The organism is Pseudoclavibacter sp. RFBJ3, assembly GCF_002931375.1.
Lineage (GTDB): Bacteria > Actinomycetota > Actinomycetes > Actinomycetales > Microbacteriaceae > Pseudoclavibacter.
This window is the reverse complement of the sequence record NZ_PSXZ01000004.1, coordinates 1-55,531: the sequence shown is the minus strand read 5'-3', so window position 1 is coordinate 55,531 and position 55,531 is coordinate 1. Positions and strand designations below refer to the sequence as shown.

Sequence of the window (55,531 nt, the reverse complement as noted above, 5' to 3'; positions counted from 1 at the left end):
AGACGGCGCGGAGCATGTCCCGGTACGGCGCGTAGCCGAGCTCGGCGAGCATGTCGGGGCGCCACGGCGGCTGGGACCAGTTCTGACCGAACTGGTTGTACTGGTCGGCAGGTACCCCGACCGTCACGCCACGGGCCATCGCCGCACCGAACGACCAGGCGTCAGCGCCACCGGCATGCACGCCGACGGGGAGGTCATGCACGACTCCCAGCGACATCCCGGCGGCCCTGGCCTCGGACTGCACCCTCCTCGCCTGCACCTCGAGGAGGCACTGGAGCCACACATGGAACTCGGTGTCCTCGGCGTGCGCGATGGCGAACGGGAGCACCTCGGCTCCGTTGGCCGTCGCCAGCTCGCGCGGCCACTCGCGGGAGTCGCGGCCGTGCACGCTCGAGATGGCGCAGAAGACGCCGAACCGCTCGAGTGGCTCACCCGAGGCTCGTCGGAAGTCCTCGAATTCGTCGTCGACCACGTTCGCCGACCGCCAGGCCTCGAAGAGCGCGCGCAGAGCGGGTTCCTTCAGCGCCCAGGCCTCGTCGCGGTCGATCGTGTCGATGCCGTTCCCGACGATGGCCGCGGCTGCGAGCCCCGAGAGGAGCTCGATCGTCGAGGCTGGGAGCGGCGTGCGCTCCGCGACGAAGACGGCAGCCCAGTCGATGTTGAGGATGAGGGGGTCGACGAACTGCCTCGAGGTCGGCAGGTACGGGGACGGCTCGAGTGGTGAGACCGGAGGGTTCGCGTTCAACGGGTTGACGAGCACGAAGTCGGCATCGCGCTCAGCTCCCCAGGCGGTCAGCACCGAGAGATCGCGGAGGTCGCCGATGCCCCAGGACGTGGAGGAGCGCAGCTGGTACAGCTGCGTGAACAGTCCCCAGGAGCGCTGCTCGGGCCATGGCGTGGTCGTCGGCACGACGATGAGCGTGCCCGAGTCCGCCTCCTCCACGGCGGCTGCTCCCTCGCCGACGCTGGCGGCGATCGAGTGCCAGCCCGTCGGCAGGTCGGTCGGCACGGCGAACGTGGCTCGCCCGACGAGCGCGCCGTCGATGCTGCGCGGGTCGACCCAGTTGTCGAGCTGCTCGAGCTGGCGGACGGTGCCATCCTCGAGCCGAACCTCTGCGGTGACGGCGCTGCCGTGCGGCACGTGGATGAAGACGCTCGCGGAACTCCCCGCGCGCACGGTCGTGCAGGCGGGCACCGTGCGCCGCCACGGACGCTCCTCGAAGGCGACGGTCGATGCGGCCACCTCGTCATCGGTGTCCGCCGACAGCCCGAGCGCATCGAGCACCGCCGCCAACGTCTCCGGCGACACCTGCTGCTTCTCGCCCCGCCAGCCCCAGTACTCGACTTCCAGGCCGGCGTTCGACGCGAGGTCGCGGATCGCCTCGATGTTGGTGATGCTCACGAGTATTCGACCTCAGTTTCGGTGACGGTGACGGTGCGCGGGGCGAGGGCCTGGTTGGCTGGTCCGGAGACGGGCTCGCCGGTCCTCGTGTCGTAGTGGCTCGAATGGCATGGACAGATGATGTGCTCCGCGGTGACCTGCGAGACCGGGCAGCCCTGATGCGTGCAGATCGAGCTGAAGGCGAAGAACTCGCCAGCCGCCGGCTGCGTGATGACGGTCTCGGTGGCTGCGACGATGGCCCCACCGCCCACGGGCACCTCGGTGAGCGGGATGGATCCGCTCGCCGCCGTATCGGCTTCTGCAGCGGAACCGCCGGCGCCTTCGCTGTCTGGCCCGCCACAGGCAGCGAGCAGCGCCGCCGTCGCGATTCCTCCGCCGACCGCCGCGCTTCCCCGTATGACCCCGCGTCGTGAAGGATCCTGTCGTTCGCTCACGGCTCCAGGCTAGTCGGCGACCGCCTCGGTCGAGCTGCGGCGCGCGCGGTCCGCGCACGGAGCACGGGCTTCGCGCAGCGCTACTCCTCGAGTTCGGTGCCCATGAGCTCGGGAAGGGTGAATGCCGCCGCGGCCGCGAGGAGGAAGGCCGCCGAGAACACGCTGAAGACGAGCACGCCTCCGCCGGCGGCCAGCATGACGGGGACAAGCAGCGGCGCGATGATCGACGCGATCCTGCCGAAGCCGGCCGCCGCCCCCGTTCCGGATGCCCGCAGTCTCGTCGGGTAGAGCTCGGGTCCGATCGCGTACAGGGCACCCCAGGCGCCGAGGTTGAAGAACGACAGGCACATTCCTGCGGCCAGGATGGTGCCTTCCGTGGTCGCGAAGCCGAACCAGAAGGCGGCCCCCGCCGAGCCGAGCAGGAAGATCGCGAGTGTCGCCCTCCTGCCGATCCGCTCGATGAGGAAGGCGGCTACGACGTAGCCGGGCAGCTGCGCGAGCGTGATGATCAACGTGAACTCGAACGATTTCACGAGCGTGAACCCCTGGCCGACCAGCAGGCTCGGGATCCAGATGAACGCGCCGTAGTAGCTGAGGTTGATGCAGAACCACACCGCCCAGAGCGCGGCCGTCCTGCGGCGCAGCGCGGGAGCCCACAGGTCACGCCACCGCGCCGGCCGCGCGCCGGACGCCGCACTCGCGCGCTCAGCGGCCTGCGCGCGGTCCGTGGCCTCGACGGCCGACGCTTGCGGCGCATCCACCCCCGCCGACTCCTCGAACTGCCGAACGGCGCGTTCGGCCTCCCCGTATCTGCCCTTGCTCTCCAGGAAGCGCACCGACTCCGGCAGCCCGAAGCGCACGACGACCGCGTAGATCGCGGGCAGCAGACCCGTCAGCAGCGCCCAGCGCCAGCCGTCGTCGGACAGCGGGATGATGAAGGCGCCGATGAGCGCGGCGCCGATCCAGCCCACGGCCCAGAAGGCCTCGAGCAGCACGACGACTCGGCCGCGGATGCGCTTCGGCGCATACTCGCTCACGAGAGTGGACGCGACGGGGAGCTCAGCCCCGAGCCCGAGGCCGACGACGAAGCGGAGCACGATGAGCGCCGCCACCGACGCCGCGAGCGCCGAGGCTCCCGTCGCGAGGCCGTAGATGAGCAGCGTGGCGGCGAAGACCTGACGCCGGCCGAGCTTGTCGGCCAGCAGACCGCCGAGGCTCGCCCCGATCGCCATCCCGACGAAACCGATGGACGCGATGAACGAGAGCGTCGTCGCGTCGAGACTCCACTGCACCGCGAGCGCGGCCATCACGAACGAGATGAGACTCACGTCCATGGCGTCGAGCGCCCAGCCGATGCCGGAGCCGAAGAGCAGCTTCCGGTGCCTGCCAGTGAACGGGAGCCGGTCGAGGCGCTGGTTGCGCGTGAGGGGTACCTGCGGTGCTGCGGCGGCGGGGCTGTCCGCCGGGCGAGGCTCGGTCATGTGCGTATCCAAGGGTGCGGGAGTGGACTGGACGCCTAACCGTGCCAGACGGGAAACGGCTCCACCAGTCCCCGTGCCGCAATCGGCAATGGAGCCAGGTGGAGCCGAGGTGCCGAGAGGTCACGCTCGGCGTTCCCCTGTGGGGGTTGGCGTCGGGTGGCTACGCCTCGGGCGCGGCCATGTGGAAGACCTCCCACAGGTGGCCGTCGAGGTCATCGAAGGCGGCGCCGTACATGCCGAACTCGTTGGCTTCCGCGGGACGGTGGATCTTCGCACCACCCGCCTCGGCCTTCGCCGTGATCTCGTCGACCTCCGCGTCGCTGCCGAGGAGCAGGGCTGTTGTGCTCTCGTGACGGTTGCCACCGAGGATCGCCTCTGCCCCCTCGGGGAGGAAGCCCTGGAAGCGCTCCGTCTGCAGCAGCATGATCGCCACCTGCTCGCTCACGACGATGCAGCTCGTGCTGTCGTCGGAGAACATCGGATTCACGGTGAAGCCGAGGCCGACGTAGAAGTCGGTCGCCGCCTTGACATCGGCGACGGGGAAGTTCGGGAAGACCATGGACGCGCCCATGAGCGGCTCCTTTGCACGTGGATCATGTGATGACGGGATCTTGAGATGACGCGGTCCTCGTCGTCTCATGATCCTAGGAGGAAAATGCGGGATTCGGGCATTGCGGTGGCCGGCTTCTCCGCTCAGCGGTCCGCGTCTGCCGCTGCTGCTGACGGACGCAGGATCTCGGCCGCGGTCGCCAGGTGCTCGGCCCGCTTCTCCGGCTCCATCCGGTCGAGGAGCGCGACGGTCATCTGGGTGCGCGGGTTCCGCGCGAACACCGCACGATGGTCGTCCACGAAGGCCCAGTAGAGGGCGTCCCACCGAGCGGTCCAGTCGCCAGCGGGCAGGTCGGACATCTTGCGCAGGTAGTTGCTGCCGGAGACGTACGGCTTGGTCGTGATGTCCGCGCCCGCCGCGAACTGGCTCATCGCGTAGACGTTCGGCACCATCACCCAGTCGTACGCGTCGACGAACAGCTCCATGAACCAGCGGTAGACCTCGTCGGGGTGGATGCGCAGCAGCGACATGGCGTTGCCGAGCACCATGAGCCGCTCGATGTGGTGGGCGTAGCCGGTCTCGAGGACACGGGAGATGACGAGGTCGACCGGCTCGAGTCCTGTCGTGCCCTGCCACCAGCCGGGGGCCAGGCGCCCGTGATGCTCCAGGGCATTCGAGGTCCGCAGCTCTCGACCGCGAACCTGGTAGGTGGCCCGCATGTACTCGCGCCACCCGATGACCTGGCGGACGAAGCCCTCGAGGGAGGCGAGGGGTGTCTCCGTGTCGGCCGCATCGAGCGCGGCTTGGACGACTTGCCTCGGGTCCAGCAGGCCGATGTTCAGTGCCGGGGTCAGGAGCCCGTGGTTGAGGAAGGGATGCTCGCTCGAGATCGCATCCTCGTAGGGCCCGAAGTCGCGAAGCCGCTCCCGGACGAACTCCGCCAGGTGACGTTGGGCCTCGTCGGCGTCCGTCGGCCACACGAACGTCGTCGGGTCGCCAGGGGCATCGGGGAACTCGCTGCCGACCCACGCGATGGCCTCCTCGACGTCGGCGTTCCTAGGCTCGGCGCTGCCTGCCGCCGGCTCGTCCCCCAGGAGCGCGTCGAGGTCGAACGTCCCCTCCCGCTGCAGCACGGGATGCCCCTCGAAGCGCGCGACCTTCGGTGGCACATACCCGCGGGGCAGCTTCTTGCGGTTCTCGGCATCGAACGACCACCGCCCGCCGAGGGGCTCACCGTCCTCGTCGAGCAGGAGACCGAGTCGCCGTCGCTGCCAGATGTAGAAGGCGTGCATGCGAGCATCGTTGCCCGAGAACCACGTGTCGATTTCGGCTCGCCCAGTGAGGAAGTTGGGCGACTCGAGCTCGTCGTCGCCGCTCCATGTGTAGCCACCAGCTTCGAGCGCGCCGAGGAGGTCGCGCTCGAGCCAGTCGTCGACCACGTCGAACCACGTGACCCGGCGAGGCGCCTCGCGGCGGATGAGCTCGGCCAGCTGCCGCTTGGAAGGCAGCTCCTTGCTGCTCTCGAGGTACTCGACGGCGAAGCCGTGCCCGGTGAGCCTCTTCGCGAACCGCGCAAGGGAGGCCCGGTGGAGGACCAGCTTGTGCGAGTGGAATCGGTACTGGCGGAAGAGGAGCTCGTGCTCGATCAGCACGAAGCGGGTGCCGACCGGCGCTGCGAGGTGCTCCTCGAAGAGCTGGTTCGGGAACACCAGGCGCAGACTGCCGCCCTTCCTGGCCGGCTCAGGCAAGGGACTCGGCGACTGCCGCTGCCGCTCGCTGGCCGGCGACGAGCGCCCCTTGGATCGACCCCGTCTCGCGGTGGTCCCCGGTCACGACGACCCGCTCCCCCAGGAGCTGTGGCCCGCGATCCCGCAGGGGTGGCAGCTGGACCGGGAGCGTGTGCGGGATGACGTGGTGCGTGATCACCTCCCAATCCGCGGTGGAGGTCTTGTACAGGCGTGCGAGATCGCGGCGCACCTCCGCCTCGCTCGCCAGCCCGTCCAGGCGATCGAGCAGAGTCGTCGCCTGCACGAGGTGCGCTCCTGCTGGGGCGTAGGAGGGCGCGACCTCCGAGATGACTGCGGTGTTCCAGATGGGCCCAGCCGGTCCCCCGCCAGCACGCGAGGCGTCGAGCAGCAGGAAGGGGCCGGTTCGCGGCGTACCCGTCGCCCGGAACCACCAGGTCGTCAGCCCATGGGTCTCCGGCGCCTCCTGGCCTGTCACCGCGGGCAGTTCGTCGGGTGCCACCGCGACGATCGCTGCGCGAGCCAGGATGGTGCCGCGGTCCGTGGTCACCCTTACCCCGCCAGACGTCTCCTCGACGTCGCGCGCAACGGTGCCGAGCCGCACGGGTTCGTGGAGCCCCGCGGCCATCTGTGCCGGCAGCGCGCGCATGCCGTCTTTGGGGAGTCCCGGCGCGCCAAGGGCGAAGGAGCGAACGAGCTGCTTGACGTAGGCGGCAGACGAGGTGCCGCTGCTGTCGGCGAGGACGCCGGCGAGGAAGGTGTCGAGCAGGTCGGTGCGGAGGCGGCCGGTGAGCCCTGCATCGTCGAACGAGGCGCCGAGCTCCTGGTCGGTGCCCGCCTGTTCCGAGTCGGGTCTCAGCAGCGTCGGGCCGAGCCACCGGGCAAGCGCGACGAGATCGGAGAGCGGGGTGTGCGCGCTCAGCAGGGTGGGCAGCGCGTGCTGAGGGTGGCGGATCGGATGCGCGAGCGTCGTCGCCTTCTCGCCCGATCGCACGATCGCCCCGACGCCGAAGCTCTGCAGCTCGAGCGCCCCCAGGTCGACGCACTCCCTGAGTGCCGGGTAGGCGGGGTTGAGCACCTGGAAGCCCCGGTCGCAGAGGAACCCGTCGATGGCCTCGGTGCGGACTCGTCCGCCGACCTCGTCGTGCGTCTCCAGGACGACCACGCTCTGTCCACGAGACTCGAGGCTCTGCGCTGCCCGAAGGCCGGCGAGTCCGGCTCCGATGATGACGACGTCCGTGTCCATAAAACTCCGTTCGATGGCGTAGTGCGTCATTGTCCGTGAGCAACCCGGGCCGCCCCTGAGCGCTTCGGGCACTTTGAGCGATGAGGGCGCTTCGGGTTCCGTCAGGACTTCTGGCGCATGCTGGACGAGAATGGCGGCATGGATGGAGCTGACACGCACGCGGAACGCCTGGAGGCCCTGCGGTTGCTCGCTGCAGGGCGTGTCGAGAGCAGCGCGGCCGCCCTCGAGACGCTGGTGCATGATCGTGCGTCGCTCAACGATGACGACGAGCACGACCCAGATGGGGCGCCCCTCTCGGCGGAGTGGTCGAGGCTCGCAGGCCAGTCCGACGCCGCGAAGTCGGAGCTCCGGCAGATCGAAGCAGCACTGCTGCGCATCGAGGCGGGCACCTACGGTGTCTGCGTGACGTGCGGCAGGCGGATTCCGGACCAGCGACTGCGCGTGCGCCCGTTCGCCGAGCAGTGCGTGGCCTGCGCGGAGCGGTCGCTCCCGCGTCGCTGACCGAGGTCAGTAGGCGCTTCCGCGCTCCGTCCACCAGAGCCTGCAGGGCTGCGTCGACCCGCGACGAACGCCCAGGCAGGCTGGCAGGACCTGGGGCTCGCCCTCGCCGGCATCAGCGGCGTTCAGGAAGATCTCGCAGTCGCAGTAGGCGCCCATGCAGCCGAGTCGCTCGAGGAGCGCGGTTGCCCGCGGCGCCTGGCGCTCCTGGTACCACTTCGAGAACCGATGCGTTCCATCGCATCCGAACTCGTCGAGCTGGTCGGCGACGTAGCAGAGCACGCACTCCCCTGATCTCGGCGCAAGGAGCTCACCGGCGAGGCTCCGCACGAAGGACTCGGCTTCTCTGTCGATTCGTTGATCTGTCATGCCGACATCTTGGACCGGACCACCGACATTCTGACGGGCCACTCGCGGGGGTGGTGTGCGGGACGGCGCTCAGGACTCCCGAGACGAGAGGACGCAGAATTCGTTGCCCTCTGGGTCGCGCAGCACGACCCACGTGGTGTCCTCCCCCTGCCCCACGTCAGCTCGGCTGGCCCCGCGGGCGAGCAGCGCGTCGACGTGCGCCACCTGGCTCTCGTGCAACGGGGCGGCGAGGTCGATGTGCAGCCGGTTCTTAACCGTCCGCTCGTCCGCAACCGGCACGAAGACGAGTCCCGGCCCGACCTGCTCGAACGGCACCCCCGGGTTCTCCTCGTCGAGCCACTTGGGGATGACCGCGGCCTCGTTCTCGTCCTCGAAGCTCACCTGCCAGTCGAGCGTCTCCGCCCACCAGGCCGCAAGCGCACGGTGGTCGTGCGCGTCGACGACGGTCGAATACCAGCGAAGTCCCATGCGTGCCTCCTCAGACCGGCCCATCACGATCAGCCCATCCTGCTGGCCGGAGCTGGGTGCGAGCGGGATGCCATGGGGCCTCGATGGCGGGTCCAAGCAGTTTCAGAGAAGCGCGCAGCCCCGATGGGTCGTACGTTTGGTCCTGAACCACCGGTCAGGAACACGGAGAAGGAGCGCGCAATGGCGGAGAAGACGGCTGGACTGTCGAAGGACGAGCGGGACGCGGTCAAGCAGCGCGCCGCAGAGCTGCGCGCTGAGCAGAAGGCCGGGAAGAACCGCGCCGCGGGCGACGGTGCCATCCAGAAGGCCATCTCAGAGATGACGGACGAGGATCGAGTGCTCGCCGAGGGCGTCGATCGCATCGTGAAGGAGGTCGCCCCGCAGCTCATGCCGAAGACCTGGTACGGGTTCCCCGCCTACACGGACGCCGACGGCAAGGTCGTCGTGTTCTTCAAGGCGGCCTCGAAGTTCACGACGAGGTACGCGACGCTCGGGTTCGAGGAGGCAGCGCAGCTCGACGACGGCGACCTCTGGGTGACGTCGTTCGCGCTCATCAGCCTCACCCCCGAGACCGAGAAGACCATCGCGGACCACGTCCGCAAGGCCGCCGGCTGAACTGAGCCCCTCGAGGAGAGATGACGGGCAGACCCCTGCCGGCCCGGTGCGGTCAGCGCTTGGCCGACCTCCGGTAGCGGATGTGCGTCGACAGGGGCGAGTGCAGCACCTCGACGGGTTCGTAGTCGAACACCTCGACGCCGTCGAACATCCGCTCGCCGGAGCCGAGCAGCACTGGCGCGACGTCGAGCGTGAGCTCGTCGACAACCCCCGCGTTGAGCGCCTGTCGAACGGTGGAAGCGCCGCCGGCGATGTCGACGCCCTTGCCTCCAGCGGCCTCGACGGCCCTGGCGTAGGCCGCGTCGAAGCCGCCCGTGACGAAGTGGAAGCTCGTGCCGCCCTGCATCTCGATGGGGTCGCGTGCGTGGTGCGTGAGCACGAAGACCGGCGCGTGGTACGGCGGCTCGTCACCCCACCACCCGCGCCAATCCTCATCCCACTCGCCGCGAACGGGACCGAACATGTTCCGGCCCATGACATAGGCGCCGCGGGGACGCATGAGCCAGCCGGTCGCGACCTCGTCGGCGTCGGTCGCCCTCGGGTCGCCGATGTGCCAGCCGTGCAGCTCGTGCCCTCGTCGGCCGAGCGGATGCTCCGCGCTCTGCTCGGGGCCCGCGACGAAGCCGTCCAGGGAGATGGACATGTGGCAGGTGGTGTCGGACATCGGGAGTCCTTCCGTCGACGCGAGATCGGCCCGTGACCGCGACCCTACTCCCGGTCTCGTCGCCCTGTCACGCCCCGGAGCCCGCCGCGGCGATCAGCGTGTGCAGCGTGCTGCTGAGCAGCTCACCGTGCCGCTCGTCGAGCGTCTCGCCGGCCCTCAGGAGGCCGATGACGTACAGTCCGCTGATCGCTTCGGCACGCACGCGCTCGTCACGCACCTGCCCGAGCGAGCGCACCGCGTCGCTCGACACGTTCATGACGAGCCTCGGCCGCGTGGGTGGCGCCGTCGGTGCGCTGAGGAGGTCCGCCCAAGGGTCCGCATCCGCGTCGGCATCGGCCGGCTGACCCCGGTTCTGCTCGCTCGATGCGGCGACGAACAGGGACGGAGTGGATGCAGGGGCGAACTCCCGCAGGTCGAGATCGACCCCGAGCCGGTCGAGGATGATGCGCGCCTGCGGTCCGAATCCTCGAGCCGCAGCGTCGTCGTCACGCGGCTCCGGGAGCTCGTCGAGGAACGAGTGGGGCTCGAACGCCCGAACGCGCGCCGCGTGCCCACGACGCTCGCGCACCTTGCGCAGGATCTCGCTCCCGTACACGTAGGAGCCGTTCACCAGCAGCGCCTTCCTCGCGCGAAGCAGCGGCGCGAACGCCGTGAAGTCGGTCATCGAGGCGGTGTACTGCACGTCGTCCGAGATGCGCAGGATCTGGGCGAGGGTCATCGTGCCCTCGCTGGTCTCCCATGGCACGTGGCCGATCACGAGGTCGAGCATGTCGTCGTCCCCCGCCGCCATCGCGAGGATGCCCTTCGCGTGCACGTCCATGAATCGGTCGAAGCCGACCGGATCGCGCAGCGCGAAGTGCTCGATGCCCTGCCGGAGCTGCGTGCCGATCTGGGCCTTCACCTCGCCGATCGCGGACGAGTCCTGGAGGGACTCGCGGGATGCGGTCAGGGGCAGGTCGCCGCCCTCGACGGCGAGCCGCACGAAGTAGGCCCAGTTCGGAGCGAGCTGCACGTTGTCGTCGGCGACGAACATGCCGCGCGAGTAGACCGTGTCGCCGTGTCGGTTCCCGACCCGCCCCGGGCTGTCCGAGATGAAGGCGACGCCGACCACACCCGCGGTCGGGACGTCGACGGGGAGCACCGCGAGGGGCATGAACCCGAGCTCACGGCGACACCACTCGGCCGCCTCGAAGTCGGAGGTCCGCCACGGTGGCGTCCCGGTGCTGACGAGCTCTGGCGGCTGCCGGAGACTCGTGCGCAGCGAGATCGGGAGCTCAAGCAGGCTGGCGAAGCGCTCGGCGAGCAGACGCACCCGCACCGGGTCGACCCATTCTCGGTCGTCGGCGCGAGCCTGAACGCGCACCTCGGTGCCCGCATCCGGCAACGGAGTCTCCGCGGGTGTGATCGTGAACGTGCCGTCCGAGCTCCCAACCCAGCTCATCGTCGGCGCGTCCGCCGAGCGCGCGCTGCGCGAGCGCACCTCGATGCGATCCGCGATGAGGAAGCAGGAGAGCAGGCCGATGCCGAACTGGCCGAGGTACTGTCGGCGCACTCTGGTGAAGTCGCTGCGCTTGCTCGACGCGCCGATGGTGGCGAGCACCGACCGCATCTCCTCCTCGGTCAGCCCGATGCCATGGTCGCGGACCAGCACGGCCCCACCGTCCTCGACCTCGACCGCGATCTCCTGGGGCGCGGTCGGATCGAGCTCGCTTCTGGCTACGACCGCGTCCCTGGCGTTCTGGATGAGCTCGCGGAGGTACACGCGCGGACTCGAGTACAGGTGATGGGACAGGATGTCGACGATGCCGCGCAGGTCGACGCGGAAGCTCTCCCCGCTCATGCGGACGCCCCGAAGGAAGCGTCGCCCGCGAACCATCTCTCGCGCACCCAGGTGCTCCAGCGGTCATCGCCGTTTCGGGCATCCAGCCGGCGGGTGATGTCGGCGGCGAGCGCACGGAGGTCCGGCCCTCGAGGGTCGTCGGGGGCCGTGGCGAGCAGGGCGCTGCCGCACGCGGCGAAGATCATCAGGTCGCTCGGCGACTCGTCGACGTCCGCCAGCAGCGCGTCGATGAGCGGCCCAAGCTCGACGCCGGGTGCGGCTATCCCCTCGAGCAGCACCCATCCGGGCAGCGGACCGAACGCGTCCACGTCGCCGTCGACACTCTCGAGGATGCGGGCCAGCTCGGCCGAGGCTTCGGCTCTGTTCCCTGACCGAGCGTCCAGCCAGCACAGCCAGGCGGTCGCGGCGCGCACCTGCTCAGCGTCGCCGTCCGCGAGGATCCTTCTCGCGGTTGCCGCCGCGAACGCAGGCGCCGCGAACGCGGTGAGGCGGACGACTTCGAGGTCGACCGTGACCCGATCGAGCATGCGGCTCTCCGCTTCCAGCTGGGGTCCGAGTTGCTCGAGGGCGGCGCGCAGCGACGCCGTGTCGCCGCGGTGAGCCGCCACCTCCGCGCGTGCGAGGGTCAGATGGGCGGTGGGTCCCCCGGTGACCGCTCGGAGGCGCACCTCCGCCTCGATGAGCTCCTCGATCTCCGGCCACGTGACGTCGGGCGCGGCGACCGCCTGGTCGACGGTCACGGCGAAGAAGCGCTCGCCGATGGCCGCGATGGAGTCCTCGATCGCGTCCGAGTCGTTCCGAAGCTCCACCTGGGCCGCGCGGAAGTCGCGCACGAGCGTGGCGATGTCGCCCTGCTGACCGGCGCGCAGGCCATGCAGCAGCGGCACGCAGTACCGAGTGGTGGCGCACTTCAGCTGCTCCGAGCGCGCGGAGAGCGAGGCCGCGAGGGCGTCGGCGTCCTCGGAGGTCTCGGCCGAGAGAAGGTCCATCGTGGCGCCGAGGTGCGCGACGTAGCGGTGCTTGATGGAGATGGGCGGCTCGTCCATGCTGACCGAGGCGGTGCGCGGCAGCCAGCCGGACGCGAGGATCGTCTCCGCTCGTTCTTCCACGTCACCCCAGACGTCCTCGTCATCGAGCACCTCCGGTCGCGTGGGTGCGGGCAGGCCGGCCCACCAGAACTCGTCGAGTTCCCGCGAGTGCACGTCGGTTCCGCCGCGCCGGTCGAGCGAGGCCGCAGCCTCCTCGGCGAGCGCTCGCAGCAGTGCGCCCTCGTCCCCGGCCGGATCGGCGAGGATGCGGTTGCGCGCCGTGGCGGCGGTGGCCTCCCAGTCGCTCCCGTCGAGGTGCAGGTTGCGGAGGGTGTGGTCGACGGCCTCGAGCGCGGCCTCCGGACGCTCCTCGAGGACTGGGATGAGGAACTCCGCGACCCCGTCTCGCGCGAGTCGGGAGGCCCCGATCCCGGCGAGGAGCTGGTCGGCGATGAGGTTCGCATCGCTTCGACGGCCGGCGCGCACGTAGAAGGAGGCGAGCAGGATGAGGAGTGGCGTGGCGTTCTCCGCGTCGGAACGCGTGGCGTCGAACTGACCCGGGTCGATCTCGAGCATCCGCAGCCGCTGCTCGAGCGTCTCCGTCGCGCGCGGCAGATCGAAGCGCGCGACGAGCGGCAGCTCCATCTGGATGACGCCGGAGTCGTCCGGCCGCCACTCGACGCTGTTCTCGGATCGCCACCGTTGGATCCAGTCGAACGTCGCGTCGGCGTCTCCCCTGGCCGCGGAGACCACGGCGCGCGCCACGTAGACGCCCACGATGTCGGCACCGCGCTGTCGTATCTGCTGCTCGACGAGGTCGATGGCGCGGGCGATCTGCTCAAGCGACACCGCCGGGTCGTCGACGAGCGTCATGCTCGCGGTCGCGATGGAATTGAGCATGCGCCCGACGTTCTCGGGCGCGATGAGGTCGCCGTGGCGGTGGATGACCTGCATGAGCCGCACGTACGCATCGAGCGCTCGGACCGCGAGTCCCGCCTTGACGAGAGTCGTGTACTGGCCGAAGCGGGCGCTCGCGATGAGGTGGGGGAACTCGGCGCGCTCACAGTCCTCGATGAACTCGTCCCAGACCTCGAGCTTGCCCTCGTCCTCGGGAAGGTCCCAGATCGCGGAGCTGCGTTCGAAGAGAGCTTGGATGCGCTCGTGCTGCTCGGCGTCGAGCGTGGCGATCTCTGAGTACGCGATCATCTGGGCCTCCAAGCTGCGGTCTGCTTCCCGAGGTCACCGCACGCTTGGACGCTGGGGAAGGTGGCTGCCGGTCACCCTAGCGAATGCGCCTGCCCGAAATGGGCGTACTGTCAGGGCAGGAGCTGACTCTGGTTCCCCAATGATGGGATCCCATGTCGTCCGCTGTCGCCTCCACCCGTGCTCCGCTGCTCTCGCTCGGTGTCCTCGCCGACTCCTCGATGGAGAACGAACGCCGGCTCCCCCTCCACCCGCATCACCTCGATCGGATCGACGCGGACGTGCGGGCTCGCATGATCGTGGAGCGCGGCTACGGGGCCGACTTCCAGCTCGAGCCCGGCTACGTGGAATCGCGTGTCGGCAGGGTCGCCGAGCGAGCCGAAGTCCTCGCCTCCGCTGACGTGCTCCTGCTCCCCAAGCCGCAGGCTGCGGATGTCGCGGCGCTCACACCAGGGCGGGTGCTCTGGGGGTGGCCGCACTGCGTCCAGGACCCGGAGGTGACGCAGCTCGCCATCGACAGGAAGCTGACGCTGATCGCGTTCGAGGCGATGAACCACTGGACACCGCAGGGTGACATGAGCCTGCATGTGTTCCACAAGAACAACGAGCTCGCCGGTTACTGCTCGGTCATCCACGCGCTCAGCCTCATCGGGCTGACGGGTCTCTACGGCCCTCGCCTCAGGGCCGTGGTGATCGGCTTCGGTGCGACCGCTCGAGGCGCGGTGACGGCGCTCAACGCGCACGGCATCCACGACATCGAGGTGCTGACACAGCGCGGCGCGGCGGCCGTGGGCTCCCCCATCCACAACGCCCACATCACGCAGCTCAACACAGATGACGGGCCGACGCACCTGAGCACGGTCAGCACCGAGCAGGGCGATTGGCTGCTCCCCGACTTCCTGGCCACCTACGACATCGTCGTCAACTGCACGTTCCAGGATGTCGCCGCACCGTTGACCTACCTCCTCACGGAGAACCTCGCACGGTTCTCGACGGGGAGCCTCATCATCGACGTCTCCTGCGACGAGGGCATGGGGTTCGAGTGGGCACGGCCCACGACGTTCGAGCAGCCGATGTTCACGGTCGGGCAGGGCGTCAACTACTACGCCGTCGACCACAGCCCGTCCTACCTGTGGAACTCCGCGACCTGGGACATCAGCGAGGCCCTGCTCCCGTTCCTCCGCCCCGCTCTCGAAGGCCCGGAGGCGTGGGCTGAGAGTGCGACGCTCACCCGCGCGATCGAGATTCGGGACGGCGTGATCCAGAACCCGAGCATCCTGAGCTTCCAGGGGCGCGAGGCCGAGTACCCGCACCGCGTTGCCGCCGCCCAGGTGCCGCTCGCGTCCTGACGGAGCATGCCTGGAGTTTCCGTGACGTGCGAGCCGCGTCGTCACTCGGCAGGAAGCGAATCCCAGACTTCTCGCCATTTGGCGGCGAGGGTGTCGATCGTCTCGTGCGCGTTCAGCCCGCTGGGCTGCGGGACGACCCACAGGTCGACGTCCTCTGGCCAGCCACGCACGGTCCCCGCCTCCTGGCGTCCGAGCTTCGATTTCGGCAGGCCGAACGCGATGCGGAATGCGGTGATCCCGGCGACGGCGACAGCGTCGGGCCGCATCTCCTTCACTCGCTCGATGATTCGCTGCCCACCGTCGCGCAGCTCCGAGGGCGTCAGTTCGTCGGCACGCGCCGTGGCTCGGCCCACGAGGTTCGTGAGCGCGATGCCCCGCCGGAGCAGCTGCTGCTCGTCTGGCGCAGACAAGCCACGCGATGCGTCGACGGTGTGATCCGTGAAGCCGGCCCGGTGGAGCGATGGCCAGAATCGGTTGCCGGGTCGCGCGAAGGGGGCATTGACCGCGGCCGTCCACAGTCCCGGGTTGACGCCCACGATAAGCAAACGAACCGTCGCGAGGTCGACGGGGAGGATGTCGTCCATGGCGTGCTCATCGGGCGTCTGGAACTGTGCCAGCTCGGCGGTCACGGGCTTGCGTCCGCCGAGTGGGGACGCGCGACGCTCCCTGGCCGGGACCGACGAGGAAGTCGACGGGTCGATCTCGACTCCAGCCGCACGAGGCGGAGAAAGGGACGACATCTTCACGCCATCCGAGCCATGCGGAGTCACGGCGACAGGCATTCAGCGTCGACTGCGTCACCGTGCGCAGAGACACCGATCGACAGATCCGTCATGCGACCTTCAACGGTGTGATCGCGGCGACCTTGTCGCGCAGAGCCCTGCGCTCGAGCCGCAACTCGTAGTTCGACTGCAGGTTCATCCAGAACTCCTCCGACGTCCCGAAGTACCGCGCCAGTCGGATCGCTGTGTCGGCGGTGATGCCGCGTTTGCCGTGCACGATCTCGTTGATCCGACGCGGAGGCACACCGATGGACACCGCGAGCTTGTTCTGCGTGATGCCGAACCCCTCGATGAAGTCCTCCATCAGGATCTCCCCTGGGTGGATCGGCTCGATCACACCCGCGTCAGTGGTAGTCGATGAGTTCGACATCTTCCGCCCCTCCCTCTCTCCAGACGAAGCAGATACGCCACTGGGAGTTCACACGGATACTGTGTTGACCGCGTCGATCGCCAGCCAGCTTCTCCAGGCGGTTCCCCGGAGGGATCCTCAGATCTTCCGCATCTTTCGCCGCATGGATCAGCTCGAGCTTCCTCAGGGTTGCTCGTTGGACCGCCCGATCGACGCCCTTGACATACTGCTCGCGCCAGATGCGCTCGGTCTCCTTGCTCCCGAACGATCTGATCACGAGGTCAGCGTATAACGCAGAGCGTCAATAACGCTAGACGTTAAAGCGGAACTCCACGACGTCGCCGTCCTGCATGACGTACTCCTTGCCCTCCATGCGGGCCTTGCCCTTGGCGCGAGCCTCGGCGGTGGAGCCGGTCTCGACGAGGTCCTCGAACGAGATGACCTCGGCCTTGATGAAGCCGCGCTCGAAGTCGGTGTGGATGACGCCGGCCGCCGCTGGCGCCTTCCAGCCCTTGCGGATCGTCCACGCGCGCGACTCCTTGGGGCCGGCGGTGAGGTAGGTCTGCAGCCCGAGCGTGTCGAAGCCGATGCGGGCGAGCTGGCTGAGGCCCGACTCATCCTGACCGAGCGACGCGAGGAGCTCGGCGGCTTCCTCGGGGTCGAGGTCGATGAGCTCGGACTCGGTCTGCGCGTCGAGGAAGATCGCCTTCGCCGGAGCGACCAGCGCCGCGAGCTCAGCCAGCTTCTCCTCGCTGCTCAGCGCGGCCTCGTCGATGTTGAAGACGAAGATCATGGGCTTGGCCGTCAGCAGGCCGAGCTCCTTGATGGGCTCGAGGTCGATCTTGGTGGCCGAGAGCAGCGTGCCCTCATCGAGCGCCGCCTTCGCCTCGTTCGCCGCCTCGAGCACGGACGAGTCAAGACGCTTCTGCTTGACCTCCTTCTCGAAGCGCGGGAGCGCCTTCTCGATGGTCTGCAGGTCGGCGAGGATCAGCTCGGTGTTGATCGTCTCCATGTCGCTCGCGGGCTCGACCTTGCCGTCGACGTGCACGACGTCGCCGTCCTCGAAGCCGCGCACGACCTGCACGATCGCGTCAGCTTCGCGGATGTTCGCGAGGAACTGGTTGCCGAGCCCCTCGCCCTCGCTCGCGCCGCGCACGATGCCGGCGATGTCGACGAACGACACGGCGGCGGGCAGGATGCGCTCGGAGCCGAAGATCTCGGCGAGCACCTTCAGCCGTGCATCCGGCAGCTCGACGACCCCCACGTTGGGCTCGATCGTGGCGAACGGGTAGTTCGCCGCGAGAACCTGGTTCTTCGTGAGTGCGTTGAAAAGGGTCGATTTGCCGACGTTGGGCAGGCCGACGATGCCAAGAGTAAGAGCCACGAGCACCTATCGTACTTGCCCACCGGATGCGCCACACCCGATTCGACCGACGCCAGGTTCGTGCCACCATGAATGACGTGACCATCGACTTCACCGCGATCGACTTCGAGACCGCCAACGGCTCCCCCGCCTCAGCGTGCGCCGTCGGACTCGTCAAGGTGCGGGACGGTGCCGTCGTCGATCGCGCCAGCTGGCTCATCCAGCCCCCGCAGCCCCACGACGCGTTCCTGCCCTTCAACGTCCAGCTGCACGGCATCAGCCGGGAGATGACCCGCAGTGCTCTGACGTGGGAGGAGCAGCTCCCCCGTCTCCTGGCCTTCGTCGGAGACGATGTGCTGGTCGCGCACAACGCACGTTTCGACATCGGCGTGGCCGTCACGATCAGCCTTGCGACGAACACGACGCTTCCACCTCTCGCCTACTTCTGCTCGCTCCGACTCGCGAGACGCAGCTACGAGCTGCACTCCTACCGCCTCCCGGTGGCCGCGGAGGCGGCAGGGTTCACGACGCTCGTGCACCACGACCCCGTCTCCGATGCGGAGGCGAGCGCCGCCATCGTCGTCGACGTCTCGCGAAGGCTGGGAGCTGCGGAACTCGCCGACGTGTGCGCCTCGACGGGCGTCGACATCGAGCGCATCGAGCTCAGCAGGGAGCGGGAACTCGCCGCGACACTCACCGCGGCGGCCACCTTCGCCTGAAATGTCGGAGGCACCTGCGAGGGTGGATGCATGGACCTTCTCCCGCTCGTCATCGGCCTCCTTCTCGGCCTCATCGTCGGATTCGCGATCGCCGCGATGCGAGGAGCGAACCAGCGCCAACAGCTGGCGACCGAGCTCGCGGGTGCCAGCGCACGCGCCCTCGCTGCGAGCGAGGCACGCTCCACCGCCGAGCAGCATCTCGAGGAGGTGCTCGCACGGGAACGCTCGCAGCTCGAGGCGCGCCGCACGAAGGACGTCGGCGAACAGCAGGTGCTCACGGCGCTCGCCCCGGTGAACAAGCAGCTCGAACTCATGCGCCGCGCCGTCGCCGCCATCGAGGAGCAGCGCCTGCAGCAGCACGGCGAGCTCAGCGAGCAGCTCCGCAACCAGCACGAAGCCGACGAGCGCCTGCGGGTGACCACCGACTCGCTCGCCTCCGCGCTGCAGTCCAACCAGGCACGAGGCGTGTGGGGCGAGGCGCAGCTTCGCAACATCGTCGAGGCCTCCGGAATGATCGAGCGCGTCGACTTCGACACGCAGGTCACGCTCACCGGGGAGCAGGGCGCGGGCCGCCCGGACATGATCGTGCACCTGCCAGGGGGCAAGCACCTCGTCATCGACGCGAAGGCCCCGATGGCGAAGTACCTCGCCGCGAGCCAGCTCAGCGAACTCGGCGACCAGGAGGAGACCGCACGCCGGCGCAGTCTCATGGGCGACCACGCGAAGGCCCTTCGCTCGCACGTCACCGCCCTCGCCGCGCGCGGCTACCCGAGCGCGGTGCCCGGATCCCCCGAACTGGTCATCGCGTTCGTCCCCAGCGAGTCGGCGCTCTCGGCCGCGGTCGCCTCCGACCCGTCGCTCCTGGAAGACGCGATCCACCGCGGAGTCGCGGTCACGTCTCCCGTCTCGCTCTGGGCCACCCTCCGCGCCATCGCCTACGCCTGGCAGCAGGACGTGCTCGAAGACCAGGCCCACGAGATCTTCGAGCTCAGCACCCAGCTCCACACGCGTCTCGGCACGCTGGCCACGCACATCGACAAGCTCGGCCGGTCGCTGGCTGGCGCCACCACCAGCTACAACGCGTTCCTGGGCTCCCTCGAGACGCGAGTCCTCCCCACCGCTCGAAAGCTGGACGCCCTCAACATCGGCTCCCCCATCAGCACGCCGCGCCCCGTCGAGGAGCAGCTTCGCGGGCTCACCGCGCCCGAGCTCACCGAGCATCGAGAAACACAGCCCGAGTTCACGGAGCGCTGACCCAGACCCAGCGAACAGGCGAACTCCCGGAAGAACCGCACGCGAACGGCTCCTCAACGACAAACGCTGCCAGCCCGATGCCGCGACGGTGAACGCCGGGAACATCAGACTGGCAGCGCTTTGGCGGCAGCTCCAGAAGACCTGCGTCAGCTGCCGACGGAGATCAGAGCCACTTGTCCGCGAGGTGCTCGGCCGTCACACGGCGCACGGTGCCGGAGCGGGACCGGAGCACCACCGAGTCCGTGAAGATGCGGTTGCCGGACCGGCGAACCCCGGCGCACAGTCCACCGTCGGTCACACCCGTCGCCACGAAGTACGTGTTCTCGGTGCGGACCAGGTCGTCCTGCGTGAGCACTGCGTCCAGGTCGTGCCCGGCAGCGATTGCGCGCTCGCGCTCCTCGGCGTTGCGCGGGTACCACCGGCCCTGCAGCACGCCGCCGAGCGCCTTGATGGCGCACGCCGTAATGATGCCCTCAGGAGTTCCGCCGATGCCGACGCACATGTCGATGCGACCAGTGCCTCGCGCAGCGTTGATGCCACCGGCGACGTCGCCGTCGAGCATGAGCTGCGTGCCGGCACCCGCCGCGCGGATCTCGTTGATGAGCTCCTCATGGCGCGGACGGTCGAGCACGGCGATGACCATGTCCTCGACCGGCTTGTTCTTCGCTTTGGAGAGGGCGCGGATGTTCTCGCCGATCGGGCGGGCCAGGTCGATGACGCCGACACCCTCGGGACCCGTGACGATCTTCTCCATGTAGAAGAGGTCCTTCGGGTTGTACATCGAGCCGCGGTCGGCCACGGCGATGACGCTCAGCGCGTTCTGCCGGCCAGCGGCCGTGAGGCTCGTGCCATCGATCGGGTCGACGGCGATATCGCAGTCGGGGCCCTGCCCGTTGCCGACCTGCTCGCCGTTGAAGAGCATCGGGGCTTCGTCCTTCTCGCCCTCGCCGATGACGACGACGCCGGCGAAATCGACGGTCGAGAGGAACTTGCGCATGGCGTCGACCGCCGCACCGTCGGCGGCGTTCTTGTCACCTCGCCCGATGAACGGCGTCGCCCGGATGGCCGCAGCCTCGGTCGCACGCACCAACTCCATAGCGAGGTTGCGGTCGGGGTTCGCGAAGAGCTGCCCGTGCTCCGGAGTTGAAGTGGCGGAAGATGAGGTCACAAGGGTCCCTTTCGCTGGCGTTATGGACGTTCTCGCCGAGCAATCACACGACACCATTGCTCCGCGCCATCCGGTTCTCAACCCTAGTACGAGCGCTCGGAGAAAGTCGGCGGCCCTGGCTAGACTTCAGTCGTAAGTTCCAAGCGCTGAAGGAGCACATATGCCCATCGCAACACCGGACCAGTACGCCGAGATGCTGAACCGAGCCAAGGAAGGCGGCTTCGCGTACCCAGCGATCAACGTCTCCAGCTCGTCGACGATCAACTCCGTCCTCCAGGGTCTCACCGAAGCCGGCTCAGACGGCATCCTCCAGGTCACCACGGGCGGTGCCGACTACTTCGCCGGCCAGTCCGTCAAGGCTCGCGCCTCCGGTGCGCTCGCCATGGCCGCATTCGCGCACGAGGTCGCGAAGAACTACCCGATCACGGTCGCGCTGCACACCGACCACTGCCCGAAGGACGCGCTCGACGGCTTCGTCTACCCGCTCCTCGAGGCATCCGCTGACCAGATCAAGCGCGGCGGCGAGCCGATCTTCCAATCGCACATGTGGGACGGCTCGGCTGTGCCGCTCACGGAGAACCTCGAGATCGCGTCGAAGATCCTGAAGCTCACGCAGGCCAACAACCAGATCCTCGAAGTCGAGATCGGCGTCGTCGGCGGCGAAGAAGACGGCGTCGCGCACGAGATCAACGAGCACCTCTACACGACGCTCGACGACGCCATCGCGACCGTCGAGGCCCTGGGCCTCGGCGACCGAGGCCGCTACATGGCCGCGCTCACCTTCGGCAACGTCCACGGCGTCTACAAGCCGGGCAACGTCAAGCTGCGCCCCGAGCTCCTCGCGGAGATCCAGGCAGGCCTCGCAGCCAAGTACGGCACCGGTGCCAAGCCGCTCGACCTCGTCTTCCACGGCGGCTCGGGATCGACCGACGAGGAGATCGCCGAGGCGGTCCGCAACGGCGTCATCAAGATGAACATCGACACCGACACGCAGTACGCGTTCAGCCGCTCCGTCGCCGACACCGTCCTGAAGAACTACGACGGCTTCCTCAAGATCGACGGCGAAGTGGGCAACAAGAAGGTCTACGACCCCCGCTCATGGGGCAAGAAGGCCGAGACCGCCATGGCGGCTCGCATCATCGAGGCCACCAAGCAGCTCGGCTCGTTCGGTCACTCGGCCGCGTGAGCGTGACGCCGGGATCCGAGCCGCAGGACTCGGTGCAGGAGGTAAAGCGGAAGAACGACCGCTTCCTCGGCATCGGGTTCCTCGTGCTCGGCCTCGTCGCCACAGTCCTCAACATGACGACGTTCACGGAGAACTCGTTGGCGGGCCAGATGGCCCTGCTCTACGAGGACTTCGGGATCAGCGGCTACGTGCGACCTGAGGGTCTCGGCTCCCTGTCCACCACCGCTGTCCTGGTACTGCCGGCGATCTACGCCCTCACGCTGTACCTGACGCTCGTCCGCTGGAAGGCCGGCAAGCGGGCGATGTGGATCCCGATCATCGGCGCCGTCGTCACCCTCATCACGATCTTCGGCTTCACGATCGCCGCGATCCTGATGCACGGTGAGCTGCTCGAAGCCATCTCGAGCGGCGCCCTGCCGACGCCGACGCCAACCTCCACGTAGGGCGTGGCGACAGCAGTCACGCTGACGTCACCACGTGCCTGCCCGGGCGAGCCACCTGGCCGCCCGGGCGGGCCGGGTTCTCCACAGCACTGAAGCATCGGCCGCCGCACGCGATATCCTCGATCTCGCATGCGGCGGCCGATTCTCTGTGCCAAGCAGCACGCTCCCTCCGCGATCGCAGCGGGAGACATCAGATTCGAGAAGAGGCACGTGGTCGTCATCCAGCCCCCGAAGTCAACGCCGGATGCGCCGTGGCCCGTCAGCGTCGTCTCAGAGCTCGTCCGCGACTGGATCGCACGCCTCGGGTCGGTCTGGATCGAGGGAGAGCTCACCGGCTGGAGCATCCGCGGTGGGCACGCCTACGGGAAGATCAAGGACCTCGACGCTGACGCAACCCTGTCGGTGACCGCTTGGCGCAGCGTCGTGCAGCGTCTCGACGGCGAGTTCAAGCAGGGCGACCGCGTCATCGCCAGCATCAAGCCCGACTTCTGGGTCAAGGGCGGAACGCTGTCGATGCAGGTCTCGGACCTCCGGCACGTCGGGCTCGGCGATCTTCTCGAGCGGCTCGAGCGGCTCCGGAAGCAGCTGGCGGCAGAAGGTCTCTTCGCCGACGAGCGCAAGAAGCCCCTCCCCTTCCTGCCGGGCACCATCGGCCTCATCACGGGCCGCGAGTCCGACGCGGAGAAGGACGTGCGCCGCAACTCCGAGCTCCGCTGGCCAGCGGTGCAGTTCCGCACCATCCACACCCCGGTGCAGGGCGAGCGCACCGTTGCCGAGGTCTCGGCCGCGCTCCGCGAGCTCGACGCCGACCCCGAGGTCGACGTCATCATCGTCGCCCGAGGCGGCGGCGACTTCCAGCACCTGCTGCCGTTCAGCGACGAGAGTCTGGTGCGCCTCGTCGCGACGCTCTCCACGCCCGTCGTCAGCGCCATCGGCCACGAGGCCGACCGTCCGATCCTCGACGACGTCGCCGACCTGCGCGCCTCCACTCCAACAGACGCCGCCAAGCGCGTCGTACCGGACGTCGCGGAGGAGCTCGCCGGCGTCCAGCAGGCCAGAGCCCGCATCCTGCAACGCATCGTCGACCGCGTGCGCAGCGAGTCCAACGCCCTCGAGTCGCTCGTCTCACGGCCAGCGCTCGCAAACCCATCCTGGATCATCGACCAACGCGGCGAGGAGCTCATGCGCGCCTCCCAACGCGGCGAAGAGCTCATCACTCGGCGAATCGACCGCGAACACGACCGGCTCGAGTCGCTGGCGAGGCACCTGCGTGGCCTCTCGCCGCAGGGCACGCTCGAGCGCGGCTACTCCATCGTCGAACGCGTCGACGGTGATGCGAAGTCGCTCGTCACCGGATGGCAGGACGCCCCCGCGTCGACCGAGCTCCGCATCCGAACGGCCGATGGCCGCATCTCAGCCTCGTCGCTCGGCGGCGAGGCCATCATCACACCAGGCGCCCCGGACGGCGCAACGGAGGCGAACGTAGAATGACCACCATGCAGGAACAGACCGACATCGCCGAGCTCAGCTACGAGCAGGCACGCGACGAGCTCATCTCGGTCGTGAGCCAGCTCGAACAGGGCAGCGCCTCCCTCGAGGCGTCGCTCAAGCTCTGGGAGCGCGGGGAGCAGCTCGCCGCGCACTGCGAGTCCTGGCTCCTCGGCGCCAGGAAGCGCCTCGAGGCGGCACGTCGACGCGACGACGAAGCTCTGGACGAGGCCTGATGGCCAAGCAGAAGCAGCCACCGGTCGTCGCGGAACTCGGGCGGCCGGAGACCCCGGAGGAGACGTTCGCGCGCAAGGCCGAGTCCTCGCGGCTATACCGGAAGCGCAAGACGATCAACAACCTCGTCTACTCGCTCCTGGTGTCGCTTGGCCTCGTGCTGTTCATCGTGGCGATCGTGCCGCGCAACGACACTCCCGTGACCTTCGACGTCGATTTCGCATCAGAGGCGCAGAGCGCGCAGGGCGACTTCGCCGCCCCGCTGGTCGTTCCTCAGGTTCCGGCGGACTGGACCGCGAACGAAGCCGAGATCCGCACAAGCGCCGACGGCGTCAGCGAGTGGTACATCGGCTTCCTGGTCGGCCCGAAGGGCGCACCCACCGAGTACGTCGGCGTCAGCCAGGGCATCGGCGTCAACCCCACCTGGCTGCTGGACGCGACGCGCGAGCGCACCCCGACGGGCACCGTGCAGGTCGGCGGCCTCGACTGGATCGAATACGACGCGACCGACCTCAGCCCGGAGGATGCAGGCAACCGGGCCTACATGCTCGTCCACGAGCAGGACGGCCAGGCCTACCTCGTCTACGGCAACAACTCCCCCGAGACGGTGACGAAGCTGGCAGAGCTGGTCGCTGCCGACCTCGACTGAGGCCAGGACTCGATAGGCTGGCTCGGACAGAGATCGGCTACCTGGAAAGGTCACACAACGTGGTGGAAAATCAAGACGAGTACCGCATCGAGCACGACACGATGGGCGAGGTCCGCGTTCCCAAGAACGCCCTCTACGCCGCGCAGACGCAGCGCGCAGTCGAGAACTTCCCCATCTCCGGTGCAGGTCTCGAGCAGGGCCAGATCATCGCCCTCGCGCGCATCAAGCGCGCCGCCGCGATCGTCAACGCGAAGCTCGGAATCATCGAGCAGCCGGTGTCCGACGCGATCGTCGAGGCCGCTGAGCAGATCATCGACGGCAAGTACCTCGACCAGTTCCCGGTCGACGTCTACCAGACCGGGTCCGGCACCTCGTCGAACATGAACATCAACGAGGTCCTCGCGACACTCGCGACGCGCGGCCTCGGCGGCCCCGTCCACCCCAACGACCACGTCAACGCGTCGCAGTCGTCGAACGACGTCTTCCCGACCTCCGTGCACGTCGCCGTGACGGACGCGCTCCTCAACGACCTCATCCCGGGTCTCACGCACCTCGCCGAGGCCCTGGACCGCAAGGCGCAGCAGTGGGCATCCACCGTCAAGGCCGGGCGCACGCACCTCATGGACGCCACCCCGGTCACGCTGGGACAGGAGTTCGCGGGCTACGCCCGTCAGATCCGCCTCGGCATCGAGCGCGTGCAGTCGACCATCTCGCGCGTCGCTGAGGTCCCCCTCGGCGGCACCGCGACCGGCACCGGCATCAACACGCCTGCCGGCTTCTCGCAGCAGGTCATCGCCGAGCTCGCCGACAACTCGAAGCTCCCGCTCACCGAGGCCCTCGACCACTTCGAGGCCCAGGGCGCACGCGACGGCCTCGTCGAGGCCTCCGGCGCGCTGCGCACCATCGCGGTGAGCCTCATCAAGATCAACAACGACCTCCGCTGGATGGGCTCAGGCCCGAACACGGGACTCGGCGAGATCCAGATCCCCGACCTGCAGCCGGGCTCCTCGATCATGCCGGGCAAGGTGAACCCGGTCGTCCCTGAGGCCGTGCTCATGGTCGCCTCGCGCGTCATCGGCAACGACGCTGCCATCGTCTTCGGCGGAGCATCCGGCTCGTTCGAGCTCAACGTGCAGATCCCGGTCATGGGAACCGCGCTCCTCGAGTCGATTCGCCTCCTCTCCAACGGCGTGCGTGTGCTCGCCGACAAGACCGTCGATGGCCTCGTCGCGAACGAGGAGCGTGCCCGCGCGCTCGCCGAGTCGTCGCCCTCGATCGTGACCCCGCTCAACCGCATCATCGGGTACGAGGCGGCAGCCAAGATCGCGAAGTACTCGGTTGCCAACAAGGTCACGGTGCGCCAGTCCGTCATCGACCTCGGCTACGTCGAGCGCGGCGACATCACGGAAGAGCAGCTCGACGAGAAGCTCGACGTGCTCAGCATGACCACGCCCAACCTGTAGGCGAAGAGCCGACAGCAGAAGGCCCGCCGGGAGAACCCGGCGGGCCTTCTGCGTCCCCAGAGGCCTGCGCCTCGACAGCACGAGCGCGAGCGCCGGCACTACCCGAACGGCACGGCGAGCCACAAGACAGGAAGCCAGTACCCGGCGAGCAGCGCCGGCCCGAACGCGATGCTGCGACGGCGATCCCGGGTCCGTGCCAGGACGACGACGCTCTGCACTCCCCCGATGAGGATCGCCAGCACGCCGAGGAGCACGGCGAGCGAGGGGTCGATGAGCGCCGCCGCCCAGCTGAGCACGGCCCCGAGCTTCACATCGCCCATGCCGAGGCCGCCGGTGAGCGCCAGGACGAGCAGGACAGCCCCCGCCGCGGCGCCGGTGGCGGCGGCGAGAAGATCCGGCGTTCCGTGCAGCGCCCAGTCGGCGAACCAGGAGAAAAAGACCCCGAGCGCCCCGAGCGCGACGAGGCGGTTCGGCAGCCGGTGCTCGCGAGCATCCACCGCCACGAGTCGCGGAGTGACCGCTGCGACCGCGAGCGACGCCGGCAGGAGCTCCGGGTGCTGCGGGACCGCCGATGCCACGCCCACCATGAGCAGCGCCCCGACGCACAGCGCCTCTCCGGCGGGCGACCACCGTGACCGCGGGTTCTGACCCTGCGCGTTCGAAGCACCGCGCAGGGGATCCGGCCCCGTCCCAGTAAGGGGGTCGGCCTCCGCACGTTCTGCCATGCCCGGACACTAGTCAGATCTGGAGCCACCCGCAGAAGTTCCCCACAGGCCAGGTCGACGAGGCCCGGCTCGGTGCAGCGCAACCGAGCCGGGCCCGCATCCCCATCACACCTCGTAGTCTCCGAGCAGCTCCGTGACGAGCGCCGCGATGTCGCTGCGCTCGGACCGCGTGAGCGTCATGTGGGCGAAGAGCTTGTGTCCCTTCAAGGTCTCGATGACCGAGGCCACCCCATCGTGCCGGCCGACGCGCAGGTTGTCCCGCTGCGCCACATCATGGGTGAGCACCACGCGAGAGTTCTTGCCGATCCGAGAGAGCATCGTGAGCAGCACGTTCCGCTCGAGCGACTGCGCCTCGTCGACGATCACGAACGCGTCGTGCAGCGAGCGGCCCCGGATGTGCGTCAGGGGCAGGATCTCGAGCATCCCCCGGTCCATGACCTCGTCGATGACGTTCTCCGACACGATCGCCGACAGGGCGTCGTAGACCGCCTGGCCCCACGGATTCATCTTCTCGCCCTGATCGCCGGGCAGGAAGCCGAGCTCCTGCCCGCCGACGGCGAAGAGCGGTCGGAAGACCATGATCTTCCGGTGCAGCCCGCGCTCGAGCACCGACTCGAGCCCTGCAGCCAGGGCGAGGGCACTCTTCCCAGTGCCCGCGCGCCCGCCGAGGGAGACGATGCCGATCGAGGGGTCGAGCAGCAGGTCGATGGCGAGTCGCTGCTCCGCAGACCGCCCGTGCACGCCGAACACGTCCAAGTCGCCGCGGACGAGTCGGACGGCGCCCTTCCCCGACACGCGTCCGAGTGCTGATCCGCGGTCCGAGTGGATCACGAGGCTCGTGTTGATGGGCAGTTCGTCGACGGTGGCGGTCGCGACCGTCTCGTCCGTGTACAGCGTGTCGAGCTCGTCCGCGCCGAGGGAGATCTCGGCGACCCCCGTGTAACCGGTGTCGCGGGCCAGCTCGGCTCGGTACTCCTCAGCAGCCAGGCCGATCGCCGAGGCTTTCACGCGCATCGGGAGGTCCTTGGACACCACCGTCACGGCGAGGCCCTCACCAGCGAGGTTCTGCGCGACGGCCAGGATGCGTGTGTCGTTGTCTCCCAGCTGCATTCCGCTGGGGAGGACGCTCATGTTCGAGTGGTTGAGCTCGACGCGCAGCGTGCCGCCTGCCTCCCCGATGGCGATGGGGAAATCGAGGCGCTCATGCTTGATGCGCAGCTCGTCGAGGAACCTGAGCGCCTGGCGGGCGAAGTACCCGATCTCCGGGTCGTGGCGCTTCTTCTCCAGCTCCGTGATCACGACCACGGGGATGACGACCGCGTGCTCCGCGAAGCGGAAGAGTGCTCTCGGATCGCTGAGCAGCACCGACGTGTCGAGCACGTAGGTGCGGGTCGAGATGGACGAGTCGGGAACCGCGACATGCACGGCGCCCCCTTCCTCGTTCTCGAGGTGGTCGGTGTTGCGCTGTGCGGGTATCACGGCAGTTCCGCTCCTTCGCCAAGCTCTCGCTCGTCGCTGGGTTACGTTCCGACCACAGGGGCACTCGGTAGGGGGAAACGAACTTCGGGAACCTGTGGCCGTTTCGATCAGGCACCGTACCTGATGGCATTAACGTACGACGGCGGGGACCACGCCACGCGCAGGCGAAAGTTAAATTTTGTGTCGTGTCTGGGAGCGTCGCGGCTACTGGCCGTAGCGTCGCTGGCGGGACGCGAAGTCGCGCAGCGCGCGGAGGAAATCGACCTCGCGCAGGTCGGGTCCCAGTGCCTCGACGAAGTAGAACTCGGAGTGCGCAGACTGCCACAGCATGAAGTCGCTGAGCCGCTGCTCACCGGAGGTGCGGATGACCAGGTCGGGGTCCGGCTGGCCGCCCGTGTAGAGGTGCTCGGCGATGAGGTCAGGCGTGAGGATGTCCGCGAGGGCCGCGACGTCGCCACCATCTGCCGCGTGTGCGCGCACGATCCTGCGCATCGCGTCGACGATCTCGCTGCGGCCTCCGTACCCGACCGCGAGGTTCACGTGCATGCCTCGACGCTGCGCCGTGTCGCGTTGCAGACGCTCGAGCGTCGCCCCGAGTCCGGAAGGGAGGTGCTCGGGAGATCCGGCGTGGTGCACCCGCCAGCGCGCGTTGTCGGCGATCTGCATCGCGAGCTTCTCGATGATGTCGATGAGCGCGTCGAGCTCTTCGCTGCTGCGGTTCTTGAGGTTGTCGTTCGACAGGAGGTAGAGGGTCACGACCTGGACGCCTTCCCGGTCGCACCAGGCGAGGAACTCCATCATCTTGGCGGCCCCCGCTGCGTGCCCCTGAGCCGCATCCCGCAACCCGAGCTGCCTGGCCCAACGCCGGTTGCCGTCGATGATCATCGCGACGTGCTTCGGCTTGGGACGACCGTGCAGAGATCGGCGCAGTCGCCTCGTGTACAGCCCGTACAGGAAGCTCCGCAGGCTCGTGGGAATCATCGACATGGTTCGAACAACGTACCGGACCACGGGTCAGATGCACGTGCACGGGGCCGCGTAGAGTGCGAGGGTGGCTTCAGAACATCACGCGGATTCGGAACTCGACTCGGGCCAGGAGCCCACCGTGCACTTGCCCCTGCTCGAAGCTGAATCGGGCGCGAGCGTCGCCGAGGCGAAGCCATCGTGGCGCGGCTGGGTGCACGCCGGCACGCTTCCCGTCTCGATCGCGGCGGGGATCGTGCTCATCGTGCTCGCCGAGGGCACGACCGCCAAGCTGGCCTGCGCGCTCTACGCGATCTGCTCCTGGCTGCTCTTCGGCATCTCCGCGCTCTACCACCGCTTCAACTGGAGCGAGAAGACGCGGGTCGCCCTCAAGCGGTTCGATCACGCGAACATCTTCCTGCTCATCTCTGGGACCTACGCACCCATAGCGTTGGTCGCACTGCCGCCGGAGAAGGGGTGGCCGCTGTTCGCGATCGTCTGGGGCGCAGCGCTGCTTGGCATCTGCTTCCGCGTGTTCTGGATCGGCGCCCCGCGGTGGCTGTACGTCGCCCTGTACATCGCGCTCGGCTGGGCCGCCGTCGCCTACCTCGGCGACATCGCCGCCGTGAACGTGGCCACGGTGGTGCTCATCGTCGTCGGCGGCCTGTTCTACACGGCCGGCGCCATCTTCTACGCGCTCAAACGCCCCAATTTCTGGCCGGGGCACTTCGGCTTCCACGAGCTGTTCCACGTGTTCACGGTGCTGGCGTTCCTCAGCCAGTGGACGGGCATCCTGCTGCTCTGCATCGACCCGCCGGTCTTCGCCTAGGGCTTGGCCGCCGGGGGTTCGTGGTCGGGCTCGCGATGCTCAGGCGCGGCCTGCTCCTCGGGCTCCTGGCCGAGCTGAGGGCCCTCGGTGCCCTCGGCCACCGTGCCCTCGTTCGCTGCCATCTCGGCCTGCAGCTGTTCGCGGATACGAGCCCTCGCCTGCACCCGACTCGTGCGGCGGATGAGGTCCATCACCAGGAGGCCGGTCGCGACGGCGACGAAGATGAAGACGAAGAAGCCGAGCGGGCCCGGCGTCACGTCGTCCGGGTTGAAGGGCAGCTCCTCCCCAGGCGTCGGCGCCGTCGCCGCAAGCGACAGCACCCAGGACTGGGCGGAGGCGAGCAGCATCACTCGGAGGCCTCCGCAGCGCCCTGCTTGTCGTCGTTGCGTTCGTCGACGCCCGAGAACAGGTCGGTCTCTGGCGTCGGGGCATCCACTCGGGAGTCGACGAGCTCGAAGTCGTCGTACGGGTACGCCGCGGCCTCGATGTCGCGAGGAATCGCGAAGAACCCGCTGTCAGGCGCCACCTGGCTCGCGTGCGAGCGAAGCGCCGAGTCGCGGGCGTCGAAGAACTCGTCGATCTGGATCTGCGTCGTCACGTTGCTCGGCTTGTCTCGCATCCAGGCGAGCATCTGCTCGAGGCGCTCGAGCAGCGGCGACTCGGGGTCGAGCGCCTTGATGTGCTGCAGGAGGCTGTCTGCCCGCTTCCCGTTCATGGTGCGGTCGTAGTACAGCTTCGAGATGCGCCACGGCGAGCCCAGCTCGGGGTGCGTCGCGAGGCCCGACTCCCGCCACACGCGCATCGAGATGTCGTGGGTGCGGATGTGGTCGGGGTGCGGGTAGCCGCCGTTCTCGTCGTACGTGACGAGCACGTGCGGGCGGAACTCCCTGACCAGGCGCAGCAGCGGACGCGCGGAGATGTCGAGGGGGATGCTCGCGAAGGAGTTCAGCGGCAGCGATCCGTCCTCCGAGGCCATGCCGGAGTCGACGTACCCGAGCCAGCGGTGCTCGACGCCGAGGAACTCCTGGGCGGCAGCCATCTCGACGCGGCGGAGTCCCGCCAGGTCGCGCTGGGCGTGCGAGACGGACTCGAGACCCGGGTTGAGGATGTCGCCGGCCTCGCCTCCGGTGCAGCTCACCACCATGACCTCGGCGCCCTTGGCACGGTACGCGGCGTATGTCGCGGCGCCCTTGCTGGACTCGTCGTCGGGATGGGCGTGGACCGCCATCAGTCGAAGTGTCACTGGTCTCCTCGGGGAACGTTAACCTAGACAGAGAGCCTATCTCGCGCGGCCCGCACTTTCTGGCCGCGCCCGCCCTCAGTCGAGAGGAATCCACGTGTCAGCTGAACGCGAGACCCGCGCCGACACCGCCGCCACCTCAGCTGACCTCGTCGACCGCTACGGCGCCCGCGCGCCTCGCTCGGAGAAGAAGCCGGAGCGCTGGATCTGGATGGTCGTCGGCATCTTCGTCATCGCCGTCGTCGCTTTCTGGGCGACGACGACGGTCGGCCCCGTCTCCTCCTCGGCGATCCGAGCCGACACGGTGCGCTTCTCCATCGTCGACGACGCGAACGTGAGCTTCGACTACCGCATCACCGCCCCTGCCGGAACCGAGGCGACGTGCGCGATCGAGATCCGCGACGAGCAGCAGGCGGTCGTCGGCTGGGACATCGTCGACGTCCCCGCGACCGACGAGGCCTCGCAGGTCCTCAACGCGCAGGTGCGCACCACGAAGGCAGGAACCACGGCTTTGGTGAAGGAATGCTGGTTGCCGTAGAATGGCACCAGAGGCCCTGACTCGCGTCAGGGCTTTGGTCGTATCCGGCTGCACAAGGAGTTCCAGCATGGCTAACCCATCGGTGACCTGGCTCACCCAGGAGACGTATGACCGCCTCAAGGCGGAGCTCGACGAGCTCGCTGTGAACGGTCGTGAAGAGATCGCCAAGCGCATCGAAGAGGCGCGCGAAGACGGCGACCTCAAGGAGAACGCCGGCTACCACGCGGCGAAGGACGAGCAGGGCAAGATCGAAGCCCGCATCAACCAGCTCGAGACGATGCTGAAGAACTCCGAGGTCCGCGAAGCGCCAGAAGCGTCCGGCATCGTCGAGACGGGCACCGTCGTGACGGCGAAGATCGGTGGCAAGGAGCAGAAGTTCCTCCTCGGCAGCCGCGAGATGGCGTCTCAGACCCAGCTGCGCGTCTACTCGGGCGAGAGCCCGCTCGGAGCCTCGATCCTCGGCCTCGCGATCGGCGCATCCACGAGCTACGAGGCGCCGAACGGCAACTCCATCGACGTCGAGATCACCGAGGTCGAGACCTTCCACCCGTAGCCGTTCGACGCGGCCACGCACTCGGACACACGAAGAGGACCTCCCGCGGGAGGTCCTCTTCTCGTTCCTGCGAGGGTGCTCGCGATCAGGGAAGCGGGGACGCGTCCCTGCTCGTCCGCGGCTGGTAGCCGAGCGCACGCAGCGCATCCATCACCTGGTGGGAGTGCTCGGTGCCTCGAGTCTCGACCGACACCTCGAGCTCGACGTGGCTCACCTGCAGACCCTTGTTGTGGCGAGTGTGCAGCACCTCGACCACGTTCGCGTTCACCTCGCTGATGGTCTTCGCGATCAGCGCGAGCTGGCCGGGAACGTCCTGCAGCTCGATGACGAGCTTCAGGTACCGATCAGAGGCGGCGAGGCCGCGGCTCAGCACCTTCTCGAGCATGAGCGGGTCGATGTTGCCGCCGGACAGGATGGCGACCGTGGTGCCCGCGTCCTTGATCTTGTCCGCGAGGATGGCAGCGACGGCAGTCGCACCGGCAGGCTCGGCCACGAGCTTGGCCCGCTCGACGAGGAGCAGGATGGCGCGCGAGATGTCGTCTTCCGAGACGGTGACGACCTCGTCGACGAGATTGCGGACCACCTCGAAGGTGATCTCGCCGGGCATGTCGACGGCGATGCCGTCGGCGATGGTCGGGCGAGCCTGGATCTTCACGGGGTAGCCGGCCTCGAGCGAGACGGGGAACGGCGCAGAGTTGGCCGCCTGCACGCCGATGATGCGGATGGGCCGCCCACGCTGCTCGCCGAGGAGCTTCGCCGCGACGCTGACGCCCGAGATGAGCCCGCCGCCGCCGATGGGCACGATGATCGTGTCGACGTCGGGCGCCTGCTCGAGGATGTCCAGCGCGAGGGTGGCCTGGCCCGTGATGATGTCGGCGTGGTCGTACGGGTGGATGAACTCGGCCCCGGTGTCGACGGCGAACTGCTTGGCCGCGACGAGCGCATCCGCCACGTTGACGCCGGTCAGGACGACCTCTGCACCGTAGCCGCGGGTCGCCTGCAGCTTCGGCAGCGGAACGCCGACCGGCATGAAGATCGTCGCCTTGATGCCGAGCTCGCGGGCCGCGAAGGCGACGCCCTGCGCGTGGTTGCCGGCCGAGGCGGCCACGACTCCACGCGAGCGCTGCTCCTCGCTCAGGCGCGAAAGGCGGTACGTCGCCCCGCGGATCTTGTACGAGCCCGTGCGCTGCATGTTCTCGCACTTGAGGAGCACAGGAGAGCCGAGCTTCTCGGACAGGAACCGGGCCGAGTCGATGGGGGTCTGGGAGATGACCTGCCGCACGATTTCACGTGCGGCGACGATCTGTTCCAGCGTGATGGTGGGAGCGGTCATACCGTGCTTGCCTTCTTCTCGCGCTTGGCCTTCTCGCGCTTGGATACGGGGGTTTGCGTGATCTTCGTCGGGTCGGGGTCATCGCGCCAAGTGCCACGCGAGATGAACTGGACCATGACCTTGCCTGCCGCGACGAGGGGAACGGCGAAGACGGCGCCGGCGATGCCGCCGAAGATGGTTCCTGCGCTCACCGACAACAGCACCGCGAGCGGGTGCAGTTTCACGGCGCTGCCCATGATGAGCGGCTGCAGGATGTGCGACTCGATCTGCATGACCGCGACGACGACGATGAGCATGATGAGCGCATTGAGGAAGCCGTTGTAGGCCAGCGCCACGGCGACGGCGATCGTGCCGGCCGAGATCGCGCCGATGTAGGGGACGAACGACGCGAGGAAGACGATCACGCCGATCGGCAACGCGAACGGCACCTGCAGGATGACGGCACCGAGGTAGATGCCGACGGCGTCGATGAGCGCGACGAGCACCTGGACGCGCACGTAGTGGCCGACCGAGATCCAGCCCCGCTGGCCAGCACCGTCGATGGCGGCGCGCGCCTTCTTGGGGAAGATCGACACGATGAAGAGCCAGATGCTGCGGCCGTCGAGGAGATAGAAGATCAGGGCGAAGGCGGTGACGAGCGTGCCGGCGAGGAAGGCGACGACATTGGAGCCGACCGAGACCGCCTGGGACGCGATGGAGTTCACGTTCGACTGCACCCAGCCGACGATCTCGCTGAGTCCCGCGTCGACCTGCTCCTCGGTGACATGCAGCGGGGAGTCTCTGAGGAACTGCAGCGCCAGCTGGTACTGAGCCTCGAGCTTGCCCAGGTCGAGGTTGAAGCCTTGCGCGAACTGGCTGACGACCAGGCTGATCAGCGTGCCGATCGCGACCAGCAGGACGATGAGCGACAGGATGAGCGCCGCCCACCTCGGGAGGCCGACACCCACGAGCCACTTCATGAGCGGTGCGAGCAGCGACGCCAGGAGCGCGGCCACGAGCAGCGGAATGACGAGGATCGATGCCTGTGCGACGAGCCACCCGAGGGGAATCAGGGCCAGCAGGATGGCCACGGTGCGCCAGGCCCAGGCCGCGCCGATGCGCAGCCCCCGGGGCACGAGCTCGTCCTCGCTCTCGTTGCGGAGCGCTGGCGTGGGGTTCTGCGCCAGGGTGGAGCCGGTTCTCGGCGATGCCGCCTTGGCGGCAGTCTCGTCGAGGTCGCGTTCGGTCATAGGCTCAATACTAGGAGCGCCCGCGGACGCTGCGATGCCATTAGAACTGCACCCGAGGGGGCTGCGAGATGGCAGCCCGGTCGGCGACCTCGAAGAAGGTCCGCTGCTCGAAGTGGAGCGGGCCCGCGACGAGGTTGTTCGGGAACACCTTCACCTTGGTGTTGTACTCGCGCACTCCCCCGTTGTAGAAGCGACGCGACGCCTGGATGCGGTTCTCCACGTCGACGAGGTCGGACTGCAGCTGCAGGAACTCGCGGCTGGACTGGAGCTGCGGGTAGGCCTCTGCCGCGGCGAACACGCCGCGCAGCGAGCCCTGCACGAGGTTCTCGGCCGCGCTCACCTCTTCGGGTGTCGTCGCGCGCGAACTCGCAGCGCGGGCCTCCTGGAACGCCGCGAAGACCTTGTCCTCATGCGTCGCGAGGCCGCGCACACGCGTCTCGAGCTGCGGGAGCAGTTCCTCGCGGGCCGCCAGTTGCGTCGTGATGTCGCTCCACGCTCCGTCGACGCGGGCGCTCAGGCGCTTGAGCGAGCGGTTGGTGGCGACGACGTAGACGACTACGGCGATGACGATGAGGAGCACGGCTCCGACGGCGATCCAGACTTCGAGCATGCCGGAATGGTAACCCGCCTCGACTGCGAGACGGCGGGGTCAGCCCACCGCTTGAGCGAATTCGCTGGATGCGGAGTCCGCGAGGTGCTGAAGATGCTGCGGGATGGGCATCCCGCGGCGTCGAGCAGCCTGTGCCCAGAGTCGACCGGCGCGGTAGGAGGAGCGGACGAGCGGGCCGGCGAGCACCCCGAGGAAGCCGATCTCCTCGGCCACGGCCTTGAGCGCGATGAACTCCTGCGGCTTGACCCACCGCGCCACGGGCAGGTGCCTTGGGCTCGGCCGGAGGTACTGCGTGAGCGTGATGATGTCGCAGCCCGCATCGTGGAGGTCGACGAGCGCCTGCTCGATCTCATCGCGCTCCTCCCCCATGCCGAGGATCAGGTTGGACTTCGTGACGAGCCCCGCGGCCCTGGCCTGCGTGAGGACGTCGAGCGAGCGCTCGTATCTGAAGGCGGGGCGGATGCGCTTGAAGATGCGAGGCACGGTCTCCACGTTGTGCGCGAACACCTCGGGCCTCGAGGAGAAGACCTCTCCGAGAAGCGCAGGGTTGCCGGAGAAGTCCGTCGCGAGGATCTCGACACCGGTCCCCGGGTTCTCGGCGTGGATGCGCCGGACCGTCTCCGCGTGCAGCCAGGCGCCCTCGTCCGGCAGGTCATCACGGGCGACTCCGGTCACGGTCGCGTAGCGCAGCCCCATGGTCGTGACGGACTCCGCCACCCGGCGCGGCTCGTCGGTGTCGTAGTCGGCAGGCTTGCCCGTATCGATCTGGCAGAAGTCGCAGCGACGGGTGCACTGCGAACCGCCGATGAGGAACGTGGCCTCCCTGTCCTCCCAGCATTCGTAGATGTTCGGGCAGCCTGCCTCCTGGCAGACGGTGTGCAGGCCGCCCGCCTTGACGAGCTCTGAGACCTGCCGGAACTCCGGCCCCATCTTCGCTCTCGTCTTGATCCACTCCGGCTTGCGCTCGATGGGCGTCTGGGCGTTCCGCGCCTCGACGCGGAGCAGCTTGCGGCCCTCGGGCTTGATCGTCACGCTGCGACTCCCGCGTCGACACCGAGGTGAGCGGTGAGTAGTTCGGCCGCTCTCGGAGCAACCTCCGCGGGCGTGATCGACCGCCCGAGCTCGGCGCTCAGGGACGTGACTCCGGCGTCGGCGATGCCGCACGGCACGATGCGGCTGAAGGGCTCGAGGGAGTTGGAGCAGTTGAGCGCGAAGCCGTGCATCGTGCAGCCTTCGACGACACGGACCCCGATCGCGGCGATCTTCCGAGCACCGTGGTCGTCCTCGACCCACACGCCGGAACGGCCGTCGACCTGCACGCCCTCGACGCCGAACTCGGCGACGAGCTCGATGAGGGCCGCCTCGAGGCGGCGGACGTGGGCGACGACGTCGATGGGCTCGGGCAGCTTGACGATCGGATAGCCGACGAGCTGGCCGGGCCCATGCCAGGTCAGCCGCCCTCCGCGGTCGACCTCGACGACGGGCGTGCCGTCGCTGGGCCGTTCGCTCCGCCTGGTGAGGCGCCCCGCCGTGTAGACGCTCGGGTGCTCGAGGAGGACAAGCGCGTCGCCCCGGTCTCCCCGAACGCGCTCGGCGTGCAGCCGCCGCTGGAGCGCGAGAGCCTCCGCGTAGTCGACCGTGGTGGGCTCGAATCCCGGCGTCAGCACATGCATCATGACGACAGTGTTGCATATTCTGTACGAAGTACAACAACTGCTTGCCGGCACGAGGGGCACCGTTCTGGGCGGCCCTCATGCCGGCACGACCGACGCCGGTTACACCGCGATCTGCGCAGCAACCACCTTCAGCTTGTGGCGAGCGAGCGCCAGGTTGGCGCTCGTGCGATTGAGCACCAGATAGATGAACAGACCGCTCGACCCCTGCGAGTTGAGGACGTTGATGAGGTGGTACTGCGAACTCAGCGTGATCAGGATGTCGTCGATCTCATCGGCGATGCCGAGCTCGGACATCGTGCTGAGCTTCGCGCGCACGACGTTGGCGTTGCCCGCGGCGGCGATGCCGAGATCGAACGACGGATTGCCGCCCTGCGCCAGCGCCATGCCGCTCGCGTAGTCGACGATCGCGGCCCCCGTCGCGCCTTCGATGCTCAGCAGCTGGTTGATGGCCTCATCGAGTGAACTCATGTCTTGTCTCCCCCTTGTTTTTGTGTCGCTGCCCCATCGACCCCGGACCTGCAGGTCAGATGTCGTCCTGCACCATCGTCCCTGTCGAAGTGAATGAGGCATCCGACTCGCCCATGCCGACGGGACAACGATCCGCGAGCGGCGCACCGTACGCGAGCGGTCCTGCATGCTCACGGAGCGGCCACCCCGTCACGTCGGCCGTCGTCCGCGCGGCAGGTGGATCCGGTTCCCTCATCCGATCGACCGGCGAGAAAGGTGTCTGCGCGTGAACATCAGGCCGACGTTGCACGTGTCGGCATCAGCTGCAGATAGCAGCCGAAACGACAGTAGCGCACACCCGAGCGGCGCTCTGGCCATGCAGAGCGCCGATCTCGTATAGATTCGAGTCGTCTGAGTTCGCGGATCTCCGCGAGGGGGCAGACACGCGGAGCTGTTTCGCTTTCGGAATCACGCTTCGCACATCTATCGAGGGGGAACGATGGAAACTCTTGTGCACCTGATCGGCGCAACGACTTCGTACGGCAACCGGCAGGTGCTCCGGGCGGTGGATCTCACCCTGTATCGGGGGCAGATCGTCGGGCTCATCGGCGTCAACGGCGCAGGAAAGAGCACGCTCGTGAGCACACTCGTCGGACGCCAGCAGCTCGAATCCGGAACCATGATTCTCGGCGAGGAGCCGTACGCGCCTGCCTCACTCGCGGAGGCGCAGGCCTGCGGCGTGGGAGTGATCACCCAGAACGCGGAGCCGCCGAGGGGCCTGACGGTCGCGCAGGCGCTCTTCCGCAACACCTATCGGGCCGATGAGTCGCACGAGGCGGTTCTCGAACGCGCACGGGAACTCGTCGAGCAGACCAGCACCGAACTCGATCTTCACGCGATGATCGATGAGCTCGACCGGGGTCGCCGCGCGCTCGTCGAGGTCGTTCGCATGCTCGCCGAGGAGGCGCAGCTCGTCGTGATCGACGAGGTGGCCGTCACGCTCGCGGACCATGAGATCGCGCTCCTGCACCGAGTGCTCCGGCAGCTCGCCTCGCAGGGCCGAAGCATCCTGTACATCACGCACCGCATGGACGAGGTGCAGTCGATCGTCGACCGCGTCCTCCTGCTCCGTGACGGCACGATCGCCATCGACACCCCCATCGGCGGGCTCAGCGCCGAGGAGCTCACGGTCATGCTCATCGGCGAGTTGCCGGACGCGGAAGCGAACCTCGCGAGCTCCGGGGAGGATGCGCACCGTGCCGCGCTCGCCGCGTTCGGCGTCGGCGACGGCCGCCTCCTGCACGGCGTCGATCTCCACGTGCGGCCGGGCGAGGTCGTTGGCGTCACAGGGACGCACGACTCGGGCGTCCGTCAGCTCATCGAGATCCTCGGTGGCGCGACCCACCCGCAGCAGGGCCACGTGGAACTGTTCGGGGAGCCTGTCGACCTGGCAGAGGCAGGCGTCGCCGAAGCTCACGGCGTGAGCTTCCTCGCGGACGCGGTGCCGGGGTTCGACGCCGACCGGAGCCTCATCCACGGCGTCGGCGCGACTGATGCGACCCTCGGCGCGGAGATCTCGCGGGCGAGAAAGATGATCGACCTCGTGCACCGACTGCGCATCAACACCGCGAGCATCCACACCGCGCTCGCAGAGCTCTCGGGCGGAGACCAGCAGAAAGCCGAGTTCATCCGTGCCGTCGAGCGCGGCGGCACGGTGCTCGTGCTCGCTCACCCGACGCAGGGCGTCGACGTCGGCGCACGTCGTGCCGTCTTCACCTTCCTCCACAGCCTCGCCGAGACCGGCACGGCGGTCGTGTTCCTGGGCACAGATCTCACCGAGCTGCTCAGGTGGAGCCACCGAGTCGTGGTGCTCGCCAACGGCAGGACCGCGCTCGAGGGACGCTCCGAGCTGCTCGACGAGGACATGATCGTGCACGCGATGCTCGGCGCCCAGCGCGCCGAACGAGTTGGGCGCCGAGCAGCCACGGCCACGTAGCAGGTTGGCTCGCCACCGAGACCGCGGCGCCCCGGTCCCGTCGAGCGGCCTAGAGCTCTCGAGAGAAGGCGGCCGCCCGCTCGACCTGCTCGGCGGTGATGCGCTCCCCCGTGTACTTCTCGAACTGCCGGGCCGCCTGCAGGGCGGCAACAGCGGCACCGGTGACCACGGGAACACCCTGCGCTCGTGCGAGCCTGATGAGTGGGGTCTCCGCCGGGAAGGCGACGACGTCGAACACGAGTGCAGCGGCGGCCACCTGCTCCTCGCTGAACGACAGCACGGCCTCGTCTGCCCCGGTCATGCCCAGGGGCGTGACATTGACCAGCACGAAGGCACCTGGCTCGGGGTCGGCGCTCTGCCACCGGTACCCGTACTTCTCTGCGAGGGCGGTGCCGGCGATCTCATTGCGCGCGACGACGGTCAGATCGCCGAAGCCGGCGTCCCGGAACGCCGCGACGACGGCCTTCGCCATGCCACCGGCACCGCGCACGACCACCGGCAGCGTCGAGCTGATGACGTGCTCGGCGATGAGCTCGGCGATGGCCTCGTAGTCGGTGTTCGACGCGACGAGCCTGCCGCCGTCATTCACGATCGTGTTGACCGACTCGATAGCCAGGGCGGAAGGGTCGAGCTCGTCGACGAGCGCGATCACGGCTTCCTTGAAGGGCATCGACACGGAGCATCCGCGGATGCCGAGCGCGGTGACACCGCGGATCGCGCCCTCGATGTCATCCGTCGTGAAGGCCTTGTAGATGAAGTTGAGACCGAGCTCCTCGTAGAGGTAGTTGTGGAACCGCGTCCCCAGGTTCGACGGCCGCGCGGCGAGCGAGATGCAGAGGGTCATGTCCTTATTGAGAATCGGCATACGGCCAGTATCGCGGGTCGGCGCCGAGTGCGCCCCAGCAGCTGCCACGAACGCGGACAACCACAGCGATCAGACGGGCAGGTCGTCGAGGTGAGGGATGCGGCGGTTGCGCGCGAAGCTCGACGCGAGCCGGAGTCGTTGCTCAGTGCCCCCACTGGGATTCGAACCCAGAACACAAGGATTTTAAGTCCTCTGCCTCTGCCAGTTGGGCCATAGGGGCGTACACGTCGGGGCCGCCGCATCCGAAGATGTGACGGCCCCGACGAGGTCAGCTACTTGCTGTCGCCAGCAGGCGCCTTGGCCGAACGCGCGGCGGGCTTCGGAGCAGCCGATCCCGCTTCAGCGGCGACCTTCTCGGTCACCGTCTTGCCGCTGGTGTCAGCCGCAGGCTTCTCGGTCGAGGCGGCAGCCTTGTCGCCGCCGTGCTCGCTCGACGCGGGGAGCTTCTTCGGTGCATCCGCCTTGGCCTCGGGGGCTGCGGGGCGCGGACGCGAAGCGAACCGCTCGAAACCGGCGCGAGGCGTCTCGCGGGCGCTGAGCGAGACGAAGTCGCGGCCGAGCACGAAGTTGTTGATCCAGCCGGTGAGCACGCGGATCTTGCGCTCGACGGTCGGGATCGCCAGGTCGTGGTAGCCACGGTGGGCGAGCCAGGCGAGCACACCGGTCAGGGCGAAGGTGCCCGACTGGAATGCGCCCACGCCGATGCCGAGACCGGCAACCGCGCCCATGTTCTCGTGGTAGTAGTCCTTCGGCGTTCCGCCGCGGAGCGTCGCCACGAGGTTGGAGGCCATGAGCTTTCCCTGACGGACCGCGTGCTGGGCGTTCGGCACGCAGAAGCCGCCGACTCCACCACCGGAGAGGTCGGGGACCGCCGAGACGTCGCCGGCTGCCCAGGCGTCCTGGACGATGCCGTTGTCGCCCTCGACACGGAGGTCGGCGCGTGCCCGGAGGCGTCCGCGCTCGTCGACCGGGAGGTCGCTGTTGCTCTTGATGATCGGAGCTGCCATGACACCGGCGGTCCAGACGATGACATCGGTGGGGAACTTGTCGCCAGCCGAGGTCTCGACGACGCCGTCGACCGCAGAGGTGACCTGCGTGTTGAGGTGCACGGTCGCGCCGCGCTCTGCGAGGTTCTTGATGACCCACAGTGCGGTGTCTTCCGACACCTCGGGCATGATGCGCCCGGCAGCCTCGATGAGGTGGAAGTGCACGTCATCGAACTGCAGCGACGGGTAGTCCTCCAGCAGCGCGGTCGCGAGCGAGCGCATCTCGGCGAACGACTCGATGCCGGCGAAGCCACCGCCGACGACGACGAATGTGAGGAGGCGCGTGCGCTCCGGGCCCGGGGCCATGGTCGACGCCTTGTTGAAGTTGTCGATCATCGTGTCGCGGATCCACGTGGCCTCTTCGACCGTCTTCACGCCGATGGCGTTGTCGGCGATGCCGGGGATCGGGAAGGTGCGCGAGACGGCGCCGGCGGTGACCACGATGATGTCGTAGTTGACCGTGTACGGCTCGCCGATCTGGGGCGTGATGGTCGCCGTCTTCGTGGCGTGGTCGATGTTCGTGACCTCAGCCGTGATGACGCGCGAGCGCTTGAGGTGGCGACGCAGCGAGACGACTGCGTGACGCGGCTCGATGTTGCCGCTGATGACCTCTGGGAGGAATGGCTGGTACGTCATGTACGGCAGCGGATCGACGACTGTGACCTGGGCTTCGCCCGGGTTCAGCTGCTTCTCGAGCTGCCACGCCGTGTAGAAGCCGGCGTAGCCTCCGCCAACGATGAGAATCTTAGTCACGTACTTGTACTCCCTGCATGCGATGGTTGGGCGAGGAAAACCTTGTCAAGTCTACTCCTGCGCGTCACGGGCGAGTGCATCGCCCGGGTTCGCGCACACGCAGCGCATCGGAGACCAGGTGGACAGCTCGAGCGCCCAGTCTCCGACGGGGTTCACTCCCGGCCCCGCGACCAGCGAATGGGCGGCCAGGGCGTGGAGGCACTTCACGCGCGTGGGCATGCCGCCGGCGGTGACACCGGCGATCTCCTCGACGACCTCGAGCGATTCGCGTTCGGCGAGGTAGCACTCGTGTGCGGCCAGGTAGGCGGCACGGAACTCCTCGTCGTCGCTCAATCGCTGCTGCATCTCCGGCATGATCTGCTCCGCCTCGATCTGCGACATCGCGATGGTCGCGGCGGGATGAGACAGGTAGTAGAGCGTGGGGAACGGCGTGCCGTCGGGCAGCCGTGGGCGCGTGACGACGACCGTCGGGTTGCCGCAGACGCACCGGGCGCCGATCCCGACGACACCCCGCATGGGGCGGCCGAGCTGCTCCCCCATGACCTCGAGGTCGCGTTCGCTGGCTACTGAGTACTCGAGCATTGGTCGCTTTCGGTTCTGCGGGCGGATGCGCTGGAGTGACGATCCGCGGGGGTCGATGTGCTTCGTGGTGCTAGTCGCCCGGGATGGGCGCGGGTGCCGGCGCGGTGCCGGCGGTCACCATCGACTCGACGAAGCTGTCGAGCCAGCTGGCCTGCGTCTCGTGGAGCTCGGTGCTGATGTTGCTCTGCTGCTGCTTGTTGGTGGCGGGCGGGTCGAGCACGAGGTAGCTCGTGTCGCCGGGCATGACGAACAAGAGGCGTCCGCGGGCCTGCGACTGGATGTAGGCGGGGTCGCTCCACCTGTCGCGTTCCGTGGCGATCTCATCCACGCTCTGCTGCGTCTCGGTCAGCTCGGCCTGCAGCTGCGCGACGTACTGCCGCTGCGCGATGTAGCGCTGCGCGGTGGGTGCCAGCACCGCGATGCCGAGGATCACGACGAGTGCCACGAGCACGGTCGCGCCGTTCGGGCGCACGGTCGGGATACGACGCCGTTGTTTCGACGGCCCGCTCGACGACTGCGCGCGAGGCGACGACGACGGCTTGGAGCGGGACCTCGACTTCGAGGGAGAGGCCTTCGAGGGCGTGGCCTTCGACGGGGTGGACTTCGACGAGCCCTTCGCCGCAGCCTTGGCTGGGGTGCCGCCCTTCGGAGTGGCGCTCCCGCTCGACTTCGCGTTCGCGTTCGGCCTCGACGGAGCGCGCGGCGTGGCCTTCGACTCGGCTCCCCCGCTCCGGCCCGAGCTCGACTTTCCCGTCGACTTCGCCATGCGCATCCCCCTCCCGTGTCGGCTTCCCATCATGCCGAACGGGCCGGGGACTTGCCCCGACCCGTTCGTGTGTCGCGCTGATCAGCGCGGCGGTGAGCCGCGTCGACCGACCCGAATCCCTATGCCTTGTGGCGGGGGAAGGCGCTGCGGCCTGCGTAGACGGCTGCGTCGCCGAGCTCTTCCTCGATGCGGAGGAGCTCGTTGTACTTCGCGACGCGGTCGGTGCGGGCAGGCGCACCCGTCTTGATCTGGCCGGAGTTCGTGGCGACCGCGAGGTGCGCGATCGTCGCATCCTCGGTCTCGCCCGAACGGTGCGACAGGATCGCCGTGTAGCCGGCGCGCTGCGCGAGCGAGACAGCGTCGAGCGTCTCGGTGAGCGTGCCGATCTGGTTGACCTTCACGAGGAGCGAGTTCGCTGCGCCCTCCGTGATGCCGCGCTGGAGGCGCTCCGGGTTGGTGACGAACAGGTCGTCGCCGACGATCTGCACCTTGGCGCCGATGGCGGCCGTGAGGGCCTGGTAGCCGGACCAGTCGTCCTCGTCCAGCGGGTCCTCGATCGTGACGATCGGGTAGTCGGCGACGAGCTTCTCGTAGAAGGACGTCATCTCCTCAGCCGAGACCTCAGCACCCTCGAAGTGGTACTTGCCGTCCTTGAAGAACTCGCTCGAGGCGACGTCCATGCCGAGCACGATGTCGGTGCCGAGCTCGTACTTCGTCGCGCCGATGGCCTCGACGATGAGGTCGAGTGCCGCACGCGTGTTCGGCAGGTCGGGAGCGAAGCCGCCCTCGTCGCCGAGCCCCGTCGCGTAGCCCTTGGAGTGCAGGGTCTTCTTGAGCTGGTGGTACACCTCGGTGCCCCAGCGAAGCGCCTCGCTGAAGGTCTCTGCACCGATGGGGAGAATCATGAACTCCTGCACGTCGATGCCGTTGTCAGCGTGCGCGCCACCGTTGATGATGTTCATCATCGGCACGGGGAGCACGTGAGCGTTGGGGCCGCCGACGTAGCGGAAGAGCGGGAGGCCAGCCGAGTCGGCTGCTGCCTTCGCGACTGCGAGGCTCACGCCGAGGATGGCGTTCGCGCCGAGGCGCTTCTTGTTGGGGGTGCCGTCGAGCTCCTTGAGCTCCTCGTCGACAAGACGCTGGTCGCTGGCGTCGAAGAACTCGATGGCGGGGTCGATCTCGTCGATGACCGCCTCGACGGCCTTCTGGACGCCCTTGCCGAGGTAGCGGTCGGCGTCGCCGTCGCGCAGCTCGAAGGCTTCGAAGGCGCCGGTGGATGCGCCGGACGGCACAGCCGCGCGGCCGGTCGATCCGTCATCGAGCAGAACCTCGACCTCGACGGTTGGGTTGCCTCGGGAATCGAGGATCTCGCGGGCGTGGACGACGTCAATAAGGGCCACAGGATGCTCCTTGCGAATCAGTAGCGTACGGACCGCCAGAGACGCGGTCCTTCGTCAGTGTATCGGGGTCGGCGGAACGGGCGGATGAACTCTTCAGCTCAAGACCGACCTCAGCCCAGGAACTCGAACGAGAGTGTGCTCGGGTCCGCGATGTGCTCATCGCGCACATGGGCGTACTCGGTGAACGATGCCTCTTTGAGCGACTCCAGGGTCCCCCGAAGATTCTTCGGCTTGCGCACGACTCGCACCCGGGAGACGTTCCCCCTCAACACGTGCCCCTTTACTCGGGCGATGTCGGCCACGCTTGCTCGCTTGTCGAAGAGCAGAGCAACGGCATGCGCATCCCCCTCATCTGGGAACGAAGCGAGGTCGACGATGCGCTCGAAGCCGATCGAGAACCCGCACGCCGGCACATCCTGACCGAGGAAACGGCCGATCATGCCGTCGTAGCGTCCGCCACCCCCGACCGAGGATCCCGACTCCGGGTGCGCCGCCTCGAAGATCGTGCCCGTGTAGTAGCCCATGCCACGCACGAGGCTCGGGTCGAACACGAGCCGAATGGATGCGCCCGCCGCGAAGGCCGCATCCGCGATCTCGACCAGGCCCTCGACGACCTCGACGACGGCCGGGTCCTCCCGGAGCGCACCGGGCAGGCTCGTGAGGACCGTCTCGCGATCGAGACGGATGCCGGTCTCCAGCAGGGGCGCCCACGTGGCGAGCGCCGCCGCGAGCTGCAGCGCGGCCGTCGCGTTGAGCGTCGCGAGCTCAGCCGCCACTCCCTCTGGCCCGATCTTGTCGAGCTTGTCGATCGTGATGAGTGCGGCGCCGTGCTCGGATTCCGCGAATCCGCAGTGCACGAGCAGAGCGGTGAGCAGGCGCCGGTCGTTGACGCGGATCGTGCAGTTGTCGAGGCCGAGCTCGACAAGCGCGGCCGACGACGCCACCAGCAGCTCGACCTCGGCGAGCGCACCCGGCTCGCCGATGATGTCGATGTCGCACTGCACGAACTGCCGGTAACGACCCTTCTGCGGGCGCTCGGCGCGCCAGACCGGCGCCATCTGCAGGCTGCGGAACACCCCAGGCAGGGTTCCGCGGTGCGTGGCGACGAACCGCGCGAGCGGCACCGTCAGGTCGAAGCGCAGGCCCAGATCGCTCAGCGCGAGGGGGTCTCCGGCCTCGGCGGCAGCAGCAAGGGCCTCGCCGTCGAGCGCACGCTTCATGACGGCGAAGGACAGCTTCTCGTTATCGCCGCCGAGCCCCGAGTGCAGTCGCGCGGCGTCCTCCACGACCGGCGTCTCGATCTCATCGAAGCCGTGCCTCGTGTACACCTCGCGGATCGTCCCGAGGATGCGCTCGCGCCTGCGCTTGTCTGCCGGAAGGAAATCGCGCATGCCACGAGGCGGAGTGATCTGAGAAGCCATTGCACTATTCTCGCAGGATGATCGCATGCGACGGATTCGGGGGCGCCGCGTGACCGGCCAGCTCCCCCTCATCGGTGCGGCTCAGGGCAGACGCATCGCGCTCGCGGCCCAGGGGTTCGGCGGGCGGAAGGCCGCGACCGAAGCCGGAACGCGGCAGCTGGGCTCGCTGCTCTCGCGCATCCACCTGCTGCAGATCGACTCCGTGAACGTGTGGGAGCGCAGCCACTACATGCCCGTCTTCTCTCGACTGGGCGGCTACGACAAGGCAGCACTCGACCGTCTCGCGTCCGGTCGCCAACCGCGCCTCACGGAATACTGGGCCCACGAAGCGGCGCTGCTCCCCGTCTCATCACTGCCGCTCTTCGGGTGGCGGATGCGCGACAAAGAGGAACGAGACCGCCGCAAGAACGCAGAGTTCCTCGAGGGCCACGCCGCGACGATCGCGTGGCTGCGTGCCGAACTCCTCGAGCGAGGCCCGCTCGCCGCCAGCGAGTTCGACCACGAGGCCAACAAGCGGCGCGGCTCCTGGTGGGAGTGGTCGGACGTCAAGATCGTGCTCGAGCACCTCTTCCGCTGGGGCGAGCTCGCATCAGCACCCCGGAAGGGCTTCGAGCGGCGCTACGCGCTGCCGGAGCAGGTGCTGCCGCCCGAGGTGCTCGGCGCCGAGGTGAGCACGCGCGACGCGGTCCGTGCGCTCACCGGCATGGCCGCCGCCGCCCACGGCATCGGCACCACGGCCGACCTGGCCGACTACTTCCGCGTGCCGATGGCGCTCACGAAGACGGCGCTCGAAGAGCTCTCCGACTCCGGCGAGGTCCTGCCCGTCCGAGTCGCCGAGTGGGGCAAGGACGGTCAGTCGGGAACGGCGTGGCTGCATCGCGACGCGAGGCGGCCACGCGCGATGGACGCGGCAGCGCTCCTCTCGCCCTTCGACCCCGTCGTCTGGTTCCGACCGAGAGCCGAGCGGATGCACGACTTCCGCTACCGCATCGAGATCTACACACCCGCCGAGAAGCGGGTCTACGGCTATTACTCCCTGCCGATCCTGCTCGGCGACGCGGTGGTCGGCCGCGTCGACCTGAAGAACGACCGGCAGTCGCGCATCCTGCGCGTGCAATCGGCATGGAGCGAGGCGGATGCGCCCGCCGACATCGCCGAACGCACCGCCGTGCTGCTGCGCGATGCCGCCGCCTGGCAGCACCTCGACGACGTCGTCGTGGCCGACCGCGGCAATCTCGCCCGCGACCTGGGCGGCGCGCTCACGTCGACGAGCTGACGCAACGCCGCGGCCGGCCTTCCCGCCCTGCGGCCTGCCTGCCTGCGGCCTGCCTGCCTGCCTGCCTGCCGGCCTGCCGGCCTGCCGGCCTGGTCGAACGCTGCCCTGCGATTCGCCCTCCAAGCCTTGCCCCGGAGGGGTATTCAACGGGCAGCGATCACGCAGGTGAGCGGTCTCGCGCTTCAGCTTCGGCTTCGGCTTCGGCTTCGGCTTCGGTTTCGGTTTCGGTTTCGGCCGAGCGGATGCGCGCCTCGAGTTCGCGGTTGGCGAGCCGCATCGCACGCTCGGCGTCGAGCCCCCGTGCATCCGCGTCGCGCACGAGCGCCAGCAGCGTCCGCCCCAGCGTCAGTTCCTCGTCAGGCGCGTCCCCGGTGGCTGCGCCCTCCTCTCCCACCCCGGGTTTCGGGATGGCTTCCACGCTTCCGGATGGCTTGCTTTCCATCCCGAAGCGCCCAACCCATCCCGAATCGCTGGGCGAGGCGGCGGCCGCACCGAGCTGGCGCTCCTTGCCGAGCAGCTTCTGCGCGAGCGCAAGCGCCGACATCCCTCGGGGCACGCCGTCGAGCACACTCGTGCGGTCGCGCTTCTCGACGGCCTTGGCCTCCTGCCAGAGGCGGATGATCTCGTCGATGTCGCGGGTGGGCGTCGACCCGAAGACGTGCGGGTTCCGGCGCACGAGCTTGTCGGCCTGCTCACGCGCGACGTCCTCGAGCGTGAAGGCGCCCTGCGCCCGCTGGGCGGCGATGTCCGAGTGGAAGAGCACCTGGAAGAGCACGTCGCCGAGCTCCTCGCGGATATCGGTGGGGTCGTCGCTCTCGAGCGCCTCGACGAGCTCCGCGGACTCCTCCGTGAGGTACTTCACGAGCGTTGCGTGGGTCTGCTCCTCGTACCAGGCGCATCCGGCGTCTCCGCGGAACGCCTCCACGACGCTGAGCAGCCGGAGCAGCTCGGGACGATCGCTCGCGTCCCCCACGGCTACTTGGCCTCCGTGTCGCTCGGAACCTCGACGACCTCGTCCTCCACCTCGAAGATGGCCTTGAGGATGCTGCGCACCCAGATGAGCATCTCCTCGTCGCTCGGCGGGTTGCCGTCGCGACCCTCGAGGATGGGGATCGCGAGCGAGCTCGTGGCATCGACGATCTTCGACCCCGGATACATGCGCCGCAGGCGCATCTGCTTGGAGTCGCTCAGCTCGGCGGGTCCGATGCGCAGCGTCTTGCCGAACACGACGAGCTCGCCGAGGCCAGCCTTGACGGCGAGGCGGCGCAGCTTCGAGACCTCGATGAGGCGCTGCACCTCGATGGGCGGCTCGCCGTAGCGGTCCTGCAGCTCCTCGAGGACGAGCCCGATCTGGCCCGGCTTCGCGTTGGGGCTGGAGGCACTCGACAGCTTCTGGTAGGCCTCGAGGCGCAGTCGCTCACTCGCGACGTAGTCCTCGGGCACGCGGGCATCCACGGGGATCTCGAGCCGCAGCTCCGTCTGCCCCTCGGCGACCTCGCCGCGGAAGGTGTTGACGGCCTCGCCGATCATGCGCAGGTACAGATCGAAGCCGACGCCGGCGATGTGGCCGGACTGCTCGCCGCCGAGCAGGTTTCCCGCGCCGCGGATCTCGAGGTCCTTGAGGGCCACCTGCATGCCGGAGCCGAGCTCGTTGTTGGCCGCGATCGTCTCGAGGCGGTCGGTCGCGGTCTCCGTGAGCGGGCGCGTTCCGTCGTATAGCAGGTAGGCGTAGGCGCGCTCGCGTCCACGACCCACACGTCCGCGCAGCTGGTGCAGCTGGCTGAGCCCGTAGCGCTCGGCGTCGTCGATGATGAGCGTGTTCGCGTTGGCGATGTCGAGGCCGGTCTCGACGATGGTGGTCGAGACGAGCACGTCGAACTTGCGTTCCCAGAAGTCGACGATGATCTGCTCGAGCCGCGCTTCGCTGAGCTTGCCGTGCGCGACCGCGACCCGCGCTTCCGGCACCAACTCGGCGATCTCCGCCGCCACCCGGTTGATGGATGCGGTGCGGTTGTGCACGTAGAACACCTGCCCCTCGCGCAGCAGCTCGCGGCGGATCGCGGCGGCGACCTGCCGCTCGGACTTCGCGCCCACGAACGTGAGGATCGGGTGCCGGTCTTCTGGTGGGGTCGCGAGGGTCGACATCTCGCGGATCCCCGTCACCGCCATCTCGAGCGTCCGAGGGATGGGCGTCGCGCTCATCGCGAGGATGTCGACGTTGGCCTTCAGCTTCTTGAGGGCGTCCTTGTGCTCGACGCCGAACCGCTGCTCCTCATCGATGACGATGAGGCCGACGTCCTTGTACGCGATGGTGTCGGTGAGGAGGCGATGCGTTCCGATGACGATGTCGACGGAGCCGTCGGCGAGGCCGCGGATCGTCTCCTCCGACTCCTTCTTCGACTGGAACCGGCTGAGGGGCTTGATGGTGACGGGGAAACCCGCCATCCGCTCCGAGAAGGTCTCGTGGTGCTGGCGGACGAGCAGCGTCGTCGGCACGAGGATGACGACCTGCTTGCCGTCCTGCACCGCCTTGAACGCGGCACGCACGGCGACCTCGGTCTTGCCGAAGCCCACGTCGCCCGAGACGAGGCGGTCCATGGGGATGGGTCGCTCCATGTCGCGCTTGATCTCGTCGACGGTCTGCAGCTGGTCGGGCGTCTCCACGAACGGGAACGCCTCCTCGAGCTCATGCTGCCAGGGCGTGTCGGGCCCGAACGCGTACCCCTTCGAGGCCATGCGGGTGCTGTAGAGCTTCACGAGCTCCACGGCGATGTCGCGCACGGCCTTGCGGGCCTTGCCCTTCGCGGCCGACCAGTCGGAGCCGCCCATCTTCGAGAGGGCGGGCGCCTCGCCGCCGACGTACTTCGTGAGCTGGTCGAGCTGCTCGGTCGGGATGAACAGCTTGTCACCCGGCTTGCCGCGTTTGGACGGCGCGTACTCGATGAGGAGGTACTCGCGCACGGTCTTGGGGGCGTTCCTGCCGCCCGCCTGGACCTCTCGCTGGCGCAGCTCGATGAACTTGCCGATGCCGTGCGTCTCGTGCACGACGAAGTCACCGGCTTTGAGCTGCAGCGGGTCGACGACCGAGTTGGCGCGTCGTCTGGCGAGCTTCTTCGGCTGGCGCGAGTCGTATCCGACGGCGCGTCCGAAGAAGTCGGTCTCGGTGACGAGCGCGAGCTTCTGGCCTGGCACCTGGACGCCCGTGGAGACGGGTGACTGGGTGAGGTAGGCGACGCCCGTCTCGAGCTCGTCGGGCAGCTCGTCGACGAGCCTCGCAGCATCGCCATGCTCGGAGAGCAGCTGGCTGGCACGCTCCACGAGGCCGGGCCCCTGGCTCGTGACGACGACGCGCCAGCCCTCCTTGAGGAGCGCCGAGACGTGCTCGATCGCGCCGTCGGCGTTGCCGGCGAAGCTGGGCACCGCGTCGCCCTCGATCTTCACGGCGAGGATCTCGCTCGCGTCGAGCTGCTCCTCCGGGATCTCCAGTGACTGGAACGGCGAGAGCGACCACCACGGCCGGGCGCCGCGAGCGTCGCGGAGGCCGGAGACGCTGAGGAAGTCGCCGGAGCTGAGGTCGATGGGGGCATCTGCACCGGCGGTCGCGGCACTCCAGGCGGCCTCGAGGAACTCGTGGTTCGTCTCGGAGAGGTGCACGGCGCGCGTTGCGACGCGTTCGGGTGAGAGCACCGCCATGGCGGCGTCCTCCGGCAGGTAGCTCGTGATCGGGACGAGCTCGCTCACGAGCGCAGGGGCGAGCGATTCCATGCCCTCGGACGGGATGCCCTCGGCGATCTTCGCGAGCATCTGCTGCAGGTTCGGGAACTCGTGCTGCATCTCGCGTGCGCGCTGGCGCACGCTCTCGGTGAGCAGCAGCTCGCGCGCCGGGGTGATGAGCGCCTCGGTGACCTCGGACTCGAGCGAGCGCTGATCCGCGACCGAGAACACGCGGATCTCGTCGACCTCGTCGCCAAAGAAGTCGATGCGGAGGGCGTGCGACGCATCCGGTGGGAACACGTCGAGGATCCCGCCGCGGACGGCGAACTCGCCTCGTCGCGTGACCATGTCGACCCGCGAGTAGGCGAGGTCGACGAGCTGCAGGGCGAGGCTCGAGAGGTCGTTGCCACGAGAGCCGCGCTCGAGGCGGATGGTCGTGGCCGCGTCGAGACCGGGCAGCAGCGGCTGGAGGGCGGCGCGCACGGAGGCGAGCAGCACGAACGGCGCGGTGCGCTCCCCCGCCTTCCAGTCGGTGAGCTCGCGCATGGCACGAAGTCGGCGGCCGGTGGTCTCGACGGAGGGGCTCAGCCGCTCATGCGGGAGCGTCTCCCACGCCGGGAACTCCGCGATGTGCGCATCCGGCACGAACGTCTGCAGGTCGGCGCCGAACTGCTCGGTCTCACGGCTCGTCGCGGTGAGCACGAACAGCATCGGGGCGGCGCCGAGCTCGGTCTGGCGTGCGGCGAGGAGGTTCGCGATGAGCGGGGCCCTTGCCCCATCGACGAGCGAGAAGTCGGTGTCGCGACCGGCGCGCCCCATGGCGCGCTCGAAGGAAGGGGTGGACTGGATGGAGCGTACGAAGCCGTGCAGAGTCACTCGGGGAATTGTACGCGCCGAGGGGAAGATACTTCCTACAGTCCCCAGGCTCTCTTCTGCGCTGAGAGCGAGCTACGCGAGTTCTGCCGATTCGAGCAGCACGGTGAACGGTCCGTCGTTGACGCTCGCGACCTTCATCATGGCGCCGAACTCACCGGTCTCCACGCGCACTCCACCGGCGCGGAGGTCCGAGACGAAGGCCTCGACCAGCGGCTCGGAATGCTCGCGACCACTCGCGAGCGACCAGGACGGGCGCCGCCCCTTGCGCGCATCCCCGTACAGCGTGAACTGGCTGACGACGAGCAGCGGCGAGCCCGTATCGACGACGGACTTCTCGTCGTTCAGGATGCGCAGCCCGAGCAGCTTGCGGGCGAGCTTGGCTGCATCCGCCGGGGTATCCGCGTGGGTCACGCCGACGAGGATGAGGAGCCCGGCCTCGTCGATGCGGCCGACCGTGCGATCGCCGACCGTGACGGTCGCCTCGGTGACGCGCTGGACGACGAGCTTCACGCGCCAGCTGCCGTGTGCACTCGAAGTTGCGCGGCTTGCATGCCCTCGAGCGCGATGAGCTCGACCGCGTCTGCCGCGTCGCCGACGAGGACGGGGAGCACTTCCCGCTCGCTGCCCGCGAAGTCCTTCAGCACGAAGTCCGCGGCGTCCTGACGTCCGGGCGGGCGCCCGATGCCGACGCGCACACGCAGGTACCCGGGATCGCCCAGCGCCGCGCTGATGTCGCGCAGGCCGTTGTGACCGCCGTGGCCGCCGCCGACCTTGAGCTTCAACGTGTCGAAGGGCAGATCGAGCTCGTCGTGCACGACGACGACGTGGTCGACGTCGACCCCGTAGTAGTCGACGAGCTGCGAGACGGGGCCGCCCGAGGTGTTCATGTAGCCGTTCGACTTCGCCAGCACGAGCTTCGGGCCGCCGGGAGCCGTGCGCCCCTCCGCCACACGAGCGTTCGCCTTGGTGTGCCGCGAGAAGCTGGCCCCGATGCGCTTCGCGAGCTCATCCACGACGAACTGCCCGACGTTGTGACGGTTCTTCGCGTACTTCTCGCCGGGATTGCCGAGTCCGACGACGAGCCAGGTGTCTGCTGCCATGCTGCAAAGCCTTTCATGAGATGGGACGCGAAAGGCGGGCAGCCGAAGCCACCCGCCTTCCGACGATACGTCGAGTCAACGACGCCAGACGAGGAACTACTCGGCCGCGGCTGCTTCTTCCTCGGCGTCCTCGTCCTCGTCCTCGCCACGAGGCGTCTGGATCGAGACGAGAGCGACCTCTTCGGCGTCCTCAGCGAGGTCGACGAGAACGGTGCCCTCGGGGAGCTTGAGGTCTTCGCGGTGGATGAGCGTGCCATCCTCGAGGCCCTCGACCGAGACCTCGATGAAGCTCGGGATAGCCGTTGCGTCTGCGGCGACGAGGATCGTCGTCGCGTCCTGGACGGCGATCGTGCCCGGGAAGGGCTCGCCGATGAGGTGCAGCGGCACGTCGACCTCGACGCGCTCGCCCTTGCGGATGACCGCGAGGTCGAGGTGCTCGATGATCTGGCGCACCGGGTCGCGCTGGACGTCGCGGACGAGCGCGAGCTGCTTGTCACCCTCGATGTCGAGCTCGATGAGCGCGTTCGCCTTGCGGATGAGCAGCATCGTCTCGTGACCCGGGAGGGTCAGGTGGCGGGGCTCGGTGCCGTGGCCGTAGAGGACCGCGGGGATCTTGCCGGCAGCACGGATCTTGCGCGCTGCACCCTTGCCGAACGATTCGCGCAGTTCGACACTGAGCTTGTTGGTCTCTGCCATGTTGTCTCCTTGATGGTGGTTCTCGACAGACTGAGGAAGCGTGTGGAGGCCCATTCAAGGACACATCACCGCGTCGATCACGGGCCTTACGGCCCCTCGCCGAAGTTCAGCCCCCCACTTTACGCCATGACGGGCGCCGCGTGGGGCCGTTCCTCGAAACCGCCGGAACGAGCTGCCGCTAGAAGCCGACGGCCTTGCGCCAGCCGTGGCGCCTGGCGCTGCTGACAGCAGCTCCTGCGCCCAGCATCGCGAACCCGAAGACGACGAGCTCGGCGGCGAGCAGCGAGACCGCCATGCCGGATGCCGGACCCGCGAACAGCTGGAACGTCGAGAGCTCCTCCTGCCAGAGGGGAGCCGCGACGAGCGCGGCCGTGATCTGCGCGTGCAGCAGGAAGCAGCCGAGCCCCGCGAGCACCGAAAGTGCCCCGGAGACGACCGAGCCCGTGCCGGACAGGCGCATCGTGAGGGCCATGAGGAAGAAGCCGACGGCCGCGAGCATCGTGACGAGCATCGTCCACACTGGCGAGACACCGACGCCGTCGCCGAGGAAGCTGCCCGCCGATGACGAGACGCCCGAGACGATGATCAGCACGGGGATGGCGCTGAACGCGACCACGCAGATCACGTAGAGCGGGACGGCGAGGAAGACCGAGCCGATGCGCGCCCACACGTTCGGGCTCGCCGACTCGCGGGCGCGGCCGCTTCGCGCCTCGCTGCCACGCGCATCCGCGAGACCGGACTGCTGACCGGCTCGCGGCGACCGAGCCGCTGCTGCCGGACGACCAGGTGCCGCGGGCGCGGACGCGGGAGCCGGCGGCGGCGCCTGCTGCGGGATGACGCGGGTCGACTCGTCGCTTCCCTCGTACAGGCTGGATGACGACGCCCGAGAGGTGGACGGCGTCGCGCGAGTCCGCGGCATCGCCGTCGTGGGCTGCTCATCGGTGATGGCGTCGCCGTCATCGTCTGGGCGCCCGAAATCGTAGGCTCTCGTGCGGGCGTCATGGTCAGCCACTGGAGTGTCTCCTGTCTTGGTGCTCGCGGTCACGCATGCAGCCAGCTATCGTCCTGGCTGTGTGCCGAATCCGGCGCCGTTTCGTCATGTTCTGAAATGGTTGCCTCGCTCGTGCCACAAGTCAGGGTACGACTGCCCGTCGTGCAATACCGTGGAGTGTCCCGTGCATCGCCCTGGCGGGAGCTCGCATCCACTTTGAAAGAGACGCATCTATGACCACTGACGCTGCCCCCTCGATCTCCTCGGAAACCGGCTCGTCCCCAAGCGCGAACATCGGCGTCGTCGGCATGGCCGTCATGGGCTCCAACCTCGCACGCAACCTCGCGAGCCGCGAGGGCAACACCGTCGCCGTGTACAACCGCTCGCCCGAGCGCACCCGCACGCTCGTCGCGGAGCACCCCGAGGCCGGGTTCGTG

The 55,531-nt window shown here is 68.5% G+C and carries 56 protein-coding genes and 1 tRNA gene (1 of these 57 cut by a window edge); 17 read left to right on the top strand and 40 right to left on the bottom strand.

Going from position 1 to position 55,531, the window contains the following annotated elements:
• The 6 genes from malQ to C5E07_RS04110 form a co-directional block, all read right to left on the bottom strand.
• Nucleotides 1-1,402 carry the 5' portion of a 4-alpha-glucanotransferase gene (malQ, locus tag C5E07_RS04135; protein ID WP_104298547.1) on the bottom strand. It extends 737 nt beyond the left edge of the window, so the window shows 1,402 of its 2,139 coding nt (coding positions 1-1,402); it begins with the start codon at nt 1,400-1,402; the stop codon falls past the left edge of the window.
• Complete coding sequence (locus C5E07_RS04130) at nt 1,399-1,836, bottom strand: Rieske (2Fe-2S) protein (protein ID WP_104298546.1); 438 nt, start codon at nt 1,834-1,836, stop codon at nt 1,399-1,401. The genes malQ and C5E07_RS04130 overlap by 4 nt, the downstream gene beginning before the upstream one ends.
• Nucleotides 1,837-1,916: 80 nt before the next feature.
• A complete protein-coding gene (locus C5E07_RS04125) occupies nt 1,917-3,317 on the bottom strand; it encodes an MFS transporter (protein WP_104298545.1) in 1,401 nt (466 codons plus the stop codon).
• Nucleotides 3,318-3,477: 160 nt separating this feature from the next.
• Nucleotides 3,478-3,888: a VOC family protein gene (locus C5E07_RS04120; RefSeq protein WP_104298544.1), complete on the bottom strand. Its 411-nt coding sequence runs from the start codon at nt 3,886-3,888 to the stop codon at nt 3,478-3,480.
• A 122-nt stretch (nt 3,889-4,010) separates the two neighbouring features.
• Complete coding sequence (locus C5E07_RS04115; protein ID WP_258063776.1) at nt 4,011-5,576, bottom strand: cryptochrome/photolyase family protein; 1,566 nt, start codon at nt 5,574-5,576, stop codon at nt 4,011-4,013.
• A 31-nt stretch (nt 5,577-5,607) separates the two neighbouring features.
• Nucleotides 5,608-6,858, bottom strand: coding sequence for an NAD(P)/FAD-dependent oxidoreductase (locus C5E07_RS04110; protein ID WP_104298542.1), 1,251 nt, complete (start codon nt 6,856-6,858; stop codon nt 5,608-5,610).
• 138 nt (nt 6,859-6,996) lie between these two features.
• On the opposite strand from C5E07_RS04110, the gene C5E07_RS04105 reads away from it, so the two are divergent.
• Entirely contained in the window at nt 6,997-7,359 is a 363-nt protein-coding gene (locus C5E07_RS04105) for a TraR/DksA C4-type zinc finger protein (protein ID WP_104298799.1), read from the top strand.
• A 6-nt stretch (nt 7,360-7,365) separates the two neighbouring features.
• Here the strand turns inward: C5E07_RS04105 and C5E07_RS04100 are convergent, their stop codons facing one another.
• Together C5E07_RS04100 and C5E07_RS04095 are read right to left on the bottom strand one after the other, a co-directional pair.
• Nucleotides 7,366-7,725 (bottom strand): DUF2695 domain-containing protein, encoded by a 360-nt coding sequence (locus C5E07_RS04100; RefSeq protein ID WP_104298541.1) that lies wholly within the window; start codon nt 7,723-7,725, stop codon nt 7,366-7,368.
• 69 nt (nt 7,726-7,794) lie between these two features.
• On the bottom strand, nt 7,795-8,193 hold the full coding sequence (locus C5E07_RS04095) for a VOC family protein (RefSeq protein ID WP_104241621.1): 399 nt from the start codon (nt 8,191-8,193) through the stop codon (nt 7,795-7,797).
• A 180-nt stretch (nt 8,194-8,373) separates the two neighbouring features.
• Here C5E07_RS04095 and C5E07_RS04090 point away from each other — a divergent pair, with 180 nt between their 5' ends.
• Entirely contained in the window at nt 8,374-8,808 is a 435-nt protein-coding gene (locus tag C5E07_RS04090) for a hypothetical protein (protein ID WP_104298540.1), read from the top strand.
• A 52-nt stretch (nt 8,809-8,860) separates the two neighbouring features.
• Here C5E07_RS04090 and C5E07_RS04085 read toward each other — a convergent pair whose 3' ends face one another.
• From C5E07_RS04085 to C5E07_RS04075, 3 genes are all read right to left on the bottom strand, one after another.
• On the bottom strand, nt 8,861-9,472 hold the full coding sequence (locus tag C5E07_RS04085) for a dihydrofolate reductase family protein (RefSeq protein ID WP_104298539.1): 612 nt from the start codon (nt 9,470-9,472) through the stop codon (nt 8,861-8,863).
• A 67-nt stretch (nt 9,473-9,539) separates the two neighbouring features.
• The gene (locus tag C5E07_RS04080; protein WP_181057778.1) at nt 9,540-11,312 is read right to left on the bottom strand and encodes an HSP90 family protein; all 1,773 of its coding nucleotides are present in this window, start codon (nt 11,310-11,312) and stop codon (nt 9,540-9,542) included.
• Nucleotides 11,309-13,546, bottom strand: coding sequence for a hypothetical protein (locus tag C5E07_RS04075; RefSeq protein ID WP_104298537.1), 2,238 nt, complete (start codon nt 13,544-13,546; stop codon nt 11,309-11,311). Before C5E07_RS04075 ends, C5E07_RS04080 begins: the two co-directional genes overlap by 4 nt.
• 152 nt (nt 13,547-13,698) lie before the next feature.
• Here C5E07_RS04075 and C5E07_RS04070 point away from each other — a divergent pair, with 152 nt between their 5' ends.
• Nucleotides 13,699-14,892, top strand: a complete 1,194-nt coding sequence (locus C5E07_RS04070) for a N(5)-(carboxyethyl)ornithine synthase (protein WP_104298536.1) — start codon at nt 13,699-13,701, stop codon at nt 14,890-14,892.
• A gap of 41 nt (nt 14,893-14,933) precedes the next feature.
• On the opposite strand, the gene C5E07_RS04065 is transcribed toward C5E07_RS04070, so the two are convergent.
• From C5E07_RS04065 to ychF, 4 genes are all read right to left on the bottom strand, one after another.
• Nucleotides 14,934-15,632, bottom strand: coding sequence for a mismatch-specific DNA-glycosylase (locus C5E07_RS04065; protein ID WP_104298798.1), 699 nt, complete (start codon nt 15,630-15,632; stop codon nt 14,934-14,936).
• Between the two features lie 91 nt (nt 15,633-15,723).
• Nucleotides 15,724-16,044 carry a HigA family addiction module antitoxin gene (locus tag C5E07_RS04060; RefSeq protein ID WP_104298535.1) on the bottom strand — a complete coding sequence of 107 codons (321 nt, stop codon included), beginning with the start codon at nt 16,042-16,044 and terminating at the stop codon, nt 15,724-15,726.
• Entirely contained in the window at nt 16,019-16,300 is a 282-nt protein-coding gene (locus C5E07_RS04055) for a type II toxin-antitoxin system RelE/ParE family toxin (RefSeq protein WP_104241628.1), read from the bottom strand. Before C5E07_RS04055 ends, C5E07_RS04060 begins: the two co-directional genes overlap by 26 nt.
• Nucleotides 16,301-16,333: 33 nt before the next feature.
• A complete protein-coding gene (gene ychF / locus C5E07_RS04050) occupies nt 16,334-17,407 on the bottom strand; it encodes a redox-regulated ATPase YchF (protein WP_104242123.1) in 1,074 nt (357 codons plus the stop codon).
• A 68-nt stretch (nt 17,408-17,475) separates the two neighbouring features.
• On the opposite strand from ychF, the gene C5E07_RS04045 reads away from it, so the two are divergent.
• Both C5E07_RS04045 and C5E07_RS04040 read left to right on the top strand, forming a co-directional pair.
• Nucleotides 17,476-18,105, top strand: a complete 630-nt coding sequence (locus C5E07_RS04045; protein ID WP_258063775.1) for a 3'-5' exonuclease — start codon at nt 17,476-17,478, stop codon at nt 18,103-18,105.
• A gap of 30 nt (nt 18,106-18,135) precedes the next feature.
• Nucleotides 18,136-19,359, top strand: a complete 1,224-nt coding sequence (locus C5E07_RS04040) for a DNA recombination protein RmuC (protein WP_104298534.1) — start codon at nt 18,136-18,138, stop codon at nt 19,357-19,359.
• A 163-nt stretch (nt 19,360-19,522) separates the two neighbouring features.
• Here the strand turns inward: C5E07_RS04040 and glpX are convergent, their stop codons facing one another.
• The gene (gene glpX / locus C5E07_RS04035) at nt 19,523-20,455 is read right to left on the bottom strand and encodes a class II fructose-bisphosphatase (protein ID WP_228496858.1); all 933 of its coding nucleotides are present in this window, start codon (nt 20,453-20,455) and stop codon (nt 19,523-19,525) included.
• A 232-nt stretch (nt 20,456-20,687) separates the two neighbouring features.
• Between glpX and fbaA the strand changes: the two genes are divergently transcribed.
• The 6 genes from fbaA (at nt 20,688) to C5E07_RS04005 (ending at nt 25,990) form a co-directional block, all read left to right on the top strand.
• Nucleotides 20,688-21,713, top strand: a complete 1,026-nt coding sequence (gene fbaA, locus C5E07_RS04030; RefSeq protein ID WP_104241631.1) for a class II fructose-bisphosphate aldolase — start codon at nt 20,688-20,690, stop codon at nt 21,711-21,713.
• The gene (locus C5E07_RS04025) at nt 21,710-22,156 is read left to right on the top strand and encodes a DUF6264 family protein (RefSeq protein WP_146080500.1); all 447 of its coding nucleotides are present in this window, start codon (nt 21,710-21,712) and stop codon (nt 22,154-22,156) included. The genes fbaA and C5E07_RS04025 overlap by 4 nt, the downstream gene beginning before the upstream one ends.
• Before the next feature lie 210 nt (nt 22,157-22,366).
• Nucleotides 22,367-23,647, top strand: coding sequence for an exodeoxyribonuclease VII large subunit (gene xseA, locus C5E07_RS04020; protein WP_258063774.1), 1,281 nt, complete (start codon nt 22,367-22,369; stop codon nt 23,645-23,647).
• Entirely contained in the window at nt 23,644-23,880 is a 237-nt protein-coding gene (locus C5E07_RS04015; protein ID WP_104241634.1) for an exodeoxyribonuclease VII small subunit, read from the top strand. Before xseA ends, C5E07_RS04015 begins: the two co-directional genes overlap by 4 nt.
• A complete protein-coding gene (locus C5E07_RS04010) occupies nt 23,880-24,527 on the top strand; it encodes a DUF4245 family protein (RefSeq protein ID WP_104241635.1) in 648 nt (215 codons plus the stop codon). The genes C5E07_RS04015 and C5E07_RS04010 overlap by 1 nt, the downstream gene beginning before the upstream one ends.
• 62 nt (nt 24,528-24,589) lie before the next feature.
• Nucleotides 24,590-25,990: an aspartate ammonia-lyase gene (locus tag C5E07_RS04005; protein WP_104298531.1), complete on the top strand. Its 1,401-nt coding sequence runs from the start codon at nt 24,590-24,592 to the stop codon at nt 25,988-25,990.
• 98 nt (nt 25,991-26,088) lie between these two features.
• Here C5E07_RS04005 and C5E07_RS04000 read toward each other — a convergent pair whose 3' ends face one another.
• From C5E07_RS04000 to C5E07_RS03990, 3 genes are all read right to left on the bottom strand, one after another.
• Entirely contained in the window at nt 26,089-26,715 is a 627-nt protein-coding gene (locus tag C5E07_RS04000) for an A24 family peptidase (RefSeq protein WP_104298530.1), read from the bottom strand.
• 105 nt (nt 26,716-26,820) lie between these two features.
• Complete coding sequence (locus C5E07_RS03995; RefSeq protein ID WP_258063787.1) at nt 26,821-28,140, bottom strand: PhoH family protein; 1,320 nt, start codon at nt 28,138-28,140, stop codon at nt 26,821-26,823.
• Between the two features lie 258 nt (nt 28,141-28,398).
• Nucleotides 28,399-29,175 (bottom strand): isoprenyl transferase, encoded by a 777-nt coding sequence (locus C5E07_RS03990; protein ID WP_374953192.1) that lies wholly within the window; start codon nt 29,173-29,175, stop codon nt 28,399-28,401.
• Between the two features lie 70 nt (nt 29,176-29,245).
• Between C5E07_RS03990 and C5E07_RS03985 the strand changes: the two genes are divergently transcribed.
• Entirely contained in the window at nt 29,246-29,986 is a 741-nt protein-coding gene (locus C5E07_RS03985) for a hemolysin III family protein (protein ID WP_258063773.1), read from the top strand.
• Here the strand turns inward: C5E07_RS03985 and C5E07_RS03980 are convergent.
• Nucleotides 29,983-30,336: a hypothetical protein gene (locus tag C5E07_RS03980; RefSeq protein WP_181057776.1), complete on the bottom strand. Its 354-nt coding sequence runs from the start codon at nt 30,334-30,336 to the stop codon at nt 29,983-29,985. The genes C5E07_RS03985 and C5E07_RS03980 overlap by 4 nt on opposite strands.
• Nucleotides 30,333-31,214: a mycothiol conjugate amidase Mca gene (gene mca / locus C5E07_RS03975; protein ID WP_104241640.1), complete on the bottom strand. Its 882-nt coding sequence runs from the start codon at nt 31,212-31,214 to the stop codon at nt 30,333-30,335. Before mca ends, C5E07_RS03980 begins: the two co-directional genes overlap by 4 nt.
• Nucleotides 31,215-31,323: 109 nt before the next feature.
• Here mca and C5E07_RS03970 point away from each other — a divergent pair, with 109 nt between their 5' ends.
• Nucleotides 31,324-31,764 carry a DUF4307 domain-containing protein gene (locus C5E07_RS03970; RefSeq protein WP_104241641.1) on the top strand — a complete coding sequence of 147 codons (441 nt, stop codon included), beginning with the start codon at nt 31,324-31,326 and terminating at the stop codon, nt 31,762-31,764.
• Nucleotides 31,765-31,831: 67 nt separating this feature from the next.
• Entirely contained in the window at nt 31,832-32,317 is a 486-nt protein-coding gene (gene greA, locus C5E07_RS03965) for a transcription elongation factor GreA (protein WP_104241642.1), read from the top strand.
• A gap of 85 nt (nt 32,318-32,402) precedes the next feature.
• Here the strand turns inward: greA and ilvA are convergent, their stop codons facing one another.
• From ilvA to C5E07_RS03935, 6 genes are all read right to left on the bottom strand, one after another.
• A complete protein-coding gene (gene ilvA / locus C5E07_RS03960; RefSeq protein WP_104241643.1) occupies nt 32,403-33,650 on the bottom strand; it encodes a threonine ammonia-lyase in 1,248 nt (415 codons plus the stop codon).
• Nucleotides 33,647-34,879, bottom strand: a complete 1,233-nt coding sequence (locus C5E07_RS03955) for an AI-2E family transporter (RefSeq protein WP_104241644.1) — start codon at nt 34,877-34,879, stop codon at nt 33,647-33,649. Before C5E07_RS03955 ends, ilvA begins: the two co-directional genes overlap by 4 nt.
• 40 nt (nt 34,880-34,919) lie before the next feature.
• Complete coding sequence (locus C5E07_RS03950; RefSeq protein ID WP_104298528.1) at nt 34,920-35,489, bottom strand: LemA family protein; 570 nt, start codon at nt 35,487-35,489, stop codon at nt 34,920-34,922.
• Nucleotides 35,490-35,528: 39 nt separating this feature from the next.
• Nucleotides 35,529-36,521, bottom strand: coding sequence for a lipoyl synthase (lipA, locus tag C5E07_RS03945; protein WP_104298527.1), 993 nt, complete (start codon nt 36,519-36,521; stop codon nt 35,529-35,531).
• Entirely contained in the window at nt 36,518-37,165 is a 648-nt protein-coding gene (gene lipB / locus C5E07_RS03940; protein ID WP_104298526.1) for a lipoyl(octanoyl) transferase LipB, read from the bottom strand. Before lipB ends, lipA begins: the two co-directional genes overlap by 4 nt.
• A 99-nt stretch (nt 37,166-37,264) precedes the next feature.
• Nucleotides 37,265-37,633, bottom strand: coding sequence for a hypothetical protein (locus tag C5E07_RS03935; RefSeq protein ID WP_104241648.1), 369 nt, complete (start codon nt 37,631-37,633; stop codon nt 37,265-37,267).
• Between the two features lie 478 nt (nt 37,634-38,111).
• Here C5E07_RS03935 and C5E07_RS03930 point away from each other — a divergent pair, with 478 nt between their 5' ends.
• Nucleotides 38,112-39,608, top strand: coding sequence for an ATP-binding cassette domain-containing protein (locus C5E07_RS03930; protein WP_104298525.1), 1,497 nt, complete (start codon nt 38,112-38,114; stop codon nt 39,606-39,608).
• Between the two features lie 49 nt (nt 39,609-39,657).
• Here C5E07_RS03930 and C5E07_RS03925 read toward each other — a convergent pair whose 3' ends face one another.
• From C5E07_RS03925 to hisS, 7 genes are all read right to left on the bottom strand, one after another.
• Nucleotides 39,658-40,473: a shikimate 5-dehydrogenase gene (locus C5E07_RS03925; protein ID WP_104298524.1), complete on the bottom strand. Its 816-nt coding sequence runs from the start codon at nt 40,471-40,473 to the stop codon at nt 39,658-39,660.
• Between the two features lie 146 nt (nt 40,474-40,619).
• A tRNA-Leu gene (locus C5E07_RS03920) sits at nt 40,620-40,693 on the bottom strand.
• 52 nt (nt 40,694-40,745) lie between these two features.
• A complete protein-coding gene (locus tag C5E07_RS03915; RefSeq protein WP_104298523.1) occupies nt 40,746-42,272 on the bottom strand; it encodes an FAD-dependent oxidoreductase in 1,527 nt (508 codons plus the stop codon).
• A gap of 51 nt (nt 42,273-42,323) precedes the next feature.
• On the bottom strand, nt 42,324-42,854 hold the full coding sequence (locus C5E07_RS03910) for a DUF501 domain-containing protein (RefSeq protein WP_258063772.1): 531 nt from the start codon (nt 42,852-42,854) through the stop codon (nt 42,324-42,326).
• 70 nt (nt 42,855-42,924) lie between these two features.
• Nucleotides 42,925-43,620 carry a septum formation initiator family protein gene (locus C5E07_RS03905; RefSeq protein ID WP_146080499.1) on the bottom strand — a complete coding sequence of 232 codons (696 nt, stop codon included), beginning with the start codon at nt 43,618-43,620 and terminating at the stop codon, nt 42,925-42,927.
• A gap of 119 nt (nt 43,621-43,739) precedes the next feature.
• The gene (gene eno, locus C5E07_RS03900; protein ID WP_104241653.1) at nt 43,740-45,020 is read right to left on the bottom strand and encodes a phosphopyruvate hydratase; all 1,281 of its coding nucleotides are present in this window, start codon (nt 45,018-45,020) and stop codon (nt 43,740-43,742) included.
• A 110-nt stretch (nt 45,021-45,130) separates the two neighbouring features.
• Entirely contained in the window at nt 45,131-46,441 is a 1,311-nt protein-coding gene (hisS, locus tag C5E07_RS03895; protein WP_104298521.1) for a histidine--tRNA ligase, read from the bottom strand.
• A 25-nt stretch (nt 46,442-46,466) separates the two neighbouring features.
• On the opposite strand from hisS, the gene C5E07_RS03890 reads away from it, so the two are divergent.
• Complete coding sequence (locus tag C5E07_RS03890; protein ID WP_104298520.1) at nt 46,467-47,717, top strand: winged helix-turn-helix domain-containing protein; 1,251 nt, start codon at nt 46,467-46,469, stop codon at nt 47,715-47,717.
• 157 nt (nt 47,718-47,874) lie between these two features.
• Here C5E07_RS03890 and C5E07_RS03885 read toward each other — a convergent pair whose 3' ends face one another.
• The 6 genes from C5E07_RS03885 to C5E07_RS03860 form a co-directional block, all read right to left on the bottom strand.
• Complete coding sequence (locus C5E07_RS03885; RefSeq protein WP_219820060.1) at nt 47,875-48,690, bottom strand: MazG nucleotide pyrophosphohydrolase domain-containing protein; 816 nt, start codon at nt 48,688-48,690, stop codon at nt 47,875-47,877.
• 2 nt (nt 48,691-48,692) lie between these two features.
• Nucleotides 48,693-52,307 (bottom strand): transcription-repair coupling factor, encoded by a 3,615-nt coding sequence (mfd, locus tag C5E07_RS03880; protein ID WP_374953185.1) that lies wholly within the window; start codon nt 52,305-52,307, stop codon nt 48,693-48,695.
• 72 nt (nt 52,308-52,379) lie between these two features.
• On the bottom strand, nt 52,380-52,817 hold the full coding sequence (gene dtd, locus C5E07_RS03875; RefSeq protein ID WP_104298519.1) for a D-aminoacyl-tRNA deacylase: 438 nt from the start codon (nt 52,815-52,817) through the stop codon (nt 52,380-52,382).
• The gene (gene pth / locus C5E07_RS03870; RefSeq protein ID WP_104241658.1) at nt 52,814-53,407 is read right to left on the bottom strand and encodes an aminoacyl-tRNA hydrolase; all 594 of its coding nucleotides are present in this window, start codon (nt 53,405-53,407) and stop codon (nt 52,814-52,816) included. The genes dtd and pth overlap by 4 nt, the downstream gene beginning before the upstream one ends.
• Before the next feature lie 96 nt (nt 53,408-53,503).
• Complete coding sequence (locus C5E07_RS03865) at nt 53,504-54,103, bottom strand: 50S ribosomal protein L25/general stress protein Ctc (RefSeq protein ID WP_104298518.1); 600 nt, start codon at nt 54,101-54,103, stop codon at nt 53,504-53,506.
• Nucleotides 54,104-54,281: 178 nt separating this feature from the next.
• Nucleotides 54,282-55,115, bottom strand: coding sequence for a hypothetical protein (locus C5E07_RS03860; RefSeq protein ID WP_104241660.1), 834 nt, complete (start codon nt 55,113-55,115; stop codon nt 54,282-54,284).
• 212 nt (nt 55,116-55,327) lie between these two features.
• Between C5E07_RS03860 and C5E07_RS03855 the strand changes: the two genes are divergently transcribed.
• A partial coding sequence (locus C5E07_RS03855) for an NAD(P)-binding domain-containing protein (RefSeq protein ID WP_258063771.1) occupies nt 55,328-55,531 on the top strand: 204 nt, incomplete at its 3' end.

What these genes read in the sequence shown, in the direction of transcription:
- C5E07_RS04110 (WP_104298542.1), bottom strand. Translation starts at nt 6,858, where the DNA reads ATGGACACGGACGTCGTCATCATCGGAGCCGGACTCGCCGGCCTTCGG.
- C5E07_RS03890 (WP_104298520.1), top strand. Translation starts at nt 46,467, where the DNA reads ATGCGACGGATTCGGGGGCGCCGCGTGACCGGCCAGCTCCCCCTCATC.
- greA (WP_104241642.1), top strand. Translation starts at nt 31,832, where the DNA reads ATGGCTAACCCATCGGTGACCTGGCTCACCCAGGAGACGTATGACCGC.
- C5E07_RS03935 (WP_104241648.1), bottom strand. Translation starts at nt 37,633, where the DNA reads ATGAGTTCACTCGATGAGGCCATCAACCAGCTGCTGAGCATCGAAGGC.
- C5E07_RS04075 (WP_104298537.1), bottom strand. Translation starts at nt 13,546, where the DNA reads ATGATCGCGTACTCAGAGATCGCCACGCTCGACGCCGAGCAGCACGAG.
- C5E07_RS04095 (WP_104241621.1), bottom strand. Translation starts at nt 8,193, where the DNA reads ATGGGACTTCGCTGGTATTCGACCGTCGTCGACGCGCACGACCACCGT.
- lipB (WP_104298526.1), bottom strand. Translation starts at nt 37,165, where the DNA reads ATGATGCATGTGCTGACGCCGGGATTCGAGCCCACCACGGTCGACTAC.
- C5E07_RS03865 (WP_104298518.1), bottom strand. Translation starts at nt 54,103, where the DNA reads ATGGCAGAGACCAACAAGCTCAGTGTCGAACTGCGCGAATCGTTCGGC.
- C5E07_RS04105 (WP_104298799.1), top strand. Translation starts at nt 6,997, where the DNA reads ATGGATGGAGCTGACACGCACGCGGAACGCCTGGAGGCCCTGCGGTTG.
- C5E07_RS03925 (WP_104298524.1), bottom strand. Translation starts at nt 40,473, where the DNA reads ATGCCGATTCTCAATAAGGACATGACCCTCTGCATCTCGCTCGCCGCG.
- C5E07_RS04085 (WP_104298539.1), bottom strand. Translation starts at nt 9,472, where the DNA reads ATGTCCGACACCACCTGCCACATGTCCATCTCCCTGGACGGCTTCGTC.
- C5E07_RS03955 (WP_104241644.1), bottom strand. Translation starts at nt 34,879, where the DNA reads ATGACCGAACGCGACCTCGACGAGACTGCCGCCAAGGCGGCATCGCCG.
- C5E07_RS04040 (WP_104298534.1), top strand. Translation starts at nt 18,136, where the DNA reads ATGGACCTTCTCCCGCTCGTCATCGGCCTCCTTCTCGGCCTCATCGTC.
- C5E07_RS04080 (WP_181057778.1), bottom strand. Translation starts at nt 11,312, where the DNA reads ATGAGCGGGGAGAGCTTCCGCGTCGACCTGCGCGGCATCGTCGACATC.
- C5E07_RS03930 (WP_104298525.1), top strand. Translation starts at nt 38,112, where the DNA reads ATGGAAACTCTTGTGCACCTGATCGGCGCAACGACTTCGTACGGCAAC.
- glpX (WP_228496858.1), bottom strand. Translation starts at nt 20,455, where the DNA reads ATGGAGTTGGTGCGTGCGACCGAGGCTGCGGCCATCCGGGCGACGCCG.
- C5E07_RS04100 (WP_104298541.1), bottom strand. Translation starts at nt 7,725, where the DNA reads ATGACAGATCAACGAATCGACAGAGAAGCCGAGTCCTTCGTGCGGAGC.
- C5E07_RS03910 (WP_258063772.1), bottom strand. Translation starts at nt 42,854, where the DNA reads ATGCTCGAGTACTCAGTAGCCAGCGAACGCGACCTCGAGGTCATGGGG.
- hisS (WP_104298521.1), bottom strand. Translation starts at nt 46,441, where the DNA reads ATGGCTTCTCAGATCACTCCGCCTCGTGGCATGCGCGATTTCCTTCCG.
- C5E07_RS04000 (WP_104298530.1), bottom strand. Translation starts at nt 26,715, where the DNA reads ATGGCAGAACGTGCGGAGGCCGACCCCCTTACTGGGACGGGGCCGGAT.
- mca (WP_104241640.1), bottom strand. Translation starts at nt 31,214, where the DNA reads ATGGCGGTCCACGCCCATCCCGACGACGAGTCCAGCAAGGGCGCCGCG.
- C5E07_RS04120 (WP_104298544.1), bottom strand. Translation starts at nt 3,888, where the DNA reads ATGGGCGCGTCCATGGTCTTCCCGAACTTCCCCGTCGCCGATGTCAAG.
- C5E07_RS04010 (WP_104241635.1), top strand. Translation starts at nt 23,880, where the DNA reads ATGGCCAAGCAGAAGCAGCCACCGGTCGTCGCGGAACTCGGGCGGCCG.
- C5E07_RS04060 (WP_104298535.1), bottom strand. Translation starts at nt 16,044, where the DNA reads ATGTCGAACTCATCGACTACCACTGACGCGGGTGTGATCGAGCCGATC.
- C5E07_RS04090 (WP_104298540.1), top strand. Translation starts at nt 8,374, where the DNA reads ATGGCGGAGAAGACGGCTGGACTGTCGAAGGACGAGCGGGACGCGGTC.
- pth (WP_104241658.1), bottom strand. Translation starts at nt 53,407, where the DNA reads ATGGCAGCAGACACCTGGCTCGTCGTCGGACTCGGCAATCCCGGCGAG.
- C5E07_RS03990 (WP_374953192.1), bottom strand. Translation starts at nt 29,175, where the DNA reads ATGATTCCCACGAGCCTGCGGAGCTTCCTGTACGGGCTGTACACGAGG.
- ilvA (WP_104241643.1), bottom strand. Translation starts at nt 33,650, where the DNA reads ATGACCGCTCCCACCATCACGCTGGAACAGATCGTCGCCGCACGTGAA.
- C5E07_RS03905 (WP_146080499.1), bottom strand. Translation starts at nt 43,620, where the DNA reads ATGGCGAAGTCGACGGGAAAGTCGAGCTCGGGCCGGAGCGGGGGAGCC.
- C5E07_RS04065 (WP_104298798.1), bottom strand. Translation starts at nt 15,632, where the DNA reads ATGTCGTCCCTTTCTCCGCCTCGTGCGGCTGGAGTCGAGATCGACCCG.
- C5E07_RS04015 (WP_104241634.1), top strand. Translation starts at nt 23,644, where the DNA reads ATGACCACCATGCAGGAACAGACCGACATCGCCGAGCTCAGCTACGAG.
- fbaA (WP_104241631.1), top strand. Translation starts at nt 20,688, where the DNA reads ATGCCCATCGCAACACCGGACCAGTACGCCGAGATGCTGAACCGAGCC.
- C5E07_RS04070 (WP_104298536.1), top strand. Translation starts at nt 13,699, where the DNA reads ATGTCGTCCGCTGTCGCCTCCACCCGTGCTCCGCTGCTCTCGCTCGGT.
- C5E07_RS03950 (WP_104298528.1), bottom strand. Translation starts at nt 35,489, where the DNA reads ATGCTCGAAGTCTGGATCGCCGTCGGAGCCGTGCTCCTCATCGTCATC.
- C5E07_RS04125 (WP_104298545.1), bottom strand. Translation starts at nt 3,317, where the DNA reads ATGACCGAGCCTCGCCCGGCGGACAGCCCCGCCGCCGCAGCACCGCAG.
- C5E07_RS04045 (WP_258063775.1), top strand. Translation starts at nt 17,476, where the DNA reads ATGAATGACGTGACCATCGACTTCACCGCGATCGACTTCGAGACCGCC.